50 protein-coding genes and 1 pseudogene (1 of these 51 running past the window's edge) are annotated in these 57,671 nt (G+C 36.1%); 42 read left to right on the forward strand and 9 right to left on the reverse strand.

Features of this window, described 5'->3' with window-relative positions; genetic code table 11:
• The 7 genes from aroF to LE179_RS04325 all read left to right on the forward strand — a co-directional run.
• On the forward strand, positions 1–903 hold a 903-nt coding region (aroF, locus tag LE179_RS04295; protein WP_374129138.1), incomplete at its 5' end, for a 3-deoxy-7-phosphoheptulonate synthase.
• Positions 904–1,042: 139 nt separating this feature from the next.
• Positions 1,043–2,158 carry a hypothetical protein gene (locus LE179_RS04300; protein ID WP_374129139.1) on the forward strand — a complete coding sequence of 372 codons (1,116 nt, stop codon included), beginning with the start codon at positions 1,043–1,045 and terminating at the stop codon, positions 2,156–2,158.
• The gene (locus LE179_RS04305) at positions 2,155–3,039 is read left to right on the forward strand and encodes a DNA adenine methylase (protein ID WP_374129140.1); all 885 of its coding nucleotides are present in this window, start codon (positions 2,155–2,157) and stop codon (positions 3,037–3,039) included. The genes LE179_RS04300 and LE179_RS04305 overlap by 4 nt, the downstream gene beginning before the upstream one ends.
• Complete coding sequence (aroA, locus tag LE179_RS04310; protein WP_374129141.1) at positions 3,030–4,322, forward strand: 3-phosphoshikimate 1-carboxyvinyltransferase; 1,293 nt, start codon at positions 3,030–3,032, stop codon at positions 4,320–4,322. The genes LE179_RS04305 and aroA overlap by 10 nt, the downstream gene beginning before the upstream one ends.
• Positions 4,323–4,360: 38 nt before the next feature.
• The gene (locus LE179_RS04315) at positions 4,361–4,903 is read left to right on the forward strand and encodes a lysophospholipid acyltransferase family protein (protein ID WP_374129142.1); all 543 of its coding nucleotides are present in this window, start codon (positions 4,361–4,363) and stop codon (positions 4,901–4,903) included.
• A 349-nt stretch (positions 4,904–5,252) separates the two neighbouring features.
• Positions 5,253–6,215: a 4-hydroxy-3-methylbut-2-enyl diphosphate reductase gene (gene ispH, locus LE179_RS04320; RefSeq protein ID WP_374129143.1), complete on the forward strand. Its 963-nt coding sequence runs from the start codon at positions 5,253–5,255 to the stop codon at positions 6,213–6,215.
• Positions 6,216–6,228: 13 nt separating this feature from the next.
• Complete coding sequence (locus tag LE179_RS04325) at positions 6,229–7,965, forward strand: S1 RNA-binding domain-containing protein (protein ID WP_374129144.1); 1,737 nt, start codon at positions 6,229–6,231, stop codon at positions 7,963–7,965.
• Between the two features lie 254 nt (positions 7,966–8,219).
• Here LE179_RS04325 and LE179_RS04330 read toward each other — a convergent pair whose 3' ends face one another.
• Positions 8,220–9,422: a putative glycoside hydrolase gene (locus LE179_RS04330; protein WP_374129145.1), complete on the reverse strand. Its 1,203-nt coding sequence runs from the start codon at positions 9,420–9,422 to the stop codon at positions 8,220–8,222.
• Between the two features lie 80 nt (positions 9,423–9,502).
• Between LE179_RS04330 and LE179_RS04335 the strand changes: the two genes are divergently transcribed.
• The 4 genes from LE179_RS04335 to LE179_RS04350 all read left to right on the forward strand — a co-directional run bounded on the left by LE179_RS04335 (position 9,503) and on the right by LE179_RS04350 (position 14,691).
• Positions 9,503–11,071 carry a hypothetical protein gene (locus tag LE179_RS04335; RefSeq protein ID WP_374129146.1) on the forward strand — a complete coding sequence of 523 codons (1,569 nt, stop codon included), beginning with the start codon at positions 9,503–9,505 and terminating at the stop codon, positions 11,069–11,071.
• A gap of 131 nt (positions 11,072–11,202) precedes the next feature.
• Positions 11,203–11,823, forward strand: a complete 621-nt coding sequence (locus LE179_RS04340) for an MBL fold metallo-hydrolase (protein WP_374129147.1) — start codon at positions 11,203–11,205, stop codon at positions 11,821–11,823.
• 715 nt (positions 11,824–12,538) lie between these two features.
• The gene (xerD, locus tag LE179_RS04345) at positions 12,539–13,426 is read left to right on the forward strand and encodes a site-specific tyrosine recombinase XerD (RefSeq protein ID WP_374129148.1); all 888 of its coding nucleotides are present in this window, start codon (positions 12,539–12,541) and stop codon (positions 13,424–13,426) included.
• Positions 13,427–14,175: 749 nt separating this feature from the next.
• A complete protein-coding gene (locus tag LE179_RS04350; protein ID WP_374129149.1) occupies positions 14,176–14,691 on the forward strand; it encodes a hypothetical protein in 516 nt (171 codons plus the stop codon).
• A gap of 807 nt (positions 14,692–15,498) precedes the next feature.
• Here the strand turns inward: LE179_RS04350 and larE are convergent.
• The 7 genes from larE to LE179_RS04385 all read right to left on the reverse strand — a co-directional run bounded on the left by larE (position 15,499) and on the right by LE179_RS04385 (position 22,090).
• Positions 15,499–16,317 carry an ATP-dependent sacrificial sulfur transferase LarE gene (gene larE / locus LE179_RS04355; protein ID WP_374129150.1) on the reverse strand — a complete coding sequence of 273 codons (819 nt, stop codon included), beginning with the start codon at positions 16,315–16,317 and terminating at the stop codon, positions 15,499–15,501.
• Positions 16,314–17,588 (reverse strand): nickel pincer cofactor biosynthesis protein LarC, encoded by a 1,275-nt coding sequence (gene larC, locus LE179_RS04360; protein WP_374129151.1) that lies wholly within the window; start codon positions 17,586–17,588, stop codon positions 16,314–16,316. Before larC ends, larE begins: the two co-directional genes overlap by 4 nt.
• Positions 17,585–18,358, reverse strand: a complete 774-nt coding sequence (gene larB, locus LE179_RS04365; protein WP_374129152.1) for a nickel pincer cofactor biosynthesis protein LarB — start codon at positions 18,356–18,358, stop codon at positions 17,585–17,587. Before larB ends, larC begins: the two co-directional genes overlap by 4 nt.
• Positions 18,355–18,660, reverse strand: coding sequence for a PDGLE domain-containing protein (locus tag LE179_RS04370; protein ID WP_374129153.1), 306 nt, complete (start codon positions 18,658–18,660; stop codon positions 18,355–18,357). Before LE179_RS04370 ends, larB begins: the two co-directional genes overlap by 4 nt.
• Positions 18,653–19,339, reverse strand: a complete 687-nt coding sequence (locus tag LE179_RS04375) for an energy-coupling factor ABC transporter permease (protein WP_374129154.1) — start codon at positions 19,337–19,339, stop codon at positions 18,653–18,655. Before LE179_RS04375 ends, LE179_RS04370 begins: the two co-directional genes overlap by 8 nt.
• Positions 19,340–19,865: 526 nt before the next feature.
• Complete coding sequence (locus LE179_RS04380) at positions 19,866–20,945, reverse strand: LptF/LptG family permease (protein ID WP_374129155.1); 1,080 nt, start codon at positions 20,943–20,945, stop codon at positions 19,866–19,868.
• Complete coding sequence (locus LE179_RS04385) at positions 20,945–22,090, reverse strand: LptF/LptG family permease (RefSeq protein ID WP_374129156.1); 1,146 nt, start codon at positions 22,088–22,090, stop codon at positions 20,945–20,947. Before LE179_RS04385 ends, LE179_RS04380 begins: the two co-directional genes overlap by 1 nt.
• 654 nt (positions 22,091–22,744) lie before the next feature.
• Between LE179_RS04385 and LE179_RS04390 the strand changes: the two genes are divergently transcribed.
• The 22 genes and pseudogenes from LE179_RS04390 (at position 22,745) to LE179_RS04495 (ending at position 43,917) form a co-directional block, all read left to right on the forward strand.
• Positions 22,745–28,018 (forward strand): hypothetical protein, encoded by a 5,274-nt coding sequence (locus tag LE179_RS04390; RefSeq protein WP_374129157.1) that lies wholly within the window; start codon positions 22,745–22,747, stop codon positions 28,016–28,018.
• 308 nt (positions 28,019–28,326) lie between these two features.
• Positions 28,327–28,509 (forward strand): annotated as a pseudogene (locus tag LE179_RS04395) (double zinc ribbon domain-containing protein); the annotation flags it as partial.
• Between the two features lie 45 nt (positions 28,510–28,554).
• Positions 28,555–29,043 (forward strand): ComF family protein, encoded by a 489-nt coding sequence (locus tag LE179_RS04400; RefSeq protein ID WP_374129282.1) that lies wholly within the window; start codon positions 28,555–28,557, stop codon positions 29,041–29,043.
• A 378-nt stretch (positions 29,044–29,421) separates the two neighbouring features.
• The gene (locus LE179_RS04405) at positions 29,422–29,841 is read left to right on the forward strand and encodes a phage tail protein (RefSeq protein WP_374129158.1); all 420 of its coding nucleotides are present in this window, start codon (positions 29,422–29,424) and stop codon (positions 29,839–29,841) included.
• Positions 29,842–29,938: 97 nt separating this feature from the next.
• A complete protein-coding gene (locus tag LE179_RS04410; RefSeq protein WP_374129159.1) occupies positions 29,939–30,136 on the forward strand; it encodes a hypothetical protein in 198 nt (65 codons plus the stop codon).
• Between the two features lie 261 nt (positions 30,137–30,397).
• Positions 30,398–30,631: a hypothetical protein gene (locus LE179_RS04415; protein ID WP_374129160.1), complete on the forward strand. Its 234-nt coding sequence runs from the start codon at positions 30,398–30,400 to the stop codon at positions 30,629–30,631.
• Positions 30,632–31,296: 665 nt separating this feature from the next.
• Entirely contained in the window at positions 31,297–31,893 is a 597-nt protein-coding gene (locus tag LE179_RS04420; protein ID WP_374129161.1) for a hypothetical protein, read from the forward strand.
• Between the two features lie 301 nt (positions 31,894–32,194).
• Positions 32,195–32,752 carry a hypothetical protein gene (locus tag LE179_RS04425; RefSeq protein WP_374129162.1) on the forward strand — a complete coding sequence of 186 codons (558 nt, stop codon included), beginning with the start codon at positions 32,195–32,197 and terminating at the stop codon, positions 32,750–32,752.
• A gap of 17 nt (positions 32,753–32,769) precedes the next feature.
• Entirely contained in the window at positions 32,770–33,540 is a 771-nt protein-coding gene (locus tag LE179_RS04430; RefSeq protein ID WP_374129163.1) for a hypothetical protein, read from the forward strand.
• 8 nt (positions 33,541–33,548) lie between these two features.
• Entirely contained in the window at positions 33,549–33,965 is a 417-nt protein-coding gene (locus LE179_RS04435; RefSeq protein WP_374129164.1) for a hypothetical protein, read from the forward strand.
• A 102-nt stretch (positions 33,966–34,067) separates the two neighbouring features.
• Complete coding sequence (locus LE179_RS04440; protein ID WP_374129165.1) at positions 34,068–34,694, forward strand: hypothetical protein; 627 nt, start codon at positions 34,068–34,070, stop codon at positions 34,692–34,694.
• On the forward strand, positions 34,691–35,239 hold the full coding sequence (locus LE179_RS04445; protein WP_374129166.1) for a hypothetical protein: 549 nt from the start codon (positions 34,691–34,693) through the stop codon (positions 35,237–35,239). Before LE179_RS04440 ends, LE179_RS04445 begins: the two co-directional genes overlap by 4 nt.
• Positions 35,240–35,246: 7 nt before the next feature.
• The gene (locus tag LE179_RS04450) at positions 35,247–35,861 is read left to right on the forward strand and encodes a hypothetical protein (protein WP_374129167.1); all 615 of its coding nucleotides are present in this window, start codon (positions 35,247–35,249) and stop codon (positions 35,859–35,861) included.
• Between the two features lie 9 nt (positions 35,862–35,870).
• Positions 35,871–36,077, forward strand: a complete 207-nt coding sequence (locus LE179_RS04455; protein WP_374129168.1) for a hypothetical protein — start codon at positions 35,871–35,873, stop codon at positions 36,075–36,077.
• Between the two features lie 313 nt (positions 36,078–36,390).
• Positions 36,391–36,582, forward strand: a complete 192-nt coding sequence (locus LE179_RS04460) for a DnaA N-terminal domain-containing protein (RefSeq protein ID WP_374129169.1) — start codon at positions 36,391–36,393, stop codon at positions 36,580–36,582.
• Between the two features lie 696 nt (positions 36,583–37,278).
• Positions 37,279–37,818, forward strand: a complete 540-nt coding sequence (locus tag LE179_RS04465; RefSeq protein ID WP_374129170.1) for a TadE/TadG family type IV pilus assembly protein — start codon at positions 37,279–37,281, stop codon at positions 37,816–37,818.
• A 6-nt stretch (positions 37,819–37,824) separates the two neighbouring features.
• Positions 37,825–38,001 carry a Flp family type IVb pilin gene (locus LE179_RS04470; RefSeq protein ID WP_374129171.1) on the forward strand — a complete coding sequence of 59 codons (177 nt, stop codon included), beginning with the start codon at positions 37,825–37,827 and terminating at the stop codon, positions 37,999–38,001.
• Between the two features lie 15 nt (positions 38,002–38,016).
• A complete protein-coding gene (gene cpaB, locus LE179_RS04475; protein ID WP_374129172.1) occupies positions 38,017–38,844 on the forward strand; it encodes a Flp pilus assembly protein CpaB in 828 nt (275 codons plus the stop codon).
• A 65-nt stretch (positions 38,845–38,909) separates the two neighbouring features.
• Positions 38,910–40,898, forward strand: a complete 1,989-nt coding sequence (locus tag LE179_RS04480; RefSeq protein WP_374129173.1) for a CpaF family protein — start codon at positions 38,910–38,912, stop codon at positions 40,896–40,898.
• A gap of 278 nt (positions 40,899–41,176) precedes the next feature.
• Positions 41,177–41,707, forward strand: a complete 531-nt coding sequence (locus LE179_RS04485; RefSeq protein WP_374129174.1) for a type II secretion system F family protein — start codon at positions 41,177–41,179, stop codon at positions 41,705–41,707.
• Entirely contained in the window at positions 41,707–42,585 is an 879-nt protein-coding gene (locus tag LE179_RS04490) for a type II secretion system F family protein (RefSeq protein ID WP_374129175.1), read from the forward strand. The genes LE179_RS04485 and LE179_RS04490 overlap by 1 nt, the downstream gene beginning before the upstream one ends.
• A gap of 177 nt (positions 42,586–42,762) precedes the next feature.
• Positions 42,763–43,917, forward strand: coding sequence for a DUF5723 family protein (locus LE179_RS04495; protein WP_374129176.1), 1,155 nt, complete (start codon positions 42,763–42,765; stop codon positions 43,915–43,917).
• A 288-nt stretch (positions 43,918–44,205) separates the two neighbouring features.
• On the opposite strand, the gene LE179_RS04500 is transcribed toward LE179_RS04495, so the two are convergent.
• Positions 44,206–45,099 carry a hypothetical protein gene (locus tag LE179_RS04500; RefSeq protein ID WP_374129177.1) on the reverse strand — a complete coding sequence of 298 codons (894 nt, stop codon included), beginning with the start codon at positions 45,097–45,099 and terminating at the stop codon, positions 44,206–44,208.
• Positions 45,100–45,337: 238 nt separating this feature from the next.
• On the opposite strand from LE179_RS04500, the gene LE179_RS04505 reads away from it, so the two are divergent.
• The 9 genes from LE179_RS04505 to lysA form a co-directional block, all read left to right on the forward strand.
• Positions 45,338–45,655, forward strand: a complete 318-nt coding sequence (locus LE179_RS04505) for a DUF192 domain-containing protein (RefSeq protein ID WP_374129178.1) — start codon at positions 45,338–45,340, stop codon at positions 45,653–45,655.
• A 95-nt stretch (positions 45,656–45,750) separates the two neighbouring features.
• The gene (gene lysS, locus LE179_RS04510; protein WP_374129179.1) at positions 45,751–47,214 is read left to right on the forward strand and encodes a lysine--tRNA ligase; all 1,464 of its coding nucleotides are present in this window, start codon (positions 45,751–45,753) and stop codon (positions 47,212–47,214) included.
• 6 nt (positions 47,215–47,220) lie between these two features.
• A complete protein-coding gene (locus tag LE179_RS04515; protein WP_374129180.1) occupies positions 47,221–48,450 on the forward strand; it encodes an FtsX-like permease family protein in 1,230 nt (409 codons plus the stop codon).
• Between the two features lie 160 nt (positions 48,451–48,610).
• Positions 48,611–49,270: an ABC transporter ATP-binding protein gene (locus tag LE179_RS04520; RefSeq protein WP_374129181.1), complete on the forward strand. Its 660-nt coding sequence runs from the start codon at positions 48,611–48,613 to the stop codon at positions 49,268–49,270.
• 125 nt (positions 49,271–49,395) lie between these two features.
• The gene (gene ilvE, locus LE179_RS04525) at positions 49,396–50,271 is read left to right on the forward strand and encodes a branched-chain-amino-acid transaminase (protein WP_374129182.1); all 876 of its coding nucleotides are present in this window, start codon (positions 49,396–49,398) and stop codon (positions 50,269–50,271) included.
• 139 nt (positions 50,272–50,410) lie between these two features.
• Complete coding sequence (locus LE179_RS04530) at positions 50,411–55,054, forward strand: translocation/assembly module TamB domain-containing protein (protein WP_374129183.1); 4,644 nt, start codon at positions 50,411–50,413, stop codon at positions 55,052–55,054.
• Between the two features lie 183 nt (positions 55,055–55,237).
• On the forward strand, positions 55,238–55,366 hold the full coding sequence (locus LE179_RS04535; protein WP_374129184.1) for a hypothetical protein: 129 nt from the start codon (positions 55,238–55,240) through the stop codon (positions 55,364–55,366).
• A 196-nt stretch (positions 55,367–55,562) separates the two neighbouring features.
• A complete protein-coding gene (gene argH / locus LE179_RS04540) occupies positions 55,563–56,891 on the forward strand; it encodes an argininosuccinate lyase (RefSeq protein WP_374129185.1) in 1,329 nt (442 codons plus the stop codon).
• Between the two features lie 391 nt (positions 56,892–57,282).
• Positions 57,283–57,671, forward strand: partial view of a diaminopimelate decarboxylase gene (lysA, locus tag LE179_RS04545; RefSeq protein WP_374129186.1) — the beginning only. It continues 919 nt past the right edge of the window; only the first 389 of its 1,308 coding nucleotides appear in the window; it begins with the start codon at positions 57,283–57,285; its stop codon lies off the right edge, out of view.

Genomic DNA, 57,671 nt, shown 5'->3' on the forward strand with positions numbered 1-57,671 from the left:
ATGATAGGAGATAGAGCGGAAAAGTACAAAGAAATATTTGAGGCGATGGACGCAGTAGAACATGTGAGCGAGATACAGAAGCCGTACAAGCTTGCGTCGAGAGAGTTCAAGAAAGAGAATACGGTGATAAAAGTGAGCAAGAATGTGGAGATAGGAGGGAAGAAGATACAAATTATGGCGGGTCCGTGTGCGATAGAGGGAAGAGAATTGATGCAGAACACGGCGAAAGTAGTGAAAGAGTGCGGAGGGACGATACTGAGAGGAGGAGCGTTTAAGCCGAGGAGTTCGCCGTATGCGTTTCAGGGACTAGGAGAAGAAGGGTTAAAATATATGAAGGAGGCAGGAGAGAAGCTGAACATGCCGACGATAAGTGAAGCGATGACGGTGGAGCAAGTGGAACTTTTATCGAAGTATTGCGATATAATACAAATCGGAGCGAGAAATATGCAGAACTACGATTTGTTGAAAGCGGCAGGGAAACAGAATAAGCCTGTACTTTTAAAGAGAGGAATGGCGGCGACGGTGAAAGAGCTTTTGCTGTCTGCGGAATACATACTTTCGCAAGGGAATTATGACGTGATGATTTGCGAAAGAGGAATAAGGACATTTGAAGATTCTACGAGATTTACGATGGATTTGAATGCGATTCCAGTACTCAAGAAGTTGACGCATTTGCCTGTGATTTTAGACCCGTCGCACGGAATAGGAATAAGAGAACATGTGGGAACGATGGCAAAAGCGTGCGTGGCGGTGGGAGCGGACGGAATAATAATAGAAGTGCATCCGCGTCCGGAGGAAGCGCTTTCAGATGGTCCGCAAAGTTTGCTGCCTGAACAGTTTAGGAGTTTGATGAAAGAGTTAGACCCGATTGCGAAAGCAGTGGGAAGGGAATTATTAGATTGAAGACGAGAGTGAGCATAATAGGATTAGAACAGATAGATGTTAAATAAAGACTATAGATTTTCTTAGTCGAGATAGAAATTTTAAAGACGTAAGAATGAAATTACGAGTGTGACTTTATTGAGAGAAATTCTGCAGCAGATTGAGTTTTAAAGATGCAAAAAAAGCTATGGATATAACTGGAACAATTAAAGGGATAAAGTATAAAAGAACACTTAAAAGAAATCTGGACAAATTTGATTTAGAATGCTTTGACATAAACTCGTCTCCGACTAGCTCGTTGGTTTTTGATAGGGAGAATTTGTTTGCAGTTTCAAAGCGGGTGTCTCCAAAAAGAACGCGTTCATATCCATATAAAAGAATATACGATACTATACATATATCAAAAAAAATTACCGTTATCCCAGCAGTAAAAGATGAAGGTAAAAGCGGTGATAGAGATTTTCTGCAATGGGATACTGTTTCTATGATGTCTTTGCTCGATATTTATGTGGTTTTTGCTTATTATTCGGATGCAAAGAAATTAAAGAATAAGATTGTGGAGCAAAGCTTTGACAATGATTTTGTTATATCTAAGATAAGGGAAATAGAAGGTTACTACAGTTCGGGATTGCATTGGAATCTAAAAGAACTGTTCGGTTTGCGTTTTATAGTAGATAAAATAAAACACAGCTATCTGAGAATCGAGAAAAAAACAAAAGTGAAACTTCACGACTTTAAAGGAATTGACAATTTCAGGGATAAGATTGGTGAGAACGTTGAAGAGTTCATGAAGTTTTCAAGGGAAAAAGCTAGAAACGCGCAAATCAGAGAATATAAGACTATTCAGCCTAAAGAAAGTTTAGGTACGCTATCAAAAGCCAAAATAACAATTTCAAATTATTTAGGCGGTAAGTATTTCTTTACAGTCGACGAAATTTTTCTGGGTGCAGACGTTGTAAAACTTATAGAAAGTAAACATAGTAGAAATTCGGTTTTGCCGGGTGAATCCGATATAAAAGATGGTTTAATTAAAATGGTTTTATATTCTAATCTTGATTCTGTTGAGATAAACGGCATATCTGTGAAAAGCGAAGCCGTTTTAAAATTAACTTCTAAAATATTTCTTGGAACGATTAGTTCAAAGTCTGCAAAAGAAGATATTGATAGTTGTTTTAAGGCAAATCATTTGTCTGAAAAAAATAAGGAATTCATAAAAAAAATTTTTAAAGAAGCGGAAGAAAATAAATTTATTGTTCAGATTCAGGGGATAAAGTGATAAAAAGTCCCTTGAGATATCCCGGCGGCAAAAGCAGAGCCGTCAATTTAATATCGAAGATTATTCCGGATTTTAACGAATACAGAGAACCGTTTTTAGGCGGTGGTTCGATATTTATACGTTTAAAGCAGATTTTCCCTAATAAATCTTTTTGGGTGAATGATTTATATGATGAACTTTATCAGTTTTGGCGGCACAGTCAAAAAGATATGAACAAGCTGACTGACAAGATTTATAAATGGAAAACAAAATATGATGACGGAAAAGAGCTTTATGAGTTTCTCAAACGACAATATGATAATTTGACTGATTTAGAAAAAGCCGCTGCTTTTTTTGTCTATAATCGCATTACATTTTCAGGTACAAGTTTAAGCGGTGGTTACAGCGATGCGGCTTTTAGAGAGCGTTTTACTGAAAGCAGCATATTGAGATTGAGAAATATTGAAAAAATAATTAAAAATACGAAAATAACAAAATTTGATTATGAAAAGCTGCTTATGAAAAACGGCAGTTCTGTTTTTATTTTTTTAGATCCGCCGTATTTCTCGACAAGAAAATCGGCTCTTTATGGAAAAAACGGGAATTTACATAAAAATTTTGACCATAAACGTTTTGCTGAAAGTATGAAAAGGTGTAAGCATAAGTGGCTTGTGACATATGACGATAGCGATTATATAAGGAATTTGTTCTCTTTTGCCAGTATTTTTCCTTGGGATATGACATATGGAATGCGCAATGTGTCTGATTTGGGAAATCAAAGCGGCAAAGAAATATTTATTTCAAATTATTTGACTGTTTTACCTGAGCAGAAATATTTAAATTTTTTGAAGAATACTGATTGTAATACGATAAACGGAGATATTTGCGGATTATGGAGATAAAACTTAATAAGATCAACTGTGTTTCAGGTATGATTGAAGTTCCAGCGGACAAGTCTATAACGCACAGAGCTGTCATGCTTTCTTCTCTTGCGGAGGGCAATTCTGTTGTCAGAAATTATTTGCCGTCTGACGATTGCAGCAAAACAATTGAAGCGTTTCGTCAAATGGGCGCAGAAATTAAAATTGATGGCAATGATCTTTACATAAAAGGGGCAGGATTAAAACTTACAAGTCCGCATAGCGGAAAATATGATATTTACGCGGGAAATTCAGGCACAACGACGAGACTCCTTTCTGGTATTCTTGCCGGGCAAAATTTTGAAACAGTTATCACGGGCGATGACAGTCTTTCAAAAAGACCTATGCAGAGGGTCATAGAGCCTTTGTCAAAAATGGGGGCTGATATAAAATCAAATGACGGATTGCTTCCTTTGATAATAAAGGGCAAGAATCCGCTGAAAGCAATAAATTATGAAAATGATAAATCGACGGCGCAAGTAAAGTCTGCAGTTCTATTTGCGGGTTTGTATGCCGACGGTGCGACAACTTACAGAGAATCCGTAAAGTCAAGAGATCATAGTGAAAGAATGTTAAAAGCTTTTGGAGCAGATGTCAGTGTCGACGGCAATTCTGTTACAATTTGTCCCGCGGAAAGACTTACGGCGCAAGATGTAACGGTTCCGGGCGATATTTCTTCGGCGGCATTTTTTATTGCTGCAGCTTTAATCGTTCCCGGTTCAAATTTAATAATAAAAAATGTAGGAGTCAATCCTACTAGGGACGGATTAATTGAAGTATTAAAACAGATGGGTGCAGATATAGCTTTAACTAATATGAGGGAGGTTTCGCAGGAACCCGTATGCGACATAGTTGTAAAGTATTCTAGGCTTAGAGCCATAAATATCGACGCTTCTCTTGTCCCGCGGATGGTTGACGAGATACCTGTTTTTGTGCTTATTGCGACGCAAGCGCAAGGTGTTACGAAAGTTTCCGGCGCCAAAGAACTTAGAGTAAAAGAAAGCGATAGAATAGAAACGGTTACGAGCCAGCTTAAAAAGCTTGGCGCTCAGGTGGAATCTCTTGAAGACGGATTTATTATAAACGGAGACAGCGGATTTAACCTTGCTGGCGCTGTTGTTGACAGTTTTGAAGACCACAGAATCGCTATGACTTTGGCTGTGGCTTCTTTAATCGCAAAGGGCGAAACCGTAATCAATGATTCGCATTGCGTTGACATATCTTTTCCCGGCTTTTATAAGTCTTTGAAGGATATATGCAGGTGAGAGAAAAGCCCTCGATTGTATTTTTAATAGGTAAGCAGATGTTTAGAATGGCGTTTGGTTTGCTTTACAGATGGCATATTGAGGGTATGGAAAATATACCTCAATCGGGTGGCGCGGTTATCGCCCCTAATCACATAGGTTTTTTTGATTCTCCGTTAGTCGCTTCTGCGATGAAACGTCCCGCGTATTTTATGGGGAAAAAAGAGTTATTTGATATACCTATTTTTGGGTGGATAATTAGACGGACGAATGCTTTTCCCATTAAAAGAGGTTCGCAGGATATAATCGCGATGAGAAATACGTTTTCTATTCTGAAAAACGGGCATTTACTTTTAATGTTTCCGGAGGGAGTGCGTTCAAAAGACGGTAAAATAGGAAAAGCGAAAGCTGGCGTCGGGATGGCGGCATGCAATACTCAAGTGCCTTTAATCCCCGTGAAAATAGAGAACACAGATGCAATGTTAAAATTCAGACAGATAAAAGTAAAGTTTGGACAACCGATATATCCTCCAAAGAATTTTGTAAAAAACGACTATATCAGCTTGTCGAAGAAAGTTTTGGATATAATAGCAGAAATGTGAGCGAGTTCAATTGTTAGATTTATTGCAGTTGTTGCAATATTTTTGTTATTGATTAATTTATCTGTATTAGTTTGCAATTGATATTTATTTGACTTCTGCGCGCACGTAAATGATGGTTGATAATGATAAGGTGAATAATTAATTGCGATGGATATAATTTTTTGACTGTTGGCATCCTCTTGATAAGACACAGACATGTAGGCGTTAAGTCGCGGGATGAATTAAGCGTTTTATCTTATGCTAAAAGTTGAAGAGAAAAGGGCTGAAAATAAAAAACTTATAGAAGAAAAATTTAGAACGAACGGCAGCGATGGATTTACAGTCGTAAAGTTTCGCGATGGTTGCTGGTGTGAATTTCATTTCGCCGAGAGAAACTTTAGTAAAAAACATGGAATACGAAGTAAAGAAAGGTGTTTTGCGAGGCAAATTGAAACTCGTGGAGTTAAAGACAAAGTTAAAAATTAAAATAGCGGAAAATGCGGGTTTTTGTTTTGGCGTTAGAAGGGCTGTAAAATTAACTGAAAAAACTGCTAGTAAAGAATGCAAAGTATATACTTTAGGTCCTGTTATTCACAATCCGCAAGAGGTTGAAAGACTTGAGAAAAAAGGCGTAAAAACTTTAAAAGATCCGAAAAAAGTAAAAAGTGGCTCTATAATTCTGCGCACCCACGGCATACCTTTTAGTCTTTATAAGAAACTTGAAGAAAATAAAAAAATTGACGTAATAGATGCTGCATGTCCTTTTGTAAAAAGAGCGCAGGATACTGTAAAGCGGTTGAGCACGGATATAAAGTCTAAAGATAAAACGATAATAGTGGTTGGTGAGAAAGTTCACCCTGAAGTTATTGCGCTTGTGTCTTACGGAAACGGCAAGTGCGTTGTTGTTGAAAATGTGAAAGCAGCTCGGAAATTTAAAGGCGGCGGGGACTTAAATATTGTAAGTCAGACAACGCAGACTCCTGAAAATTTTAACAGCATTGTAAAAGTTTTAAAGAAACGCTATAAAACAAAAGTCTATAATACTATATGCAGAGCCACTCTTGACAGACAGAAAGTTGCTGAAAAACTTGCAAATAATGTTGATTTAATGATAGTAATAGGCGGTAAAAATTCGGGTAACACTACAAGGCTTGCGCAGATTTGCTCGGCTAAGACAAAGACATATCACATTGAAACGGCTGATAGCGTAAAAGAAAAATGGTTTAAAAATATTGACAGCGTGGGCTTGACCGCGGGAGCGTCGACGCCCGACTGGATAATAAAGGAAATTGAAGTGAAGATAAGAGAACTTGCCGCGAAAGTGTCCTCTTGACTTTATTCAGCCGATGTCAAAAGCAGCGAGCGAGATTTCGGTTTGCACCTTAATTTTAAGGAGAATAAGCGAAATGACGGAAGATAAGAATTTAGGTAAAACATTGACAGATTTTGAAGACAGCGAAGGTATCAATATGGCTGATTTAATGAAAAATTTCTATAAAACCGGCGCTGCTGATTTTGAGAAAGAGATTGAAGTGACGATTGTTGAAGAAAATGAAGAAGGTTTTATGGTTGATTTAGGAATGAAGTCCGAAGGAATGATTCCCAAAAAAGAATTTGAAGAAGGACAAGTTCCGCCTGAACTGAAAGTCGGCGCAAAAGTAAAGGTAAAGATTGTAAGCACTTACGGACAGCCCGTTCTTTCTTATAGAGAAGTTATTGAGAAAGCAAAATGGGACGCACTGCAGGAAGCTTTTAAAAACGGTAAGCGTATTGCCGGAACAGTATTAAGAACCGTCAAAGGCGGCTTTCTTGTAGATATTGGCGTGGACGCCTTTTTGCATATCTCTCAGCTTGATACGAATTTTGTAAAAGAAACTGAAAAATATATCGGACAATCATACGAGTTTATAATAACGGAATTTGACTGGAGAAAGAGAAAGGTGGCTGTTTCCCGCAGAAAAATTATTGAAGACGAAAAAAATGTGGCAAGAGCGTCCGCTTTGGAAAATATTGCAGAGGGACAGATACTTGACGGGACGGTATCAAAAATTACTAGTTACGGCGCTTTTATTGATATAGGCGGAGTTGATGGGCTTTTGCATATAGGCGATGTAGCGTGGTATAAAGTTAAAACGCTTGGCGATTTATTGCATGTCGGGCAGACTGTAAGAGTGCGTGTTTTAAAAATTGATCGGGATAGTGGAAGGATTTCTTTAAGCATGAAAAATCTTGCTCCGCATCCGTGGGAATCTGTGACTGAAAAGTTCCCTATAGGTCTTGTTATGAAAGGCATTGTGACATCGGTTATGAATTACGGCGCTTTTATAGAGCTTGAACCCGGAATAGTCGGATTGCTCCATGCTTCTGAATATGCGTGGAATGACAGCGAAGCGGCATTTAAAAGAGAACTTAAAAAAGGGAAGGAAATAGACGTAAAGATTATAAATGTAGATAAAGAAAATAAAAAAATTGCTTTATCGGTTAAAAAGATGTTTACAAATCCGTGGGATGAAGCGCTGAGACGTTATGCGCCGGGAACTGTTGTTAAAGCCGTAGTGCAAAACATTATGCCTTTCGGCGCATTTGTGAAGCTTCCAGACGGAATAGAGGGGCTTGTGCATATAAGTGATTTTTCGTGGACTACAAAAGTAAAACATCCGAAAGATTTTCTTAAAAAAGGCGATGAGATTGAAGTTGTCGTTCTCGAAATAAATCCGCATAACGAAAAGATTTCTTTTTCATTAAAACACACCAACCCCGATCCTTACAAGAATTATAAAGTCGGCGCTGTGGTAAAAGGCAAAGTTGTAAGGTGTACCGATTTTGGCGCTTTCGTAAGACTTGAACCCGGAGTGGAGGCTTTAGTAAAGAATAAAAACGCTTTTTCAAGAACCGACGAATATCAGTCTTTGCCGAAGGAAGGCGAAGAAATTGAAGCTAAGATAATAAAAGCTGATATGAAAAATAGGAGAATAGAGGTGTCAATAAAGAAACTTGAATTTGAGAGAGAAAGAAAGCTTATAGAGGAGTACTCAAATAAAGATGATAAACCGACATTGGGCGATATATTGACTGAGGAATAAATCATTTACAAGTAGCGTAATGTCGCAATAGTAGAACAATATGTTGGCAGATAACTTATTTGAGTTTTGTAATTTCCCAGTGTTTTTTATTGGGTTTAGGTGGACTTTAATTTGGCATTTAGTTTTATTTATATCGCTCGGATAACCTTTGTCTTAATTTTGCATGGTTTTTCTTTTTTGGAAAGATAAATAACAAAGCTATTTTTAAGCCTGTGTCTCTTAATCTCTTGCGAATTGACAGCGGAAAAGCAGATTTAATGTTTAGTTTCAGCATTTTCCATGATATTGGCGGATTGAATATTGTCGCCGCCTTCTTCTTTTAGAGCGCCTTTTGTATAAACGCACCTTGGGTTCCACAATAGCCAGCTGCCTACTTTGTTGTCGTAGCAGGCCTGCATTTGCGCTTTCACTTCATCTTCGCCGTATTTGTATCCGAGAAGACTAAAATCTTGGAGCCACGGACGTAGTTTTTTATTAGGTATTCTTTTTAGTGCACCCTTTAAAGCAAAATAAACGATTTTGTAAGGCTCTTTGTTCGGCTCTTCAATACCGTAATTCCCTTTTCCGTAATGCGACGGATAAACCATAGGGCTTACGTAATCGACACATTCCGTCATCTCAACTATTTTTTGTCCTATGCCCATATCGTTTGTTGCCGTTGTCGTTAAACCGAAAACGTCGATGGATATTTTTGCGCCTTTAGTTTTAAGCCGCCTGTTGGCCTCTCTTAGGAAACCTACTAAAGCTTTTAAGGCTTCAGCTGAGGAATGCGGCTTGCTATAACAGCAGTTTTTTGTATCGCCGTCGGATGGGAAACGTATATAATCAAACTGTATTTCGTCAAAACCTATATCTACCGCTTTTTCGGCTATCTCTAAATTGTAGTCCCATGTGTCTTTGTTATAAGGGTCTAGCCATGCGACGCCTTTTCTGTCAGTCCAAATTGTGCCGTCGGGATTTTTTACCGCAAGTTCAGGTTTTTTTCTTGATAAAGTATTATCTCTGAAAACGACAATCCTTGCTATGGTATAAATGCCTTTTTCTTTTAAATCGGAAATGTACTTTCTAATATCGGGTATTGCTTTTTCATAAGCGTTGTTTGCGTTTACAGTCTTTATGCCGTCAATGTAAACTTTTCCTTCGTATTCTTTTATATCTATTACGGCAGTGTTTAATTCCGTGTTGTCAAAAAGGTTTGCTACAATTCTTCTGCGGTTTTCAGAACCGCTTACCATCGCAGAGAGATGGATACCTCTTATATATTTTCTTTTTACTTTTTTTTCCGGTTTTATATCGGTTAAAACTGTTATGGCGACGGTATCTATAATCTCTTGCTCTCCTTGAGGCTGTTCCAATATTGCAAATTTAGAGTTTAACGCGGAGTCTGCGCATCCAGAAATGACAAAGAATGAAAAGACTGTCAAAGAAGTAAAAAAATTTGTTTTTTGTTTTTTCATAGCGGGATTAGTATTATATTGAAATTAACAATTCTTGTCAATAATGATATAATCAATGGTGATATAACAAACAGCTAGTTATGAAAAAATTTATATGTGTCATATTATTTATGTTTTTAAGTTCTGTAACTTTTGGCGTGGGAAATAAATATATAGTTTTTTTCGCTGAGAGTTCGGATATACTGCAGGCTATTGTTGATAAGATGCTTTTATCTAGTCGCTTTTGTATGACTGTTCCCGTAAATCCCATAATAGGCATTCCGGAAGATTTAAAAAAACTTGTTTCATGCAGAAAAATAGAACCGGCGGTTTCTTTCAGTCCCGAACCTGTTTTATCTGTTATTGCGGCGTTTCCCGGAGTAAAATTAAACAAGCAAAGTATTTTTGAAGGATATATTTCGAGTAATTTAAATGATTTTGAAACTAATACAAACATAAATGCTTTCGGTATCTTTTTAAATTTTTCCGAATTATCGCGCGATATACTGTATTATTTTGCAGGTTTGAGTCTGCCGTGGATAAATGCCGACAATATTGAAGAAAATATTGCAGGTGCTTTTGACGTTGACGGGATCGCAGTATTTTCGCTCTATAAAGACTTTCCTCACAATCAAGAAAGTATTATGAGATGGCTTGAAGCGAAACATGAAAATATTATCCCCGTTCTGCTTACGAAAAAACATCTGGAAAATGTGAAGTTTATGGAGTACCTAATAAATTTTTTTGACAACAGCAAATACATAAAACCCGCTATGCCTTTATATATAACTGAAGTTGAAAGAAATCTACTTCAGCAAAGAGACGTGCATTTTAAACAGTTTCCCGTAAGCGTTGCGATAATGGAAGAGCTTTATTCTGCGGCGAATTTGATTGGCGATTATGCGGTTTCTCCTGATTTTAAAGAATATGCTTATCATAACGCTTGTAGCGAGCTGGTCTATCTTTGCAGTCGGGATCTGCTAATAAATGCGTCCGCGAATCAAGCCGGCGGGAAGAGAATATTCGATGCTGCATGCGGAAATATTTATCGTCTTTTAGGCGCTGTAAAACCTGAAAATAAAAAGTCGGATAATTCTATGTCTAGCGCTGTTCAAGCTGGAAAAAGGGATATTTCTGTCTCAAACGGACAAACTGTTGTTGACAGTATTTTGAACGGAGTTGCAATATACAATATAGGACTGGTGAAATTAATAAAAATTGTTTCAGAAAACAACAACATAAAAATAAGTTTTTCTTTTGAAAATGGAAAATGGAATGAAAGCGTCGCTTTTATAGATTTCTATATAGATTTAAATAATATTGAAGGCGCGGGATCTACGTCGTTACTTGCTGGCATAAACGGTTTTTTAACGGCGGAATCAGGATGGGAATATGCTTTGAGAATATATAAGAATAAAGCTGTTTTATACAAATATTCTTCAGATGGAGCTTCAGTGATTTCAAACTTGCCGGTTAAAGACGGCTCCGTTTTAATACCGCAGAAATATATAAGGGGAAATCCCGTTAATTGGGGATATCAGGCTGTATTTGTCTCTGATGTTGACGGCAAGAAAGTTATCGCTGATTTTCTAAACCAAAGCGCTAAAACTAAAGAAGCAGTTCTATCTGTAAACCCTTTTCAATCGTCAGCCGTGAGACTGAGAAAGTAATTGGCTTATCATCATGCAAAACTGCCGCAAAGCGTGAGCGCAATGCTCCTTTGCTAGAAAAGTAAAAATATATTGTAGTTAAAGGCTGCAATTATTTGGGTAAAAGCTGGTCGGAAAGGTGCGTCTTTATAATGGTAAAAATTAAAAAAATAATATCGGGCGTTTTAGAAGAAAACTGTTATGTGGTTTACGATTCTGAGAGTTTGCATGCGGTAATCATAGATCCGGGCGAAGATGGGGAAAAAGTAATTTCTGAGATAGAAAAGGACAAATTGAAACCAGAGATGCTTGTAAATACGCATGGTCATTACGACCATATACTTTCTGACGACCAAGTGCGTCTTAAATTTAAAATTCCGTTGGCAATACATAAATATGAGGCAGAAATGCTTGCCAGCGTTTACAAGAACGGTTCAAAATTGTTTGGTTATCCAAAAACTGTAAAAACACCTGAAATACTGCTTGAAGACGGTCAAGAGGTAAAATTATCTTTTACAGTTTTTAAAGTTATACATACGCCAGGTCATACAAAAGGCGGTATATGCTTGTTGTTTGACAGTTTTTTAGTTACTGGGGACACTCTTTTTGCAGGAACAATAGGTAGAACTGATTTTGATGGCGGAAGTTATGAAAAGATTATGAGTTCTCTTTCTAAAATCAAAAAATTGAATCCGTCTCTTATTATTTATCCCGGACATGGAAGCAATACTACGTTAGCTAACGAGATCAGGCACAATCCGTATTTAAAATAGACATTGTAAAGCAAGCATAGCTTTTTAAAAAAAAGGCTGCTAGTGGATGAGCAAAACGCTTTAATATTTGATGTTGTCAAGTCTGATATAACAGTATATAAACGCTGGTTTTATTGACAAATGCTGAGAGTTTGAGCGTTTGCAATAACGATACTTATGTGAGAAAATGGTAACGATTGAATTAGAATGTGTAACTAATACGCAAGAACAAAAAGAAATATAGCCGGATAGGGCGGACATAAAAACGAGAAAGATTGTGTATGTACATATGTATGTCTATGCCTGACGGCAGGCTGTAGTAGTAAAAAAGAGAAGATAGCTTATAAAGATATGCAATAATAATTCTGATAGCCGTGAGCCTAAGTCGTCAGAGCCTTTGCTTTGAAGCGGTATAATAAGTCGCTTATTGTTGTTCCTTTACCTGTCTTTGCGACTACTGTGGGAATTGTCATGCCTTGTCCTTATGAGATTAAAAAGTAAAATATGAGTCTGCTTGTAGCTTAAATAAGATGCTGACCGACCCGATTTTGAAGGATATAGAAGGCAGAGTGAAATGGAACAGTATAGAGATATGTCTTTCTTTTTCTTTTGAAAGTTATAGTGGAGAATCTGCTGTTAAAAAAGGACGGACAGTAGAATATTGCGGATCAAGTTTTAGCAGACTAAATTTATCCGAAATAGCGTATTTGCGTGTTTTCGCGTAGGAGTTTGTGCTATGTCGATAGATTGTAAAAAAACGCTTGACGATTTTGTTGCCTATATAGTTTTTGAAAAAGGACTGTCGAAAAATACTGTTTTGGCTTATAAGACCGATATTTCAAAATTTATTAGTTTTGCTGAAAAGAAACAGATATCCCTCGAGAATTTTGAGCATAGTGATATTACTGATTTTTTGTGGGAAATGAAAACTAAAAACTTGAAGCCAAGATCGATTCGTAGGCTTATGGGGTCTTTGAAGCAGTTTTATAAATTTTTAAATTCGGAAGATTTGATAAAAAATAATCCCACTCTGTATCTAGCGTCTATTAGGATTCCTGAGAGTTTGCCGGGCATGCTTGATTTTGCCGAAGTTAATTTACTTTTAAATTCCATAAGCGACGATGATGAAATGCATATAAGAAATAAGGCGATGGTTGAACTTTTATATGCTGCGGGCTTGCGGGTTTCAGAGCTTGTAAATCTCAAGTTTTCAAATATAAATTTAAAAGACTGTTTTTTAAGAATTATTGGCAAAGGTTCTAAAGAGAGACTTATTCCTTTCGGAAATAAGGCTAAAGATTTTATCAATATTTATCTTAGGAGAAGAAAACCCGCTTCAGCTAAGGACGACTATGTATTTATTTCAAGGCTCGGTAAAAAACTTTCAAGAATAGAGTTTTGGAGACAGCTTAAAAATATTGCCAAAAACGCGGGAATTGCTAAAAATATTACGCCGCACACTTTAAGGCATTCCTTTGCAAGCCACCTGCTTAAAGGCGGGGCTGATATCCGTTTTGTTCAGGAAATGCTAGGGCATAATTCGATTGCAACAACACAGATTTATACGCATCTTGACAGAGATAAAATCATACAGCAGCACAAAGAATTCCATCCGCGAGGATAAAGTAATTCTCTCTAACGCTCACCGTTTATTTAAAATGAATGAACGTGGACAGTTTATTGTGATAAGCAAAACTTTCCCGTTTTGTTTTATAGATTTTGTATCCTGCTTAAACATCAATTATCCCAATTGGGGCAATGTAAAAAAATAATGGTGGACAGGTTAAAGCAAAAATGAATACAATATGTATAATTTCCCGATATGATATCTAATAAAAGTGGCAAATATATCTAAAGTCGCAGTAAGGACAAAAGCTGCTAGTTTTGAAACGCGGCATATGCAACAGCCTTAAAAAATAACTTATGCATAGCGGTAGTAGCTGCAAATGAAGCTCCGAGTATAGACATAATTGACATATTATAAACCTCCAAAAGCTTACAATATAGCTGACAATATTCATGAAAACCAATGAAAGAACAGGATTCCATTTGATAACGCTGACTAAATGCTCTAGTTGTTTTGTTCGATACGGTTGTGTTTTTAATGTAAAATGCACTTGGTGAAAAGTAAACCGGTTGAAAAATATTGTAAAAATTAAAGACGGCAAAGTCGGAGAAGTATGCTTTATAAAATCTTCTTATCGCAAAAAGCTGATGGATTCTATATAATGTATGTAGGAAAAAGACAAACGCTAGAATTATCAAAGGAAAAAGATGTAACGCGGTTAACAAAGGCGTTAAGGTCTCATGCAGCGTTTTAAATTATAGATTTGTGAATAATTAACAAAAACCAGTAAACGGCAAGAGGTTTAGATGAAAGTATTAATTTGCAGTTGTATAATGTTGTATTTTATAATATTTGGATTAACTTCCTGTAGTAAAAGCGGTGATAAATCAAATATTGTAGTTCTAAATAAAGGGAGTGGATCAAAGAGTAAATCAGAAAATGATTTTGAGAGTATGCCAAATCGCTTAAGCCAGGAAGATATCGCCGCTAAGGATAGGATTACTGACGAATTCAATGCTGGAGTAATAGAGGCAGTGTATAAGATTAAAAGCCCTACGAATGAAAGCCCTACGAATCAGATGCAAGTGCAGAATCTCGCAAGCGGCTTGATAGAAAGTGTCCTATCAAAAAAAGTCGAAAAAATAGGAAGCTGGGCAGAAGCGGATATCATTAAGGACGGCGATGAGATGTCGTCGCTTAAAGAAAATATGAGAAGAACAACATTAGAATGTATTGGAGAAAACGGACTGTTAAAAGAAGAAAAATTTCGAGAAAGAGTTGAGCATATTGCAGAATCGTTCATTATTCCCCGTATGAAATAACGTCGCTTTAACAGTTATATGTTGTGTCATAGCGGCGGGAAATATGCTTTAAATAATTTTCTTGCTTGGTTTGGTTACTGCTAATGCTTCTGACATTTCTGCTCATGGAGTTCTATCCGCTCATTTTTCTGGCTATGATTTTTAAGATTTTGGTTTTAGGGTGTTTAAACGGAGAGGTTGTTTTGCTGTTTTAACTGCATTGTGTTTCATAAAAACAACTTCTCCGTTTTATTTTGGTTGACTGCTTGCAAATAAAGGCGGAAACAAGTTTAAAAACCTTTAAACCATTTGGCGACTGCTTGGCAGAGAATGTGACTGCATAATGGCTAAAAAAATATTCGGTACGTGCGGATAAAATTGCGTTGTGGTATTCCAAGATTTTCAAGGAAAGTGAATTCAAATGAAAAACTTTTATATCTTGTGTTTATTGCTCCCACGCATGTTCGTGATTTTATGATATTTAGAAAAAATGTTGCAATAGCAGTTCCAGCTTTTCGCCAATCCTGTTCTTTTGTCATATTAAGAAGATGAGATTTGCTGTCTTATTTTTTTGGGGATTCTCCAAAGATTTCATTTTTTAGGAAAATAAACAGTAAAGTTGCCAGCTTTATGCCGAAAAAACAATAATACATTGCCGCTTTCTCGTCTCAATGATTTGTGAGAACGTCTCTTGCGTTATTCCCGCCAGAAATCTGCTGCTCAGAAGAAATTGCAACGTAAAATCCCGAATCTAACTTTTCTTTTGCAAGCTTGTTTCTATCTGTATATTCTAAACTATAACAAACGTATTAAAGCATTTTCCTTATTTTAAATCCTGCTTACAGGGAGCGTTTCGTTCATGCTTCCGACGCGGTATCCTAGAATGTCTATTGCAATATATGTAAATCCGATTTCTTTAAACTGTTTGTACACTTTTTCGCGTTGGCTGCGTTTCATGAGAATATTAAATCCTAATTCGTCTGTTTCAATGCGGGCGAGATTCCCATGATGGCGGACTCTTACCTGCCTTAGTCCCATATCTAAAAGCAGTTGTTCCGCCCGATCTATCATTGACAGACGTTGCGGAGTAATATGCTCTCCGTAAGGAAATCGCGAAGCCAGACAAGCAAAGGACTGCTTATTCCACGTAGGTAGTCCCAGTTTTTTGGAAAGCGAACGAATTTCTTCTTTTGTAAGCTCTACATGACGCAGCGGGCTTTTAATGCCGTGTTCAGACACTGCTTTCAGACCCGGACGATAATCTTTGTCATCGTCTATATTTGAAGCCTCAGCTACGTGATGTATGTCGTTTTCTCTGGCTGCAGACCAAACTTTTGAAAATAACTCCTTTTTACACAAATAACAGCGGTTTATCGGGTTGCGAGAGAAATTTTCAATATTTAGTTCTTCTGAATCGCAGATGATTTGGCGTATATTTTCTTTTTTGCAAAATGCTATAGCTTCATTTAACTCGCGTTGCGGAAAAGAATATGATTTTGCCGTTACGGCAATGACCTTATTGCCTAAGATATCGTGCGCTGTTTTTAGCAAAAAAGTCGAATCAGTGCCGCCTGAAAATGCAACGATAAGATTGTCTAAATTGGATATGTATTGTCTCAGTATTTCATATTTTTGTTTTGTGTTCATATTTTTTTCTCTTCGTTTGTTTTGTTCCGCGATAGGGCATCGTTGATTTCGGCGAAAGGCGCATTGTTTAGTCGCGCGACTTTCGCAATATCGTCATATTCTAGTTTAGATTTTTTTACATTGTAACCCTCGCCTGTTTTTATCCGTATTTTGCCAAGAGGTGTTTGTTTTATTGAAATCTCTTGTTTTAACGCATAGCGGTCGCAAACGGTTTTACGTACGCCGAAAGTGGTCGTATGCCGAAGCATTAATCCGGCAAAAAAATGAGTTTTGTCTTCGCTGCATATACAGGTGAGTAAACTTGCCGGCCGGTTTTTCTTCATTTGAATTGGCGAGACGAAAACGTCCAGCGCTCCTTCGTGCAGCAATAACTCGACAGCAAATCCCACAGCTTCGCCGGTCATATCGTCCAAATTACATTGTAACTGGACTACGCGATCATTTGTCTTGTCAACGCTGTTTTCAGTTTCTCCTAAGAATGCGCGGAGGCAATTGACGACCTCAAAGTTTTTTGTCCCCATGCCGCAGCCTATTTTTTGAACACGCATTTCGGGCATTTGTTCAAAACGTTTTGCAAAATGTTTGATAATAGCGGCTCCGGTAGGTGTGCACAGTTCACTTTCAACGCTTCTACTGTAAATCGGAGCGCCTTGCAATATATGCGCCGTCGCGGGAGACGGCACAGGCATTACGCCGTGCGCGCAGCGCACAAACCCGCTGCCCACGTTGATAGGGGATGCGACTATTTCCTGCGGCGCTATAGATTCTATTAACATGCATGCGCCGACAATGTCTGCTACGGCATCCATGCTGCCTACTTCATGTAAATGTATTTGTTCCACAGAATGCCCGTGCGCGGCGGATTCAGCTTCGGCAATTAGTCGATAGATGTTGAGCGCGTTATCCTTTACTTTTTGGGAAATGGGCGATCGGGCAATGATATTTTCAATTTTTTCAAGATTTGTATGGTTGTGTTTATGTGAATGATTGTGATGAATATGTTCATAAGAATGCTCATGGGAATGTTTATGGCTGTTTTTCAAAATATCTGTTTTCGCGGCGGACTCTTCTATGTCGTTAATGCTTACTCTGATATGCGTGCCTTTAATACCGCATTTGACGACAGACTCTGTGTTTACTTTAAGCCCTGAAATTGCGAGCGAGTTTATTTGTTTTAAAAAATCTGTTTTATTGTTGGCAAGTTCAAATAATGCCGCCATCAGCATATCTCCGGCGGCTCCCATAGTGCATTCTAAATAGAGCGTTTTCATTGAATACTCTCCATCTTATTGATGCGGTTGGCAATGTAGCCCGCGCCGAACCCGTTGTCTATATTGACAACCGAGATGCCGTTTGCGCAGGAGTTGAGCATGGCAAGCAGCGCTGAAAGACCGTTAAAATTGGAACCGTAGCCTACGCTTGTCGGCACCGCAATGACCGGACAGCTCACAAGTCCGCCTATAACGCTTGCAAGAGCGCCTTCCATACCTGCAATTGCTATGATAACGCGTGCTTTTGCGAAAATGTTTTGTTGTGATAAAAGACGGAGTAATCCAGCGACACCGACATCGTATAGCCGCGCGACGCGGCTTCCTAAAACTTCTGCGGTAATGGCGGCTTCTTCGCATACAGGTATATCGCTTGTGCCGCCTGATGCGATTACCACTGAACCGACTTGCTGTATTTCGTTGTCGCGCTTTGCAATGGCAAGTCTTGCGGTAGAATGATATTCCAAATCTATTTTTTGTTCGATTAAAAAATCGGCTGTTTGTCGGGAAATTCTCGTAATCATAATATTATTTAAACCTTTGTCCAGCATATTGGAGATGATATTTTTTATTTGTTCAGACGTTTTATTTTGTCCGTAAATTACCTCTCCCGTGCCTTGTCGCAATCCTCTGTGATAATCAACGTTGGCGTATCCCAAATCTTCAAACGGGGCGATTTGCAAATGCAACAACGCGTCGTCCGGAGAAACTTTTCCATCTTTTACGCGCTTTAATAGTTCTAAAATCTGTTCTTTCCGGTTTGCTTTGTTCATTTTTTGTCTGTTTCTAAAACAAGGAAGTATTTTATAAAACGTCCGATTGCGCCGTTTATTCCTTTATAAAGAATATACAACAGAACTAATCCTGTTGCTCCGGCGCAGAAAGTTGACAGGAAGTGGCTGCTGATGAAAGGGAAAGAGTATCCCGCAAATATAGAAGCTATTTCTTTGGCTTGCTTGTCAAAACCGTAATTTATAGCAAGCGTTTCCAAAACATCGGGGTTTTTAGAAGCGAATAGACTTGCAAAAAAAGTCACAAATATGGGAAATATTACGGCGCCGATTTTTTTATTCATTTTTACCTTCCGCTGAAATTTTAAATACTTTTAGTAACGCTAAAGTGATAACGGTTTCCAGTAAGGCGGCGACCGAATGCAGACTCATCATATCTTTAAACGCCTTTGTAAAAGATACGGTCCCTGAAATGCCAAGTTCAATCAGGCAAAAGAGGGCGGCAGTCGTCACCGAAAAGAAACATGCTGTCAAGATTGCTAAATAATAGTTTTTTCCAGATAGCGCCTTATAAATATAATAGGAGAGAAAAGAACCGATAAAAGCCATATTGAGAATATTTGCTCCAAGCGCAAGTATTCCGCCGTCGGCAAAAAATAAAGACTGGACGATAAGAACAGAAGATATTATGATAAATCCTCCAAAGGGTCCCGCAAGAACAGCCGCAAATAGTCCGCCTATCAGATGTGCCGAGGTTGCTGATTGAATGGGGACATTAAACATCTGGAAGGCGAATATCCATAATGCTGCGATTGCCATTTTTTGAAAATATTTACCCGCGTTATCAGGAAATTTGAATGCGAATGATCCGATGTTTCCGTTGCTATTGTTTCCTGCGAGAACACCTATGGATGCCGTTACGGTTCGAAAAACTTTGCTTAAGCAAAATCCGAGCATGCCTAATGCGCCGGCAAACAGTCCTGCGGCTAAATTGTTGTTTAAAAACCCGTCAGGAATATGCATATTATAACCTCCGATGTAAACTTTTTTATGTTTTGGCAGCGAGATTGATGTATATAATAATAAATTAAATTTTTTTTATCTATGTTGCATGTGTCGTGGGAAATCGCGGCAATATGCGATAATAAATGGAAAATATTTTTGCGCGTTTGTTATATGCGCAAAAAAAGACGGGACGATTTGATGGACTTGACCAGTAAACGAATAGCGGTTTTAAATTTTATTAAAAAGTTTTTTGTTGAAAACGAGACAGCACCGGCAATAGATATTTCCTTCATTTGTCATAAAAACTTTTAAATTCTCGAGATTTTATTAGGAGAATATAAAATATGGCGTAAAGTATCGGTTTATATCCTGCGTTTTATGCTTGTAGTTCATGCCAAATTCGAAACTGAGTTTATATCTGCAAGTAGCGGCGAAGATATAAAGACCCGGTGCAGCTCGACGGAGATAGTAGCGGTTTTTTCTATTTGTAAGTTGGCGTTTGGCATCGGTTTTGGATGATAAATAAAATCTTACTTGAAGCTTGCTACTTCCTTACTTTACTGAGAAGATAAACTCCGATTGCTGTAAATATCAAATTTGGAAGCCATGCGGCTATAAAGGGCGATAAAATAAAATTCTCGCCGAGCGATTTTGTTATTGCCTGAGTTCCCCAGTAGATAAATGCGGTAATCAGAGCGAGCGTAAAACTTAATATTTTACTTAATCTGTTTCCAAATCCAATCGCAAAAGGAATTCCCATTATCATGACTACAACGTAAGCAAAAACAGCGGCAAATCGCATATTTAAAGTGATTCTTTCTTTAACTGCTGTTTGCCCTGATATTTTCAGCTGACTGATGTATTTTTTGAGTTTATGCATATTCATAGTATCGTGATCGATATCTTGTACTGCCATATCTTCCGATTTTATATGTATATTGGATTTGTAGCGTTTAAAATGTGTTTCAGTCCAAAAATCAGCGTTAAAGTTTCTTATAACTCCATTTTTTAAAAGCCATGCGTCATTTTCCCATGTACCGGATTCGGCTAAAATAAGACATTCCGCTGCGAATTTGTCGCCGTACTTTTCTATTACAATGTCCTTTATTATATTTTCTTTGATGTTTAAATAACCTATTGTAATTCTTGTGTTATTAAGCATAGGGACTACTAAATCGGAGAATTCGGTTTTTATATCTATTTTTTCTTTCTGTATTTTTTCTTTTTCTACTACCTCTGTGTATGAGCTTGTTTTGGGAATGACAAATTCTTTTACAGCAAAATCGCCTATTCCTATGACAAAGCCTACTATAAGGAATAATACGATAATTCTCCACATGTTTACTCCAGCGGCTTTTATTGCTATTATCTCGTTATTTTTTGATAAATCTCCGAGACAAAATAAGACAGCTAAAAGGGTGGCTATGGGAAGCCCTTGCATAAGCCACCACGGCATATTTGAAAGTAGGTGAATGAATACCAGACAAAAGGGAGTTTTATTGTCAATATAAAAACTTACATGTCTGAATAATTCAGATATTATTCCTACAAGAGCAAATACCACGGTTGTAAGCATAAAAATTTTTGTGAAGATTTTAGTGATATATATGTAAAGAATTTTCATTATTTTTTTATCGTTTTTATAAATAAACAAATTCCGGCTGCGGTGACCGCAGCGTTCGGCAACCACATTATAAGGTTTGTTGGGGCGTACTCTTTTTCACTTAAGTTTAACGCAAGTATAAGCAGCGTGTAATAAACTAAAATAATACATAAACTCATTCCAAAACCTATGGTTTTTCCGCCTTTGCCTGTCATCATGCCTATAGGCAGCGCAATGAGAACAAAAGCAATCGGAGCAAAGGCATAAATCCATCGAATCCAGAATTCAATTTCACATACCGTAAAGGGAATATTTTGCTTTTTACAGGCTCTTATGGTTTCGAGGAGTTTAGGCGAAGATATTTCCGATACGGTTAAAGCGCGTTCTTTTACAATATCGCCAATCGGTATAAAAAAACAATAAGACTTAAAAGTCATGTGTATCATATTATTTGTATCCGAAGGATCCGCTTTTTGCCAGTAACCGTTGTGGAGAAAAACCTGAATGCCGTCTGGACGAGATTTGACTTTCGCGGAAGACGCCGCTATGCGCCACGCTTTATCGTTATTTTGCGGCAAGAAACTTTTATTGTCGTTATTTTCATATACGGCGTAGTTATCCTTATTTTCAAATTTATATATGCTTACTTCATAGAGGATGTTATTTTTTCTGTTTACTTTATTTGCGTATAAGCGGTGTTCTCCAAGTTCAATTATTGTTTTTTCTGTAAATCTAACAAGCGGTCTTTTTGTGAGAATTTCTTGATAGAGATTTCTGAAATCAGAGTTCACTGCCGGCGCCAAAAAGTGGTTGAAAAACAAGAGGAAAAAAGATATTGTGCAGATAAAAATTATTACGGGAAACGACAGCGTTTTATAGTTCATTCCGGAAGATTTCATTGCCGTAATTTCGTTGTCTTCTGACAGTCTTCCGTAAGCGATTAATACACCAAAAAGCACAGCCATCGGTATTGCAAGTGTTAAAATATTTGGAATGGCAAAGGCGAATAATTTTAAAATGGCAAAAAGAGCCACTCCTTTTGAAAGGAAAAGATCCACAAGGTCGAATACATAATCCAAAAGAAGAAGAACAGAGAAAACGGCCACTCCAAAAAGAAAATACCCAAGAGATTCTTTAATAATATATAAATGTAGTTTTTTTATCATGTTTACTAGCTGATGAAAGAAATTTTTGTTGTTTGTTATTTCCCGATCGACTGCGCCGGGAATCTGCTGTTAAGTATTTGAAAAAACGGAAAACCCTCTATAATAATATCCCTAACGACTATGTATGATATTTAGGAATGACATTTAGTGTAAACGGAAATACAAGTGTTTTGTATGATGACAAGCATCTGGCATCTTTCTTTTCAATGTATCAATATTATAATTGTATCAAAATTTATAAAGGAGTGAAAAGAATATACCGCTATAATGTGCGTTAAATTAGAAATATGGAACATAAATGCCTAAATGTATTATTTTTAGGTTTAAAGGAAAATGAAGTTCGTATTATTTATAATCTTTAAATAATCTTTAATTTAATATCTTTTTTATTGATTATCTTTTTGGAGCAGTTTTTATGTTTTAGCTGCAGATTGGAAAGCAAAAAAACTGATGTCTTATTTTGCGCCCGAATTGATAAAACAGCATGACGATATTATAAATGTAAAATGCCGTATCGGAATAATTTAAGAATAAAATGTTTTATATGTTATTTCCTTGTTTGCATTGCTTTTTACTCTCTTTTTTCTTTCGTACTTTACTTTGACTTGCCTGTGTCTGTTTTAGTCTTTGAATATTATACAATTTAAAAATTATATGGAAAGATTTGAGAAGTTTGTTTTATTGTTTTTCTTATTTATTTTTATTTGCACTTTATGTTTGGCGGAATACGAATCTTCTGCAAAAAAGTATTCTATCCTTGTAAGCGGTAAAGATGGAATTGGCGGACGGTTCGGCAAATACAATGCGTTCCTTGGCATTGAAAGCGTTGTATTGTCCAATGCGGTAATATTACAAGGATATGTACCGCTGAGATTTGAAGAAATGCCTTCGGAATCCGTTCAGGAAATTGCAGCTGAAAATTTTGAAAATCCGGGAAATTCTACTGAAGAACTGCGGGGAAATGATTTAGTATCCGCCGATGCCGTAAAAAGTACTCTGCCGTCTCAGGATATTCTTTCGGACATTGTGGCGGAACTTCCTTTTGGGTCATGGCTTTCAATCTCCGTGAAGAAGCTGGCAGGTTTTAATTATACTGCAAGAGTATATGACAAAGAAAAAGACGGGAAAAGAAAAAATACGTCGTTCCTTAAGATGGAGCAGGAACTCCAAATGAAGATTTTTGGAAGCATCAAAGACAGATTAAATATTGACGTTGACTATGATGATACATCCGGTAAAAAAGATATTTCTTTTGTTTACAAAGGGCAACCCGGCGAATTTGTGCAGGAGGCGGCTTTTGGAGATATTTCAGTTTTATTTGCGAATACTGAATTTATGGAGTACTCAAAGGAATTGTTTGGCTTAAAAGTAGATATGCGCTATAAAACTTTAGGATTGAACACTTTTTTCAGCAAAACAAAGGGAATTTCCGAAATTAAACGTTTTACTGGAAATACACAGCTTGAAAGAAGAGTTATTGTCGATACTTCTTACATCAAACTGAGATATTATTCACTTTTACGCAGCGCAGAGACAAGAACAATTGAAAATGGCAGTGTTGAAGTATACATAGACTATCAGAAGCTCGATCCGGCGTACAATATTTCAATTGCCTCTACTGTCCTGTATAGTTTGAACAGGGCGGATGTTTCTTATCGCGGAAATTTTGTCCGACTTATCGCCGGACAAGATTATACCGTCGATTATAATACCGGCGTACTTGTTTTTAAAAATACGCTGGCAAGCAACTGTGCCGTTGCGGTGAATTATAAATTTACGGACGGTTCTACGCCTGGAAACGGTCCGTTGATAATTAAGGATGTAAATAATACCGTTGCTGTTACGACAGAACTCAAAACTTTTTATGATTTAGGGAATTTAAATATTATACGCGATAACGGCAGGGATAATTTCCTTTTGGAGATAAGAAATTTAAACGACGATATTCCTTTGACGATTGAAAGAGGAAAAGACGTTCCCGCATATCCTCCAAAAGCAGGGTACGGCGCAAATATTGCGGTTGATTTTGAGAACGGTGTTTTTCATTTGTCGCAGCCTTTACATGATGATTTGTATTTAAAAGGAACATCCAAGTATAGATTTATAGCGGAATATCAGTATACGATTAAAACGCTTGCACTGCGTCCCGGCATTATTCCAAAATCTGAAAAAGTTGTTGTCGACGGAATGACTTTGAAATCAGAAAGCGATTATGTTATAGATTATGATACGGGTATTTTAACCGTAAAAAATGAAAACGTTATAAAAGAAACTTCGGTATTAGACGTATCTTACGATTATTCAACAATAATTGGTTCGCAGGGAGAAGCAACTCTTATCGGCGCCAGCAGCAGATTTAATTTGACAGACAATATTTCTCTAGGCGCAGGCATACTTTATAATTTTATGGCGGCAGGGGCGGCTGTTCCAGACATAAGAAACGTTCCGGCAAGTCTTGGCGTCGGAGGTGTCGATGTAAAAATTGCCGATTTAGATATTGATGCTTTGAATATGAAAATCAATGCTGAAGCCGAATATGCGTTAAGCGTCCAAAATATCAATACTTCGAATAAAGCTATAATTGATTCAATGGATAGTTCTGTTTGCGAAGATTTAACAAGTATGCTCGACGAAAACTGGTTTCACAGCGCCAATGGCGGATATTGTATGCCGAGAAAACTGGATGATTTATCTTGGAAAAGCTATGAAATATGCCTAAGAGATATCGACCCCTCTTTAGAGTTTGTAGATGAGCAAAAGCAGCTTGTTTTAGAATTGAATTACGATGTCAGGGATCGTTCGCAGGTTGCTTTTGCTCAAAAACTTTCCCTCGATGGATGTGATTTCTCAAAAAAGCTTTATATTGACGTGTGGATACAGGATAATAATTTGTCTTCCCCCGAATTTATAATTGATTATGCATCGTGTATAAATGAAGATGCAGATGGCAACGGAATTTTAGATACGGAAGATGCGGATGGCGACGGTATTCTAAGCCCGTGGGAAGATACGGGGCAGAAATTCCACAATATTGACGGGACAGTATCGTTAATCGGAGCTCATAACGGAAAACTCGATACGGAAGACTTAAACGGCAACGGCATATTGGACACTTTAGAGGAAGTTGCCGGTAGTTACTCCATTTCAAGCGGGACAGTTATAAAAACCAATGTAAACGGCTGGCGGCAAATAAGAATACCTCTAAATATTACCGACGATAATATATCAAAATGGAAAAATATAAGAATTTTGCGTTTTAGTGTGCAGAAAAAATCAGGCGAACGAGGCAGAATAGTTATAGGCAAAATTGCAATTAGCGGAAACAGATGGGAAAGAATAGGAATGAATTTGGATAATTTCAGTATTTCTGCTATAGGGAAATTTGATCCTGAGTATAAATCTCTTTTGTCTAACAAACATTATTTGGACTTGTACGATATAGAAGATACCGTGAGAAAAGACGAACGGGCATTGAAGATTGCATATAATGCGATATCTTCAGGAGAAACTTTTTTGGCAAAATCAGTTTATGCGGAAGATCCTCTTGATATATCAAAATATAAAAGTATAAAATTCATGGTTTATGCAAAACCCGAATCAAAGTATGCTGCAGTCGGAGATGTGATAATATTCCGCGCGGGAGGGAATGACAGTAATTATTTTGAGTATAGAATTCCTGTAACTGACGATTCAAGCTGGCAGGATTGGAAACTTATAACAATAGAACAGGACGGCATTGGACGACTTGCGTCGTGGTCATCGCTGGATTCGTCTGCCAAGATAACCGTTTACGGAAACCCGTCGCTCGATAGAATCTCACAGTTTGTCATTGGCGTTGAGTCTTCTCAAGTCGGAATGAATCATCAGGTTTGGTTTAATGAAATACACGCCGTGGGAAGCAAAGTTCCTCTCGGCGCCGCCAATAAAGTCGGATGCAGTTTACAGTGGAAAGGAGCGGGCATAATAGATGCTATCTCGGTCGGAGCGTCAAGAAAATCTATTGACAAAAATTTTCAGACCATTGCGGCCGGGGCGTATAATAGAGATTATTCGGAAGATAGCGCTTATTTCAATTTTGATGGGTTAAAAATAAATAAGGCAAAAATTTTGCCTTTAAAAACGGGTATTTCAAGAATTGAAACCATGGCGCCGAAAATCGATGAAAAGAAATCAAATTTGATTTCTTTAAATGAGAAAGGACAGGTTGTGACATACACGGGCTACGCTGAAACAAATTTAAAAATCGGCGATAAGTTTCCGCATTTTACTATAAGATATTCTCGTTCTATTATTGACAATTTTGAAATTAAACGTCTTGAAGACAAAGAAATATTTTCAGAAACGATGGTTTATGATAATCCTCTCGAATTTGCTGTGCTGCCGACAAGTATCTCTGCAGACGCAAGGACGGTAAATTCATATTATAAAGTTTATCCATCTGTTCCGGTCGCAAGGTCAAATTCATTTTTAGGTTTGGACAGCATGAAAGAATATCTTGATATTAAGCAATACCACACTTTGGAACGGTCAAATATATTTGCGATAAAACTTCCTTTTAAATTTTCTCGCGGAATTACTTTTTCGCCGTCTTATGTAATTAACGTTGTAAAAGAGAAAAACAATGATTTTAAGCAGGAAATCGAGTATGATAAGACGTTGAATCAGACCATCGGCGCGAGCTTTGTGTTAGGTCTTGCAAACTGGTTTAATCCTGCGTTTACATATAGCGTAAATACAAAAGAAAATTACTACATAAACGCCAGTAATGGCGCGTCTTCTTTGTTTATCCCGGGACAGGAAAAATATATTGAAAGAAAGGGAATCGGCGAAATTTCTTGGAATTTAAACGCTTGCGACATTACTTCGTCTCCATTTTTTAAGAGTTTGGCTTTTTCAACATATTATAGACTTCAAGATTCCGATTCTTATGACAGCGTGGATAAAGGTTTTCAATCAACAGGTTTGACAATGGGCAAATTCTGGATTAGAAACAGTCCATTGATGGATTTGCAGCCTTTTTACCCGGCTGATTCTTATGCGGTTAAAACCATTTTGAATACGGATGATATGCGTTTTTCTGGAAAATATATGCCGTTTGAAGCTTTTTCTTTCGCAGAAGCTCTTTCCCCTTTAAACACTGTAAGCGTAAACTGTACTTATACCGGGAGTAGCGACAGCTCCTATATAACGGGTATGACAGGGACAAAGAAAAATGTATGCACGCGCGTATGGCCTGAGATACTTATAGGGATGTCAGGCGTGGAAAGGTTTTTCGGCGCGGGGGAATGGATGCTCGATACGCAGTTTAATTTTAAGTATCATAATAAAGTCGTAACAACTTACGGCGTTTCTTATTGCGACAGCGTTATATGCGGATTTGATTACAGATTCAAATTTTTAAAAATATTTAATTTGTATTTCGCTTTTGAAAATACAAGTTCCAGCGAGTCGGATTATGCCAGTTCAAAGATTCTGCCTAGTCCGCTCTCAAAGAAATATGTCGGACAATGCGCTTTTGATTTAAACGAATGGAAATTCAGTTTGAAATACGAGAGTGAAAATCGCTGGCAAAAAAATGCTTTTGGGAAATACGCTTCAGATGTTTATAAAGATACTTATTTAGGGCAGATTAAGTTCGATATGATATTTCCGTCTGGGATAAAAATTCCTGTTGTTAATAAGGTGCTGCCATTTAAAAACAGAATTGCTTTTCTTTCAGATTTTAGATGTATAGATCAGAAATCAAAAGCAGATGTGGAAAAAGATAACAATATAAATTTTGGCATATCTGTTAACGTGGATTATGAAATATCAAAATATTGCAGATTTCTTCTCGGCGTCAACTTAGATAGATTTAAATATAGGTGTAATGCCGATTTAAATTATTACGATATTTCTTTAATAAGTAAATTGACGATACATATCTAAATGACAACAGAAGAAAAAGAGAGAAATAAGCGTATCTTTTTACAAAAAAGAAGAATAAGGTGCTGGCGATATACATTTCCGGGTGTTATTATCAGACGGAGAATCTACTGCTTGTTGTTGTAAAGAAACGAGACCTTCATAAAATCTAATAGGGAAGAACAAGATTTTGTACGTTTCGCGTTTCGGCGGCTTATAATAAAATTGCATATTGCCTCAATATTACAAGCAAAATACAGATTTCAACTTTTGACAATAAATTTCGAAGACGGCATAACTAAATTTGCCGAGGTATAAAAGGTTTAATAACAATGAAAGATTTTTTCTTGAAGATTGTTAATTTCTTTTACCCGATTACATGTTCTGTATGCGGAGACGATTTAAATTGCTTGTCGCGTACAAAGATATGCGATAAGTGTAAAAAATCTTTTCCTGTGATAAGAAATCTGGTATGTCAAAAATGCGGTATGCCGTTATATGATGGCGGGGAGTATTGTTATGTGTGCAAAAAGCGCCCCAAAGAGTACAATTTTGATAAAATGAGGTCAGTTTATTTATATAAAGATTCACTGAGAAATCTAGTATTGAAGTTCAAGTATTCAGACAGATTCTTTCTCGCGGAAGACTTTGGTTCTTCTATGTACGAGATGATGAAGCTGTATGATTTTTATAAAGACGCAGAATTTATAATACCAGTTCCTTTAAATATTGTGAGAAGAATAAAAAGAGGCTACAATCAGGCGGCAATGCTTGCAGATGCAATATCTAGCAAGGCGGATATTCCGGTTTTGAAAAAAGTCTTATTTAGAAAGAAAATTACAAAGCCACAGTTTAAGCTGTCTAAGCTTGATAGGGAAAAGAATATTAAAGATTCATTTTTTGTGAAAAACAATGATATCTTAAGAGGTAAAACCGTGATATTAATAGATGATATAGTCACAACTTCTGCCACAGTGTCGGCTTGTTCTTTAGCGTTAAAAACGGCGGGCGCAGAAAAGGTATGCGTATTGGCGTTAGCAAGAGATTAAACTTAATTATATTGAGGTATGATGTGTTTTTTTATTGTAAAATTGAGAAAATATGCAAATATGTAAAGTGAAAAAAAGGAGAATTGTAGAATGAGAAAACTAGCATTATTGTTGCCGGTATTTTTTATGTTTGTAGTTACAAGTACTTTCTGAAGCGCCTGACAGAATAAGCTATAACGAAGTGCTAATACCGTATTAAATATTCCTGAGAAAACGGCGCGGCCAATTTCAGAATAAATATATGACTAAAGAAAAAAACGCAGTAGTTGTTCGGGGAGAGGGGGGACCGGGTAATCAAAATATTAAGTTTTTGAGCGGTGTATTTTCAAGCATACTAAAACCGGATATAACGAAAATGGATTTGAGAAAGAAAGATTTTTGGTTAGAGTTGGTTGTAGACAGCAAAGAGTTTTTGCCTGGAGCAAAGCTTACGTCTCAGATTTATTCTTTACACTTAATTATGTACAGCTGAAAAGTTTATCTTCAAATAGTAAAATAAAAATTGAAATTGGCGCAAATACCGGCGATGTCGGTATAAACGACGGCAAAATATATTACAAATCTTCTAAAAATGCAGAAGCTAAATATTTAGGCGTCTCTCCCGTCGCAATGATAGCTTTTGCTGGAAACAAAGTTCCCAATAGCTGTTTGCTGTGTGACGGCGGAGCGGTGGGAAAAAGAAGTTATCCCGATTTATTTGGCGTTATTGACACAGCTTATGGGGGAAGTGCCTCTAATTTTAAATTTCCTGACTTTCGCGGAATGTTTTTTGAGAGGTGTTGGTTCATAAACTATTAATCGTCGTTCTGCGCGGCAAATGTAACACGCGCTTCAAAAGCTCTCGGCGAAATACAGGGAGATACAATAGGAAAGATATAATAAGAAATATCAAAGAATGAAAAAAGTAATGATTCTGCTTTTTATAGTTAGCTTAACTTTTGGTTACAATGAGGGACTTATTGCTGCTTCATCTCGTAGCGATAATAATAGTGCTGGTGATGGTGTTGTTGCCTATGACAAAGATGGCTATGGTAGAGATGGTTTTGACAAAATAAGAAGAAAAAAAGTTTCTTTTGGTTTTGGTAATATATGAACGTTTACTGGAATTATTAAAAGCATAAATGATATATTATATGCAAAGTCTTATATTTATCGTGAAGCTCTTGTCGTGAAAGTAAAGGTTATTGAAATTACGAAAAAAGAATTTTGATTGGTGAGAAAAGAGTAGACTGAAAAATATTTATGAAATAAAAAAATAAAAAAGAGAATGTTAATAAAAATAAAAAAACAATTATAGTTTCGCTCTGTTTGATATTGTTTGGACAGCCTGCGTTTGCGGAGATTGATTTAGTTTGTGGTCATTATTGCAGGGATAAGAGAGATTGTTTTCAGATTAGATATAACTGTATGCAGGCAAAAAAGGACTTTGATAGTACAATCAGGCGGTTTAAGGTCTATCAGAGTTATAGTCGTTGCGGCTGCTATTGTTGGTTACTGTTGCATACATATATATGTATGCACAGGTGACACAAAAAGTCAAAATTGTTTTTTTATTTTGGCTTCACCAAACGCCGAAGTCGTGCGGTAGTAAGGCAATAGATATATTTGATATACTCATTGCCAATTGACGCCAACGGCTAATTTTAGTATTATGTTATAATGATTAACAACAAGAGACGGCTTACGCGTTAAGTCCAGCTGATTACATGCCAAATTATTAATCCTAATTTGATATTAGTAACGACTACTCAAACACAAATCAGCCTAAAAACATACGCGGGAGATTAATGCCTGTGCGTGATATATAGATTATTGATAAATGTGATGAGTTATTGTAAAATAACTAAAGTACCGCAAAAATAGCGGTATAGAAAAAACAGCAGCAGTACTAACTTGATTTACTACTTACTGCATAAGTCGCCGTTAAGACGGCTAAAAAAGAGAATAATGCTATAAGATATTTTAGTCTCTTCGCCCGTTGAGCGACAGTCTTAAGTCGGTTGTAAAAAACTCTTGCCTGTTCCGTATAAAAATAGGATAAGTATGAAAAAGAATAGTTAGCTCGGCAGTATGATGTTTATGAGTTGTGACTAAATCGTGCTGGTAGGATTGCTTCAAGAGTGTCGCTGAAACTAATTAAACCGATTACTGCTGCAATGAAAGAAATAAAAAACTCAGTTGTAAAAGCGCTCAAATCAGCGACTGCCGCGCTGGAGCAAAACGTGAAAAAATAAAGTTAGGATAGGTATAGAAATGAAAAAAGTAATATCGTTATTATTAGCTGTAATCTTAATCTCAGGCTGTAATGGACCGCTTAACAAGTCTAAAGTTGAAACTGCCAAGACTGGTATTCAAAATGCTAAGCAGCCAAATCCGTCATCTTCACCATCGCCGTCGCCGTCGCCGTCGCCGTCGCTTACTCCAAAGCCTACAACTGCGACAAGTCCGACAGAAACAGCAATGCCATTACCATCGGGACAGTCTGCGTTATGGTGGCCGCCTTCTCAATGGTCAGCCACCACCACCGCCATCGCTATCGGTAGTATTATTGCTGTTGCTTTGGTTGTTTTTGGTGTATGTAAATATTGTGGTTATTGTTGTTTTAAAAAGTCTAATAGCGATAAGCTTGGTGATGACAAAACTCTTAAGACTCCTAATAAGAAGGAGACTACTGAATCTAGTGATCCTCTACATTCTACTACGGAAAAAAATGCCTCTGGCTCGTCGGCTGATGAGAAGAAGAAGAAGACTGCTCCGCCTAAAAAAGTTAAAAAAAGTGCCGAAGAAGAAGATAAAAAAGATAAAAAAGATAAAAAAGAAAAAAGTGACGAAAAAAGTGACGGGAAATAATTAGTCTTATCTGCTTCCGAATGAAACAGGACAATCCTATGCGAGGATTGTCCGTGAGTAACTGATTTCCGAATTATCTGAATGCATACTATTCCAACATAGACAATACAATTATAAGCCCCAAAAAAGCGGAGCAATCTGGTATGCAAACTGGATTTTCCGCTGATTGGGTAAACGTAAAACGAAATAAGAAATAAGATATAAGAAATAAGAAATAAGTTCAATCTTTCTCAGCCTTTTAACTGCCTCAACAAATGGCAATCTCCTTTATTTTAAAAGAGCAGGTATATTAAAAAACAAAATGAAAAAAGTAATATCGCTGTTCTTAATCGCAGTTCTAATATCTGGCTGTAATAGAATGGCTGACAACGTCAGCCCTGCACCACAGTCCTTAAATGCTTCCGCTCCTGCACCACAGTTCTCAAATGCTCCCGCTTCTGAATTACAGCCGACTGATAAGCAAATTAGTACAAACGCACAGCCTCACTCGTCTAATCTTTATTTGTGGATATCCACAGCGACGGCGGTTGTGTTTGCTATAGCGGCGTTATACTTTTACCGCCTTAACAAAAAAAATGTTGCTGAACGTATGAAAGAATATAATAATTTGTTTGCTTTATTTGTGCAAAAAAAAAACCGACTTTTTGACCTCAACAGAGAATTGCAAGAAACGAAAAGAACGTATTACGAGCAAGCTTTTCACGCCTTGTCAGGTGATTACGATTTGGCGATACAGAATGCCGAACTTTGGAAGCTTCAATGTCAGGTACTTAAAGAAACTATAGAAAAATATGAAAAAGAAATCGGCAGACTAAGTCTTCTACTTGGCAATCAGGTACCACTTATGGACAATAGATGATAATAGAATATTAGAAAATGAAAAAAATTATATGTATATGTATATGTATATGTATATGTATATGTATATGTATATGTATATCGCTAACCGCAGGGTGCGGTAAACAGCCTCAGCCGAAGCCGTTGCCAAACGTTGAAAAACAGCAGATAGCAACGAAAGAATTAGATACTTCGGTTAAGGAAAATGAAGTGTTTCCAGGAGTTTTGGAAACCTCAAAAAGTTTTCCGAAAGCGGCCTATGAATTTGCAAAAGAGCATTGGATAGCTATTACTGCCATTACTGCTACAGTTGTGCTTTGTTGTGCTGTAGGGTATAAATATGAGGTGTTTACGAAGGATTTTTGGGGTTACGTAAAAGACAAGTTTAAAAAAGCCCCCCCTGAAGAGAAGTCTGACGATTCAAAGAAAAAGAAGTTGCTAGAGGAAGAGAACGCAGATAAAGAAGGCAAAAAGGAAGAGGTCGAAGAAAACAACGAAATCACTTTTGCACCGTTTGACCAAAAAAAGGGAACTAAAGTTGAACTGAGACCCAGTGTAGAGAAAAAAGGCGGATATCCAAAGAAAGAAAAGGAAGTACCTAAATTAGTTTTTCCACCGCCGAGTACTAAATCTAAAATTGTGGACAGAAAAAGTACGCCCGCAAGGAACCCGTTTGTTGCCAGTAGTGTCGCCCCCGAACCAAGCACAAATCCTTTCGGTCCCCCGCCTCTGGGAGACTTACCACCGAGTAAAAAAAAAACGCCACTTTCGCGGAAGAAGTCGCCCCCTCTGGAAAAAACAGTGACGTAATAGAGGTTATGAAAAAGACGCTGGACGATAGAAACGTAGAACTGTTTAACATGGAAAATAAATTTGAACAATCCCAAAGGCATGTTCAGTCGCTGGACACGCAAATAACGAGCCTAAAGTTAGAGTGTATAAGGTTGCAAAATGAAATAAAAGGCAAGAACGAAGAAATACGAAAATCCTCTGAGCAAAACAGTAATTTGATACAGACAAATCAGTCGCTTTTAGAACAAATTAATGAGTTAAACAAGGTCAATCTTGAACTTGAAAAGGAACAACAACACAAAAAAGATATTTCGGCAGGTATATCAAAAGATAGTTATATGTTTGACCTTAAAGCAAGAATTTCAACTTTGGAAAACCAGCTAAGGGTTGCGAACGAGCAAATACATTTTTTGAATATAGCTCTGAAGCAAAAAAATAAGTAAAGCGGAATGATGACCAAAAAAGATTTTGGGATTGTGGCAGGTGTATCACAAATATCATAACCCTAAGATTTACGAGATAATTATGAGCTTGTCCGAATAAAAATGAAAAAACTTATATGTATATGTATATGTTCGTCGTTTGGCTGTGGCAGGCTCCAAAGCGGCGGAAACGCTGAAAATTTTGATGATGTCAGCGGAGTAGGCAAACACACACCTCTGTCATCCGACCCTGCGAATTTGCCCGTTCCAACACCATCGCCAATACCAAATCAAACAGCACACGCTAATCCTGATTTAGACTATTTTGATGATTTTGATGACACTGAAATTTGCGGGCATGGAAATGGTCTCTCGTATTTTTATTGTTCTTTTTTATCTTTTTATGTAAGTGTATTTTCCGTTATTATGATATATAAGTGTTCTTTTAATAATAAGTTTTTTACGATATTAGAAATGGTTTCTGCTTTTAATTTTCCTGTATATATTTATCTTACAAATCCCTCTTATTTTTCTAAGTTAAAATTAAGTTTAACCTTTTTGGCTGGGGATACAGTGGTATCATTATTCAGGCTTATAGTAAAAAATCCTTCAATAAAGATTTTTCATATTCTCGTCGTAATTCAGCAAGCTTTTAATTTTTTCCAATATCTTGCGTATCCTCATGTTTCGTCTCCTGTCCTTTATATTTTAAAGCGTGCAATATGGGAAATAAGGAAAATATGGAAATGAAAAAAATTATATGTATATGTATATGTATATGTATATGCTCGTCGTTTGGCTGTAATAGAACGGCTGACAACGTCAGCCATGCACCACAGTCCTTAAATGCTTCCGCTCTTGCACCACAGTCCTCAAATGCTCCCGCTCTTGCACCACAGTCCTCAAATGCTCCCGCTCTTGCACCACAGTCCTCAAATGCTCCCGCTTCTGAATTACAGCCTATGCCAAGCCCAACGCTTACACCTAGCTTGTCGGTAATGTCTGTTTTGTCGGCAGGTTCTTCGTTACTCTGGTCGTTATTCTGTTCGGTCTGTAAAATTGTCGGTTATATTGTTATTTTTTTTGTTGGTTATTATTCACTTGGATATTTTTTATATGAATTTGTTGATACTCATAATTCTGAGTTTGCTCCTCAGCCTGCCCCCCCTATAGTTGCACCCCCTAATCCTGTAGAAAACGAACCGCTCCCTAATCTTGCAGTAGATGAATACAGCTATAGCCAAGAAACTCCTAATTTTTCTAGCCTTTCTACCGATAGCGAGGAAATTCCTTAATATGAAAATGAAAAAAATAATATCTGTATGCTTATGTATATGCCTGATATCTGGCTGTGATAAGTCGCTTAGTCATGGAAGACCTGCGAATACTGCTGTTGAGGATAAAGGAAGCGAAGGCGTTCCGACGCAGTCGCTGACGTCAAATACTTCCGCTCTTGCACCTTCAAACACTCCCGCTCCAACACCTGAGCCGAGTAAGTCTGCTCCGTCGTCCGATAGTGCTGATACAGGTATCTCAGTTGGGAAATATGTCGGTTATTCTGTTGTTGTCATTCTGTCCGTTATTGTCGTATGTTGTGGCGTATATTATGGCGGTTATAAGCCGCTTTATAGATTTGCAGATATTAAGCCTTTTCTTGAGGATTTATTAGATGAAATTCCTTCTGCTAAAAATATGCCTGAAGGTTGTAAAGAATGTTATTTTAGTGAAGGTCATTTTTTTGATTGGGATACAGATGAATTTATTGAAGAAATTCCTGTTAGTATAAAAGAAGAAATTCCTAAATCTTCATTACCTACTTACTATTATAAACCTAATTCGTTAATGCTGAACCTTCTGAAAACTTTGTTAAGAAAGATATTCAGAATTGAAGTACCGAAGTCCTATTATGATAGATAGGAGCCTATAATGCCCGAAAACGTTGAGAGCGTTAGTGAAGACATTTTAAAGGAAACACGCAATATCTACATTTCCGCACAGTCGTTAATAAGGCGGTTATGCGATAGGTTTGACGAGCCTCCCAGAGACCTGATTGATATGTGCGAAGATATAATAAGTGGTATAGGTACGATTGAGGTTGCTGTGAAAAAAAGCTTAAGAAAAGTAGCGGAGTGATGGAAAAGCACTCCGCTGTTTATAAAGAAAATTAACCTCAAATCGTGTATCGTTCACGATTTGAGATTTATATTATACAAAAATTTAAGAAAAGCGCAATGAGTTTTCTCGTTGCGCTTTTTGCTTATTAAAAATATGTTATTATATATGTGTCGGTACTTGTTAATTCATCTTAAAACTAATTGATTTTTCAACATTTTGAGCGTTCACTAATTATCTGATATACTAATAATACTAAGTCCGACGAACGTCCGCCGGACGATTTTTTTCAAATTTTTTAAAGAACGAAAAAACAAAAATAAGGACGATAATAATGCGGCAAGAAATTGCTGAAGAATTGAAAAAGGAATTGCCAAAACCAGAGTATGAGGATTGGATTAGTCCAATCCGAGAGCAGGTATATAGCGAAAAATTTAGCGAATTATCGTTAATTTGCCCAAACAATTACTATATAAACAAAATAAGGGAATACTGCGCTAATAAGATAAAACCAATTATAAAATAAAAGTTCAGCGTTAATTATAAAAAAGTAAAAAGATTTCAAAAATCTGCCTGTTTAGTTATAAACTACAATATTAGCTGACTATTGGTTGCTGATAACTAAAATTCTTTGGGCGATGTTAGTAAAGCAATTTATTTGGACCGAGATGTAATAGCAAATAGAGATATATCAAAATTACGGGATAAACATTGATAATTATTTGTCCGATTGCATTGATATCGGCAACAATTATTTTAATTCTGAAGTAATGCTTTTGAACTCATTACGAATTAAGGAAATTCAATTTCTATGACAAGTAGAAGAGGCGCGTTGAAGACAATATTGAAAAATTGGATATTACGGTCAGAGTATTTTGAATGCTGTCATAATTTACTAATAGTCAAAGCTGTGGAATTCATTATGTCAGTATCCTTTAGAGATTTCTATATTATGTATATAAAGATGACAAATTGAGGAAAGAATTTTAAATTTTCATTTTTTACTAGTAGGATATCGTTTATTAAGCTGTTTTTAAAATATTGGCTTATTCATCTTAAATTATGGAAAGCAGTAAAAAAGAAAGGCGTATTATTTGGGATTTATTAAGGAAAAGAGCGCAATAGCGTTTTAATGTTGTTGATAATAGACATTTCCCCTAAATTTTTGTAAACTGATATTTTATATATGGATGATTAAGTAACCAAATGGCTTTAGGATTATATGTCTTGTTTGAAACGCTTTAAACAGCCAAGAGGACAAGCGCTTGTTGAAGCTGCTTTAATTGCTCCTCTCATCATTTTTTTTCTTTTTACGATTATATGGTTTGTCCGTATTATGCTTACGTGGCAGCAGATTTCCACGGCTGCTAGGTATGGTACGGATTTGATTGCGTACACTCCTTTCAGCAAAAAATATATAGAAGACGATATTAAAAATTATCTTTGCAATACAAATATAATCGGCAGAACTCTTGATCCGGAAAAGCTTGATATTAAAATTGAAATAAATGATTATGAACCTTTTGATATTGAACATGTTTTTAATGTTGCAAATTTTAATCCTAAAAATTTCTTTAATACGTTAAAAGGATTAACTGTGTTTGGCGAAAAGTCTGTTGTAGAGATAACATACTCATATAAAATCCCGGAAGTATTAAAAATAACAGATAGAGAAAGCATAAAAATAAAAGCGCGCTCGGAGGTGTTGTCTGGAACTGGAAGCAAAGGCGCTCCAAAACGCCAAAAATCAAAGAGAGGATAAGAAAGGATGTTAAATTTTGGTTGGATTAAAAGGCATAAAGGGCAGGGAATGGTTGAGTATATTCTTATTGTTGCGGTAATAGTGGGGATTGTTTTTGTCGCCTATAAAGCTTTCGGAAAAAAAGTTAAAGAGAAATTTGAAGTAGCTACGAAAACGGTGCAGAAAGCAGATAAACTTAAATAAGTATGGTTAAAAATTATGAAAAAGACAATATTGTTTGCCCTTATTTTCGCCCTTATTTCTGCATTTTTTGCTTATATGTATTTATCCGATTTGGAAATTAAGTATAAAACAATGGCTGAACCTGTGAGAGCGGTTATTGCAACGCGGAAAATCCCTCAAGGGACAGTTATAAGGCCGCATATGCTTGCTGAAAAACATATTCCGAAGGAATTCGTACAACCGAAAGCGTTTCAAAGTATAAAGGAGTTATTTACTAGCGATGGTGCTGCAGTTTATATATCATTGAATGTGATTGAAGAAGGCGAGCAAATACTTTCAACGAAAATATCGAAAACGAATCAAGAAACCGGAATAGGCACTTTAATTCCTGAAAGCAAAAAAGCGTTATCAATAAACTTTGATATAGAAACATCAGATATTTTAACTCCCGGATCAAGAATAGATATTTTCAGCATAATAGATTATTCCGATACAAGTAGAGAATTTCAGGAATCAGTATTTGCAGTCGCACAAAATATTCTCGTCTTAGCAGTGGGTAACAATTGCATAGGAACTGTAAGAAAACGAGATGATGATTCTGGAAATGCCAATGTTGTAACTTTAGCTGTATCTGTTGAGGAAGCGCAGAAAATCCTTATAGCTTCGAAAAAAGGAAGCCTTAAATATATAATAAGGCCTGTTGGCGATGTTGAAATATCGGATATAAAACCCTTAAAACTTTCTTCAATTGTAAAAGATGTTTCAAAAATAACAACGCCTGAAAAAAATACAAAAGATCCAAGACAGATAAACCAAAAAGAAATCTTAGAAATAATGAAAAAATATTCAAATATTAAAAAATAATAAAAAATTATTTCAAATAAAAACGTCCAAAGGTGATGTACTTTACCTCGTCTAAGGAATAAATAATGCTTTTGATAGCTCCTGGATGTAATATAGTGCAGCGAGATATAATCGCGCATGGTTTGTCTTGCATAAGCGCAAATAAAAGAGAAGAAAACATTATTCTTGATTTTTCCATTCCCGGAACTGAAGCTTTTTGGTCAATATACAAGAATGGAATGAAATATGTCGAGGACATACTGCCTGTTTTGTCTGGAATAAATCCTAAAATTTTAAGAGATTATTTGTCCCCTTTCGGGGCGAGTATGGTGCTTGGACTGAAAGATACAAAGGTAAGCGATATAAATATTGAAAGGATTTTATATCTTATTGCAGCTCTCGAAATCGGATTTAAATATGTTTTTGTTGTTATGCCTGACGAATTAAGCGGTAATGCGTTAGGTCTTATAAAAGAATCAAGATACGTACTTCTTCCTTATATGTCAGACGCGGTATCTGAAAAGAACGCGATTTTCATTTCAAAAGAGTATAATTCTGTGTTGTCAAATGTAAATTTTATAACTTTAAAACTTGATGTCGGCTATGATTTTCATACGGATAAAGTGTTAGATGGTTTTGAAATTTTTAAGAATAGTATTCGCTCTGATTTCAGTTTTCATGTACAGGAACAGGTGCTATCTCCGAAATTTTCTTATAGAGATAAATCAAATTCTTACGTCTCAGCTTTGGAAAATATAATTGGTATTTACAGCGCACAAATAGGAACTGTAAATGTATCTGCCGGCGATTATTATAAAAATGAAACCGTATATAAGGAATTAAGAGACAGTATTCAAAAAGTGCTTTTAGAAGAAATGAAAGATTATGCCGATGAAACAGATAGTGAAAAATTAAAACAGATAGCAAAGAATAAAATAAGCGAAATCATTAAAAAGAAAGAACTCATTATACCGAAAGATGTTTCAGATAAGCTTTACAAGGAGCTTTGCGACGATATTGCAGGACTCGGCGTTTTGGAAGATTTTTTAAACGATTCTTCAATTACGGAAGTAATGGTTAACGGTCCTGACAGCATATTTGTTGAAAAAGCTGGAAAAATATCAAAGACGAATATATCTTTTCCTGACGAAGGCAGACTCAAAACCGTTATAGATAGAATAGTTTCTCAGGTCGGCAGGCATATTGACGAATCGTCGCCTATTGTTGACGCAAGACTTAAGGACGGTTCGCGAGTAAATGCGGTAATAAGACCTGTATCTTTGAACGGTCCCGTGATTACGATAAGAAAGTTTTTAAAAAATAAACTTCAGACAGATTCTTTGATTTCGTCGGGAAGCGTCAGTAAATCAATGGTTGAGTTTTTAAAAACGTCGGTTATTTTAAAAAGAAATATTATTGTTTCAGGCGGTACAGGAACCGGGAAAACTACTCTTTTAAATGCCATATCCTCGTTTATACCTGAAAAAGAAAGACTTGTTACCATTGAAGATTCTGCAGAATTACAACTTCAGCAGGAGCATGTGGTGAGGCTTGAAAGCAGACCGAAGTCAACAGAGGGAACAGGCGAAATAGACATAAGAAGGCTTGTGGTAAATGCTTTAAGAATGCGTCCTGACAGAATAATTGTGGGAGAATGTCGTTCGGGCGAAGCGCTTGATATGATTCAAGCGATGTCAACAGGACATGAAGGCAGTCTTACAACTTTGCATGCAAATTCGCCGCAAGATGCAGTTTCAAGGCTTGTGACAATGGTGTTGATGTCGGGGATGGATTTGCCGGAACGCTCGATTGTCTCGCAAATTGCATCTGCAATTAATATTATAGTACAGCTTACCCGTTATTCCGACGGTTCAAGAAAAATATCTTCAATTTCCATATTAAATAAAACGGATGATGACAGAATGTATGAAATTAAACCTGTTTTTGCGTTTGATTTAAGAGGTTTTGAAAACGGTATCCAAAAAGGCAGTTTTATTTTTTCAGGATATATTCCGGAATTTGTGAATACGGCTTCGCAAAAGGGAGTAAATATAGATATGGGAATTTTCAAATGACGGAAATATTTTTTCTTATTTCTCTCGCTGCGTTTATATTTTGTTTTGTATATTTTTTTGTAAGTAAAATTGGGATAAAAATAAGAGAAAAAAAGAAAAAATCTTTTGATTTTAAGAGTTTAACTATTAAGAGGAAAAGAGCGCTTATTTCGCTGTTTATTTTTCTTTTATCGGCGATTTTGCTGCATAATATTATTTTTGCATTTATTTTATGTATTTTTTATCTGTATTTCGACTGGTATATAAAGGATAAAAACAGGCGTAAACTTGTAAATTTAATGGACAAACAGGTTGTTGAAGCTTTAACTGTTATAAAAAGTGCAGTGCAGGCGGGGCAATCTCTTCAGAATGCAATTAGTACTGCTCAAAATGAACTTAAAGATCCTATAAAGCGCGAATTTGAAAAGATGGCAGACAAATTGGCTTTGGGAGTGAGTTTTGATAGAGTTTTGGAAGACACTTCACAGAACTCTAAGAGTAAGGAATTTAAACTTATGATAGACACCATAAGGATATCTAAAAACACGGGAGCGAGTTTAAGTGGCATATTTGACAGAATAACCGATTCTACAAGCCAAAGAGTTGCAATCCAGTCAAAAATAGTTGCTCTGACGGCGCAGGGCAGAATGTCTGGAAATATTGTAAGCGTTATACCGTTTGTAGTTATATTTATGATGTATATAATTGAAGCTGATATGATGAAATCTTTATTTGTTACTTTGCCGGGCAATATTTTGCTTTTGATTGTAGTTGCGATGGTGCTCGCGGGCTCGTTTATTATAAGAAAAATGACGGAGATTGATTTTTAATGATTGTATTATCTTGCGTATTTTCAGGTTTATTTGTGTTTTTTATGGTTTACTATCTGCTTGTAAACATCAGAATAATGGAAATTGCGGGAAGAGTGCATAATGCTGTTGAAAAAAGAGAGAGTAAAAGTTTTATATTGCCCGTGATAATGAATAATGCCGAAAAACTCGGCAGACTTATAGCCTATGTAAAATATAGAAAGTTTACAGTTGAGATTGATAAAATTGGAGTAATTTTAAAATCTATCGGCGGCAGTTATGAAAGAGTTAATCCTTACCAGTTTTTTGCACTTCAATTGTTTACAATGATCGCCGGAGTATTATTTGTCGTTATTCTTATAAGTACTGATATTTTTGTAATATTGTTGTTTGGGTTGATTTTCTTTTTTTTGCCTCTTTTGAAAATTAGGGAAGAAGTCAAGAAAAGAAAAGAACTTATAGCAAGACAATTGCCAGATATGGCGGATTTACTTTCGGTTATGCTTGACGCAGGTCTTGACTTTTACGGAGCTGCTGAAAAAGTCATACAAATACTGCAAGGTCCGTTAGCAGATGAATTTAGAAGTGCTTTGGCAAAAGTTTCTCTCGGATATGATAAAAAAGCTGCTTTGACAGAAATGGTGCAGAAAACTGAAGTTGAACAGCTGGGCTTTTTTGTCAGGACAGTAAATATGTCGCTTGAATCAGGCACGGGAATGTCGGATACTTTAAAACGCTTGACTATTTCCTTGAGAAATGAAAGAACATCGTCTGCCGAAAAAAAAGCGCAGGAAGCGCCCGTAAAAATGCTTATCCCTTTAGTACTGTTAATATTTCCGACTATATTTATAGTTATTTTCGGACCGATAGTGATCAATTTTATAAAAACAGGCTTCTGATTTGCTCTAAGATATGATAAGTTCTGTCAATTTGTTGTATATAGCAATAGAATGCCAGAGAAAAAGCAGACTGGGTAAGAATCCTAAAGAAAAATAAATAAGATTGTAAATAAACAAGCCTCAAGTGTAAATATTGCATATAATTTATAAAAATTTATTTGTGAATGGCAGTGTACCATGAAAAGTAAAATAGTAATTTTAACGGTTTTAACATTAGTTTTTAGCTCAATAGCTTTTGCATCGCAACCTCGGAAGGAAAAAGAAGCGGTAATAAAAGGTTTACGTCCTATGGGTATGGGCGGTGCTTTTACTGCGGTTTCTAATGATGAAAATGTATTCTTTTACAACCCTGCCGGTATAACTCGAAAAAGAAGTGATTGTTTAGTTCAGTTTTCTGCTATTGAGGCTGCCGTAAGTAGTCAGAAATTTGATTATTATAATTTCTATAAGGACAATAAAGTCGATTTGCATAATTTTGGTAATCTTCCACTTGCGGACAAGAGTAGATTATTGATACAGGCGATGGAGAATGTCAATTATATTTTTATTTCAGGTCCAAAAATTTTATTTATTGCCGAACCTATAGATGTTGCCGAGAACTCTTTGAATTTTGGTTTTGGCATTTTTTCTTATGCCGATTTAAGCTTTGATAAGCTTCGTCCATTGTCGTTTGAAATGGAAACTGCTGCGATGGGTATTCTTCCCGTCGCTTTTAAAATTACGTCGCTTAAAGCAATAAAACTTCCCGGATCATTGTCTTTGGGAGCAAATTTTAAATATATATACAGAGCAAAGAGTTTTGGCGATAGTATGATGATTGTTGAGAATTACGATAAGTATGTTTTTGTTGGCGGAAAGTCTTTTGGAATAGATTTGGGAACAATATATCATTTGAATTCGCACTGGAATTTCGGTTTAAGTATAGCAGATTTTTATGGTTCTGAAATAGAGTATAAGAAATTTAATTTAGCATCATATAGGTCTTCAGAGATTTGTTATACGGCAAAAGTTAATCCGAAGCTAAACTTTGGAGCAGCATATATAAATGACAAATTTGTTTTTGCATTTGACTTAACAGACTTAATGAATCCAGATTTTGGCGAGGTTACTATTAAAAATTTACTACGTATTGGCGGGCATGTCGGTGCTGAGTATAAATTTGGTATATTTGTTATAAGAGGAGGATTAAATTTCGGTTATCCTACAATTGGAGGAGGGATTGTTTCCGATGTAATTCGTCTTGAATATGCGTTTTACGGGGAAGAAAAAGGAAGTTATGCGTACAGAAAGCCTGCTTGGTTTCATAGAATAGCGCTTTCTTTCAGATTTTAGAATAAATTTATGTTAAAAAAGAAACAGAAGCAGAAATAAGGCAGAATAGCAGTGATATTTGTAGTAATTTACAGAATTTAAGAATTGCTGTGTACGAAACATGCAAATTTTTGAAACGTATTTCAGGAAGGGTTTTAAAAATAGAGAAAACGGAAGCACATCAAAACGGTCTGTCTGCAGAAAATGGCGGCATCAAAAAACCACACTGCTATAAGAAAACATATATATATTGTTATGTAAGACATTATCATTTTATTCCATATCTTTTAAAGTCGGTCTGAAAAAATACTATTTTATTTTAACGATTGTTCCTGCAATTTTATCGTCAGTACTTATTGAAACTGCGGTGATTGTATAGTTATCAAAAGATTCATTGACTTCTTTTCCTGGGTTTTCATTAGCTTTAGTTATTACCTTAATCAGATTTTGGTTTTCTGAAATTTCAAGTATATGTCCACTTTTTTCAAAATCTTTTTTCAAAATATTGTCAGTATTGTCGTAAGCATATACGACTCTGTTTAGTGAATTTAAGATTATAAATGTCAGGCTATCTTTAATTGACGTTTCCTGTGAATACTCAATAATTTTGCTTAAGCTTTCTCTGTCTTCTTCTAGTATTTCTATTTTCTTTACAATTTTTTCTCTTTCTGTCACAAAAATATCTGTGATTTCATCGTATTTGCCTTCTTTTATATTTTCCGAAGATTTGTTCTCCAAAGATTTTTTTATTTTTTTAAACGGCAGCATTATAAGTAATTTTGAAAGAAAATAGAGAATTGTTGCAATAAGTAACGCAACGGACGAGGCGACGGCGTAGTATTTTACTTTCCAATGTTTTGCAGTTTCTTTTGCTTTTTGGACTGAAAATACACAAAACAGCGTGTGGTTATCCGTGAGAGGTTCTGAAAATAATAAAAAATCTTTGTCGGATGTTTGTTGTAAAAATTCAGCCTTTTGCTTTATTGCTTTATTGTAAATCCCGCTGGTTCTTTCTGTATTCCATTCACTTACGTTGTTGTGTATGGTTACCTTGCTGTTTTTATCCAAAATAAAGCAGGTCGTAATATTTTCTATTTTTGCAACTGATTCAATATTTATAAGAAGATTTATATCGTCTGAATTTTCAAGAGCTTTGTTAAGAGACGGGACGATTACTTTTAAGGCGGATTTGGCTTTTTCCACCGCCATAATTTCCATATCTCTTGCTTTGTCTTTTGAAAGGAATTCAACAAGCGGGTAAAAAACTCCACAGACTACTATTAGTGATAAAAACGATAGGAATATAATATTTTTTCTCATGATAAATTTAATTATAACATAAATTGTAACGAGTTGTCATCGTGGACCGGCAGCGTTAACTTAAATAGTATGGGAACTGCTTTTTCGTGTTATCGGTTTTCTATATTAAAGGATTTTAAGAATGGAAGATATAAAGTTAAATATAACTATATTGAGAGCGGAAACATTTTGGAAAAGATTTAGAGGATTTATGTTAAAAAGAAGCGCAAATTATGCTCTTTTGTTTGACAAATGTAAATCTGTACATACTTTTTTTATGCGCTTTGATTTGGATATTGTCTATTTAGACGACAAAAAAAGAGTTGTAAAAGTTATAAGATCTTTAAAACCTTTTAGGATAGTGTTGCCCGTAAAAAATGCGGTTTCAATCCTTGAGATTCCTTCAGGTATTATTGACGCCGGAGCGTTGCAAGCATTTAAGAAATTGATTGATTTTTAAGTAAAAAAATAGATTTATTGTTTTGACTGTAATTCAGGAAAATGATATAACTATTAGGGTTTTGTTTTAATTCTACACAGAGGAAAGAGCAGTAGATGGAAAAGATTAAACGTCCGCCGACTCCTATCGAACAAATAATTCGGCAGAGAAAACAGAAGGCGAAAGATTTTACAAATTCTGGAATAAATCCTTATCCTGCGAAATATGCTTTAGATAAGAACAACGCTAATATCCAAAAAGAGTTTATTTATCTTGAAAAGGAGCAAGTGGCGGATGTAAAAGTTAAAGCTGCAGGCAGGGTCATGACTTATAGAAATATGGGTAAGGCGGCATTTTTGGATATAAGGGATGGATTTGCGAAAATTCAAATATATGTTCGTGCAGATAAAATAGGAGAAGACCAATACGAGCTTTTTAAAAATGCAGTTGACACCTCTGATATCATTGCTGTTGAAGGAGTGCCTTTTAGAACAAAAACAAACGAACTAAGCGTAATGGTTGAAAAATGGACTATGCTTACGAAGGCATTAAGACCGTTACCTGAGAAGTGGCATGGGCTTAAGGATACGGAGACGAGATACAGGCAGAGGTATCTGGATCTAATCGCAAACAGCGAAGTAAAAGATATTTTTGTAAAAAGAAGTATGGTAATTTCAGCTATAAGGCACAAACTTGAAGAACTTGGTTTTATAGAAGTGGAAACTCCTGTTTTGCAGTCTCTTGCGGGGGGAGCAAATGCAAGGCCTTTCATAACGCATCATAACGCTTTAGATATAGATTTGTTTTTGAGAATTGCTCCGGAACTTTTTTTAAAACGACTTGTGGTCGGAGGTATGGACAGAGTTTTTGAGATCGGAAGAAATTTCAGAAATGAAGGTATAGATAAAAACCACAATCCTGAATTTACTATGTTGGAGCTTTATCAGGCGTACGCCGATTACAATGATATGATGGATGTTAGTGAAGCTTTAATCAAGACAGCTGCAAAAAAAATTGGCTCAACTATAAATTTGGAGTTCAAAAGAGCAAAGATGTTTGATTTAATAAAAGAATACACGGGACTTGATTTATTCTCGTATATTGAAAGCGGAAAGATGTTTGAGCAGGTAAAACATTTGAATCTTGATTTGCCCGAAAATGCGAGTGATGAAAAGACTTTAGATCGTCTTTTTAACGAGAAAGTTGTACCGAATTTAAAAAATCCTACTTTTGTTATGGATTACCCCGCAGTTTATTCGCCGCTTTCAAAAGTTAAATTTGATCAGCCTGAAATAGCCGAAAGATTTGAACTTTACATAAATGGAATGGAGATAGGAAATGCCTATTCCGAACTCAATGATCCGGAACTGCAAAAAATAAGATTTGCACAACAGATGGAAGCAAAAAAAAAGGGCGATGAAGAAGTTATGCCTTATGACGAAGATTTTATTTTTGCGCTTGAACAGGGTCTTCCTCCGACAGGCGGTTTGGGTATTGGTATAGACAGGCTTGTTATGGTTTTAACTGGTGTTGAATCAATCAGGGAAGTGATAATGTTTCCCGCGATGAGGCCCGAATAAATATTTATGAATATGTTGCCTGTGGAGTTTTTTATAGCATTCAGGTACCTAAAAGCGAGGAAGAAAGGTTTTTTTTCTTTACTCACTACTTTTATTGCTATAGGCGGTACTAGTTTGGGAGTTGCGGCGCTTGTTGTAACTCTGGCTGTTATGAGTGGTTTCCAAGGCGATATAAGAAACAAAATTCTGGGCATACAGCCGCATATAGTTGTTATAAGAATTGACGGTGAATTATTTAAAGATTATCTTCAGATTGAAAATAAAATAAAAACAAACAATGCAGTTCTAAATGTTTCTCCGTTTATATATAAACAGGGAGTAATCAGAAGTCTCGGCTCGGCAGCTTCAACGGGCGTAGTAATAAAAGCCATAAATTATGAAAATGAAGATAGTATGCTTGGTCTTTCAAAACAAATAACAATTGCAGATATAAATTTTAACGGTAAGAAAATAGGGGAAAAATCAATAATTCTCGGGAATGAACTTGCAAAAGGTATTGCTGTCGGGGCAGGTGATGAAGTTTTTTTAATGTTTCCTGGCGATTTCAGAAGTATTCCTAAAATGTATAAGTTTACGGTGTCGGCTGTTGTACAGTCTGGAATGTATGATTTTGATTCTTCTCTGGGTTTTATCGACTTGGAAGAAGGACAGAAACTCTTTTCAATGCAAGATGAGATAACGGGGTTTGATGTAAATACAAATGATTTTGACAGAGCTGTGACGACAGCGTCGCAGCTGCAGAAAGATTTGTCCTATCCATACAGGGTAAAAGCGTGGATTGAGATGAATAGAAATCTTTTTTCAGCCCTTAAGCTTGAAAAAATAATGATGTTTCTAATTTTAGGACTTATAATACTTGTAGCTGCATTTAACATTATTTCCAATCTCCTGCTTTTAAGCGTTCAGAAATCAAAGGAAATAGGCATAATGTCTGCAATGGGTTTTTCAAAGTTTTCAATTTCAAAAATATTTTTTTACGAAGGGCTTATTGTAGGTTCGTCTGGGACTGCTTTAGGAATTACATTTGGGCTTGTAGTGAGTTTTGTTTTGAAATATTTTAATATATTTAAGCTGCCGAAAGGCATTTATTATGTTGATAAGCTGCCTGTAACAGTAATACCTGCAGATATAGTCATGGTTGCCGCAAGCGCGTTTATTATTACTGTGGCAGCTGGAATTTATCCAGCTTATCAGGTTTCAAAATTAGAGCCGCTTGAAGCGATAAGATATGGGTAAACGGAAGAGAGTGGCGAGCTAGTGTTGTTTTTAGTTTGTCATTGCAAATAGACAGCGAAGTTGTAAAGTTGAAAATTCAGAAAGACTGAAATATTCCATAGCTCGCAACTTTAGTTGCTTTACTCTCTCAAAGTATAATATGAGTACAAATAAGCGTAGAATGAACATAAGAGTAGAAAACTTAAATAAAAACTATAAGAAAAAAGATTCGCCTGACGTTAAAGTGTTGAAGAACGTCAATCTTGAGATAATTTCAGGGCAGAAAATAGCTTTGACGGGTCCATCCGGAGCTGGTAAAAGTACTTTAATTCACATCTTAGGACTTATGGACAGACCTACATCGGGTAAAGTTTATATAGATGATGTAGATTGTTTCGAGGGCGATGATAAGTACTTATGTATTATGAGAAAGAAAAATATAGGTTTCGTTTTTCAGTTTCATTACCTTATGCCGGATTTTACTGTTTTGGAAAATATTCTACTTCCAGTATGGGGTGAGAAAAACATAAAATTCAAACAAGCCCAGAATATTTTGGAAAAAGTAGGACTTTTACACTGGCAAAATCATTTTCCTAACGAGCTATCTGGCGGAGAGCAACAGAGGGCAGCGCTTGCAAGGGCATTGATAAATAATCCGCAGGTAATTTTTGCCGATGAACCTACCGGTAATTTAGACAGAGTTACGGGGGTTGAAATAGAAAAATTGCTATTTGAAAGTTCTTCACAAACGGGTTCAACCCTTGTGCTTGTTACGCATAATGACGATCTAGCTTCCAAAACCGATAAAGTAATAAAAATGACTGATGGAAAAATAGTGTAAACAAAGCAGCAAACGCAATGTATGTTTGCCATGCTGAAAATTGAAAATTTGGAATATTGTTTTTTTTGAGAGGGGCAAAAACTTTTATAAAACAATATTAAATCTTATACTGAAAGGAGAGATGGATGAAGATTTATCTTGATGGGAAATTTGTTGAAAGAGAAGATGCAAAAATTTCTGTTTTTGACCATGGATTACTTTATGGAGACGGCATTTTTGAAGGTATAAGGGCGTATAACGGGAGAATTTTCAGATTAAAAGAACATTTGGACAGATTATGGGCATCTGCAAAAGCTATTAACATTACAATTCCGGTTCAGCAAAAAGATATGGAAAAAGCAGTAGTCAAAACTCTTTTGGCAAACGAACTCTACGATGCCTATATAAGACTTGTAGTTACAAGAGGCCGAGGGGATTTGGGTCTTGATCCCAGAAAATGCACACTGCCGCCATCAATAATAGTCATTACGGACAATATTTCTTTATATCCTGAAGAACTATATGAGAAAGGAATGGATGTAATAACGGTTTCCACAAGAAGAATAAGACAGGATTCTTTAAGTCCGAATATTAAATCGCTTAATTATTTAAACAACATAATTGCAAAAATGGAAGCTACAAGAGCTGGAGTTATGGAGGCCATAATGTTAAACGCCGAAGGGTATGTGGCTGAATGTACCGGCGACAATATTTTTCTAATGAAAAACGGGATTCTTTATACGCCTCCCGGCTCGGAAGGAGCTTTAATGGGAATAACAAGGGACGCTGTGATAGAGCTTGCAAAAAATAAACTGAAAATTTCAGTGAAAGAGGAACGTATCAGCATATACAACGTATATACTGCAGACGAGTGTTTCCTAACCGGGACCGCAGCTGAAATAATACCTGTTGTTACCGCCGATTCAAGAGAAATTGCTGACGGCAAACCGGGCAAAATGACGGTGAAACTTATAAAAGAATTTAAAAATCTTACGAGATTGACTGGCACGCCGATTAAATAGTTAGTTGTCATTCATCTGCCATATTAAAGGTTTTATACTGCACAACAGAGTTGTTTTGCTTTTCAAAATGACAGGCAACAGCATATCCTAAAACAAGTTACGAATAAGTTTATTTGACATGACGGCAAAGGTGCGAGGTATGTGCAAATTTCTGAAATACATTATGTCTATGCTTATTGTTTTAGCTGTGCTGGTTTCTTTATTATACTATGCAAGGGCTTCCATATTTGTACCTTTTATACAAAAATACATTCGCGCTAAAATAGGACATGAAATAAAGTTTGATAATTTTTATATTTTGCCTCAGACTTTCAGTTTGGCGTTTACAAATGTAAAAGTAGATAATGTATTTGCGGTAAAGAAAATAACGTTTAATTTGAGTCCTATAAAGTTTTTTGCTTATATTGCTGCTCCGATGAAATGTATAAGCCGAATAGATATATCAAAACTGGAGGTTTCTTTAAACGCAAATTCTAAAGATAAAAACGTTTCATCGGATAAAAACAATACTGCTTTTAAACTTCCTGAGTCTAAAATTACAATATTTATAGATGAAGCTGTAATTAAAAATAATAAAGAGATTTTGAAGATTATAGATGCGCGTATATTGCTGGGTCCAAATCAAATCAGCTTGGATTCTATGATATATGCCTTAGGCATTCCGATAAAGATCAATTCGCACATTAAACGCGCGGCAGGCAATATTTTTAACACTTCGTCAATCCTTGCTGCGGAAAATAAATTAGATATGCTTGTGAACTCAAGCGGAACTGTTGATTTATCGTCTTTGGATATAACTCAAAATATTGCGGTTGAAAAACTGATATATAGCGGATTTAAGTTAAACGGTTCTTCGGGTATTTTTTCAAAAACAGGAAATGCTTGTAAAATAAGTTTATCAGGCGGCTTTGGAAAATTTGAGTTTAATTCTTCCGCGGACGGTGTGGCTGAAGCTAAATCCAAGATTGATATTTCAGAAATCAACAAAAGTATGTCTGGAAATATTAATTTAAATTTTAAAAGACAAAATGATACGGCTGTCTTTGGATTGAATATAGTAGATTTAGTCGTTTTTGGCTTTAGATTCAGAAATTTTAATTTGTCGGGAATGAAAAATCATAACGGCATTTACGATATGTTATGTATATATGGAACTGGCGGGAAAATCAAAATCGGCTATACAAGAAATGGGAATTATAAGGCATGCCTCGTAATTGGAAATAAAACTGCGGGGACGGTTAAAGGTAATACGGAAACCGGCGAAGTTGCGGTGGATATAAAGAATGTCGATGTTGCATACGCCCCCGTAATTCCTTTTATGTGGAAAGATGCCAAAGGAATCGTTAACATTTCAGGCGCAATAGATGAGGTGTCTGGACAAATTGATTTTGCATTCAAAAGTCTCAATGTATCGACGGGTATAAACAGCGCGAATGTGATGGGAACCATAAACAGAAGCAATGATATGTATGTGTTCAATTTTTATAAAAATGACAATTCCTTTGTCTTAAATAGCGTTATAAAAAGCGGTGAAATAGTTTCGGCAGACTTTAAATTTGTCAGTATTAATATTTCAGATATATTGCGTATTTGCGGATATTCAAAATATAGTGTTTTGGGAACGGTCAGCGGACGCGTGAAATATGAAAAAAACTCAGGAGCGGAATTTGATATTAAAGCTTTTAATGGAATATTATATAGTAATAAATTTAAAAAAATTGAAGCTAAAGGCGACGTAAATTTAGATAGGATAAATATAGAGCGTTTTATACTTAAAAATGATTCTGATGAAATCACAGCCGATATAATGGGACTGCTTGGTTTCACGAAAGCAAATTCAGTTTCTTCGGTTTATGTTAATGTAAGAGACATCAACGTCGGCGGGGTAAAAGTGAGCGGGTACGCATCCTTTCAGGGCAGTTTAAGCGACAACGATGAGATTAAAGGCATCATTGAAAGTGCGGGGTCCAATGTATCCGGAGTATCTCTTGGGAACCTTTTGGCAGATGCGACAATTTCAACAAAAAAGTTTGAAATTTCCAATTTAAAATCCAACAATGGTATAGAAGCGTCTGTAAGAGCAGATTTCAAGGAAAATAAATTGTCGGGAAATCTTTCCTTTAAAAATACGGATATTAAGGGCGTTTATAACGGCGTATCCGGATTGTTGGATTCTACTGTAAAGTTTTCTGGCGAGTTGGACAATCCCGATGTCAGAATTGCGGCTTGCATAAAAAAAGGGAAATATTTATTCCAATCTTTTTCTTTCTTGTCCGATTTGGAATACAGAAACAGTATCCTTAAAGTGGATAAAGCTGTGCTATCGGCGGATAAAACAAAAGTTGCACTGAAAGGAAATTATTTAAATGGCGGCATTATTTCTTTAACTGTTGAGAATTTAACTGAAAGGATTATCAATACATTTGTGGGTTTTAGAACTCCATTAAAAGGAAGTTTTTCGGGCGACGGCGTTCTTATGGCGAAGGACGGAAAACAGTGTCTTAAAATGTCTTTACAAGCTAAAAAGGCTTATGTTAAAACATTAAAGTTAAATGATGTTAAATCAGACATTGAAATAAACGGTTACAATATTGCGATAAACAGTGCTTCCGCAAGAATTCTGGATAGCGAAATAAAAGTGGATAAAGGTTTCTTTAATATTGAAGACGGGAAATATGGGCTTAATTTATCGTTGATTAACGCTCATGCGGGTCCTTTTGATTTGTTTGGCAGCATAAAATTATCAGGCGAAATAATAAAGAGGAAAGGCGGTTCTATATATACTGGCGCGATCGATTTGCAAAATTTATGGATAAACAAGTATAAGTTGTCTTATTGTCGCTTTGACTATAATATTAAAGACAAAACTTTGGAGTTCCTGCAAAAAGCGGACGGTGTGAATTTATATGATTCTTCGGGGCTTATTGTTTTTGGCGACATAATATCCGTAAAGAAATTTAATATTTCAAAAGATAAAACTTGTTTAGATTTAAAAGCAGATTTTTCAAATGATTCTGTCGATGTTGAAATCGAAGGTTCAAATATTGACTGGCGCTTTATAACTGACGTTTTAAATCTGCCGATTGCCGTAAGAGGAAGCATAAATATAAATGCCGGCTTATCTGGACGTATCGGTCAACCTAAAGGGAGCATATCAATAACGTCGGTAAACGGGTCTGTGATGGAAACTCCGTACGACAATTTTGATGTTGAAGTTGATTTCTCGGATAATTATGCGCATATAAAAAAAGCCGTTGTGTTTAAGCGGAATGAAATCAGTATGTCTGTCCATGGCGCTTTTCCGTTGTGGTTTGATAAAACTTTATCTGAAAAAATGCAAAATAAGCCTATAGATGTAACTTATGAAGTAGAAGATAGCAAATTAAGCATCTTAAAATATTTATCTGGAGGTTATATTAAGCCCTATAGCGGAAAGATGCTTATAAAAGGATCTGTTGAAGGGACTTATGCAAAAATCAGCAGTAATGGCAGACTTTCGGCAATGGGAGGATCCTTTGAAATAGAGAATTACATTGATAAAGCAAAAGATATGTCTATTGAAATGTCGCTTATTGAAGATTTGGTTAAAATTGATAAATTTAGTTTTAAATCTGGACCCGGCAAACTGAATGCTTATGGTCAGTTGCGGCTCAACAAATTTAATGTCAGGGATTTTGACATAAGGCTTGTTACCGGTAATAAAGGAATCTTTTTACGCGTTCCTCAACTGCCTATAATGAGCATTATGGGGGATAAATCATTGCTGCAGGATTATTCTGCCGGCGAACTCGGTTTTGACATTAGGGTACACGGTAGTCCGGCAGAGCCTAAAGTTGCGGGATCGATTTTGCTTGAAAATACGCGTTTTACATTTCCGGGAGATGGTAGCGACGAAGATATAGATTCTTTTATTCCTAAAAACACAGAGTTTGATTTGAAATTGCTAACTGCAAAGAATACGAGGTTTGAGAATTCTTTTGTTTACGCGTTGATAAATGGTTTTTTATACATCAGAGGTCCTTATAATAATCTGAGAACAAACGGAATAATTGAAGCTTCAAAGGGTAGAATAAACTATTTTGGGATTGGATTTGACATAGTAAATGCTAAAGTAGAAGTAGTGGATAGAACGCATGAAAATCAGGTTTATGTCACTGCCGAAGGAGAAACAGCAGTATTTTTAAAAAAAGAAAACAAACCGGAAACTATAAAATTGATTGTTGACAGAACTGAAATATCTAAAATATCAATGGAGTCCATAAAGTTTTCTTCAAAAGACAATCCAAATATAGATTCGCATACAGCTCTTGAAAAAATTGTGGGAACTAAACGGGACATAGATATAAATGCGCCGGGACTTGGAATTATATCGAATTTTATGATTAAACAGCGGGTTTTACGTTTAATTGATCAATTGCTTACAATGCCTTTTGCGAAAACAGTTTTACGCAAGACTGGACTCATCGATGATTTTAGAGTTTCTTACTCTCAGATTGACACCGATGTTTCTCAGAGTGATAAGTTTTCAAATTTATTTGTTGGAAACAAATATTCAATTGAAAAAAATCTTACAAGTCAAATTCTTTTTGGATACTCAATTCTTCTTGACGAATTGCATAAGGAGCTTGACTTGCGTCACGAAATAGAAGTTAGGTATAAGCTTACGGATAATTTGTTTTTGATTGGTAGTTATGAACTTAATCTCAATGAATATTCGCGTCAACCTGACAGAAGATTGATGCTTCAGTATCAGGTACGTTTCGGATCGCCTGCAAAAGAGTAGAATGAGGAAGATAAAAAAATGATGGGAAAGTTCGTAGCAGTTGGTTTTTTAACATAGTGTTTTTACAAGATTATATTCCAAAATACTAAAATATTGCATCTGACCAATGTAGAGATTTGTATATTAAAGTTTTTGTAATTGGGAATTTCTAAAAGAGGGGTTGCAAGTCAAAATTTGTAATTTATGATGGATTATATCAGTGCTGATATTCCCGCTCTACCGTCGACGGATCCTTTTGACATTTTCTTAGTATATGGTGAGAAAGCTTCTATTGGAGTTTTAGGCAATATTCTTGGAAAATTGTGTGACTGAGATATTCAGCAATGGGGATTCATATATGCGCTTATCTTAGCGTAGATTAATTGGTTCTGCAAACAAATGTACGGGGAGATAAAAGATAGATTCTCATTAAAATTGAACTTCCTAAAACATTCAGAAACAGAGCGGGCGTTGATTTCCGTAATGGCAAACAAGAAATAATAGACAAAAAATATATCGAGGAGTAATAATGCAAAATTTTGATCAGTTTATTGGATCGTTTTCTTTTGATGGCAGACTTGCGGAAGTCGATATTACCGGCTCAATAGCTCATACGAAAATGCTTATAAAAACTGGAATTATAAATGCTTCAGACGGCGAGAAAATTGTTTCGGGATTGACGTCTATTTTGAAAGATATGGAGAAAGGTTGGAAACTTCCGGATGAGGAAGATGTGCATTATGCCGTTGAAAAAGAGCTTATGCGGAGAATAGGTTCTGTCGGTGGAAAAATGCATACCGCAAGAAGTAGAAACGATCAGGTTGCAACTGATTTAAGAATTTATCTGAAACAGAAAATAGGAGTTATTCAAGGTCTTATAAACGATTTTCAGAAAACACTTGTTAAAAAGGCCGATGAAAATATTGATGTTGTAATGCCCGGTTTTACACACTTGCAACCTGCCCAGCCGGTTTTGGCGGCTCATCATCTCCTCGCCTATGCATGGATGATGCAAAGAGACAAAGAAAGACTTACCGACTGCTATAAGAGAACTGACATTCTGCCTTTAGGAAGCGCCGCTTTGGCAGGAACTTCTTTCGATATCGATAGGCAATATACAGCAAAACTTCTGGATTTTAAAAATATAAGCGAAAATTCTTTAGATGCTGTAAGCGACAGAGATTTCGCCGTAGAATTTGTATTCTGTATATCTTTAACAGCTTTGCATTTAACTAGGTTTTGTGAGGAAATAATTTTATGGATGAATCCGGAATTTGGTTATATAACGATAGATGACAAGTTCACGTCGGGTTCGTCGATAATGCCGCAGAAAAGAAATCCTGACTGCGCTGAAGTTATAAGAGGAAAATCCGGAAGAATTTTTGGAGATTTAATTGCGCTTCTTACAATAATAAAATCTTTGCCGCTTGCTTATAATAGAGATTTACAGGAAGATAAGCCGCCTGTTTTTGATGCTTTGGACAATATCAAAATGTGCCTTGAGGTTATGAATGAAATGGCGGACAGTTTAAAATTTGTCATAGAAAAAACTTTAAAAAGCACAGAAAAAGGTTTTATTGCGGCAACTGAGATAGCTGATTATCTTGCAAGGAATAATGTGCCTTTCAGAGTGGCTCACGGTATAGTTAAAGACATTGTCTTATACTGCGGAAAGAATTCAAAAACGCTGAATGAGCTTTCTCTTGAGGAATACCGCAAATTTTCAGAGATATTTAAGGAAGATATATTCAAACATTTGGATATAAGAAATATTGCCGAGATGAAAACTTCTTACGGCGGAACTTCAAAAAAATCTGTTTTACGCCAGATAGACAATATCAAACAAAAATTAGAATAAAAAAGTTTGCAGTCTTGCTTATTTTAACTGAGTTGCCGAATGTCCAGATGGTTTTGTAATGGATTTCGGTTAGCGCATGTATGCACGCGTAATATTTACGCAAAGCGGAGAATTGAAAAATAAGATTGCTGTGTTTTGCAAATGTTATTTTAGGTTTAAGTCCTCCTGCTTTAATAATTGCAAATCTATGATAATATTTAATAGAGCGGTCGCGGTTTCTGTTTGTCTTCTTGACGGATAAAAAGATTTATATTATTCTAAATTCTACGAAATTTTCAATATGTAAAGCGTTTATTGCAACTGAGGGACAAAAGCTGTGAACAAGCTTGCCGAAATTTGTTGCCCGCGAGTTCTTTTTCGGAAATGAAGAAACGGCAGGAAAGCACGTTTTGTGCTAAAAAGGCACTTTGACAGTGAATATAAGGTTTTGATAAAATATTATAAAATAAGAGGAGTCGGAAGAAAAATGCTTCAATTCAAGAAAGATGACTTATACATCGAGCAGGTAAAATTATCGGATATTGCAAAAGAATACGGAACTAGCACATATATTTATTCAAAGAGTCAAATTGTAAATAACTTTGAAAACTATAAAAAAGCGTTAAGCCTCAAAGAGGGACTTATATGTTTTGCCTGTAAAACGAATTCAAACGGCGCGATTTTAAAACTTCTTGCCGAACTCGGAGCCGGAGCGGATACAACTTCCGGCGGCGAAATATACAGATGTTTAAAAGCTGGTTTTGATCCATCAAATATAGTCTATGCGGGTGTCGGTAAAAC

Origin of the sequence: Candidatus Endomicrobiellum agilis (genome assembly GCF_020328115.1) — a bacterium.
Taxonomy (GTDB): domain Bacteria; phylum Elusimicrobiota; class Endomicrobiia; order Endomicrobiales; family Endomicrobiaceae; genus Endomicrobiellum; species Endomicrobiellum agilis.

What these genes read in the sequence shown, in the direction of transcription:
- LE179_RS04340 (WP_374129147.1), top strand. Translation starts at nt 11,203, where the DNA reads ATGGTAAAAATTAAAAAAATAATATCGGGCGTTTTAGAAGAAAACTGT.
- LE179_RS04430 (WP_374129163.1), top strand. Translation starts at nt 32,770, where the DNA reads ATGAAAAAAATTATATGTATATGTATATGTATATGTATATGTATATGT.
- LE179_RS04350 (WP_374129149.1), top strand. Translation starts at nt 14,176, where the DNA reads ATGAAAGTATTAATTTGCAGTTGTATAATGTTGTATTTTATAATATTT.
- LE179_RS04515 (WP_374129180.1), top strand. Translation starts at nt 47,221, where the DNA reads ATGAATATGTTGCCTGTGGAGTTTTTTATAGCATTCAGGTACCTAAAA.
- larE (WP_374129150.1), bottom strand. Translation starts at nt 16,317, where the DNA reads ATGAACACAAAACAAAAATATGAAATACTGAGACAATACATATCCAAT.
- LE179_RS04505 (WP_374129178.1), top strand. Translation starts at nt 45,338, where the DNA reads ATGGAAGATATAAAGTTAAATATAACTATATTGAGAGCGGAAACATTT.
- LE179_RS04370 (WP_374129153.1), bottom strand. Translation starts at nt 18,660, where the DNA reads ATGAATAAAAAAATCGGCGCCGTAATATTTCCCATATTTGTGACTTTT.
- LE179_RS04435 (WP_374129164.1), top strand. Translation starts at nt 33,549, where the DNA reads ATGAAAAAGACGCTGGACGATAGAAACGTAGAACTGTTTAACATGGAA.
- LE179_RS04470 (WP_374129171.1), top strand. Translation starts at nt 37,825, where the DNA reads ATGTTAAATTTTGGTTGGATTAAAAGGCATAAAGGGCAGGGAATGGTT.
- LE179_RS04450 (WP_374129167.1), top strand. Translation starts at nt 35,247, where the DNA reads ATGAAAAAAATAATATCTGTATGCTTATGTATATGCCTGATATCTGGC.
- LE179_RS04335 (WP_374129146.1), top strand. Translation starts at nt 9,503, where the DNA reads ATGAAAAAATTTATATGTGTCATATTATTTATGTTTTTAAGTTCTGTA.
- LE179_RS04455 (WP_374129168.1), top strand. Translation starts at nt 35,871, where the DNA reads ATGCCCGAAAACGTTGAGAGCGTTAGTGAAGACATTTTAAAGGAAACA.
- LE179_RS04325 (WP_374129144.1), top strand. Translation starts at nt 6,229, where the DNA reads ATGTCAAAAGCAGCGAGCGAGATTTCGGTTTGCACCTTAATTTTAAGG.
- LE179_RS04425 (WP_374129162.1), top strand. Translation starts at nt 32,195, where the DNA reads ATGAAAAAAGTAATATCGCTGTTCTTAATCGCAGTTCTAATATCTGGC.
- cpaB (WP_374129172.1), top strand. Translation starts at nt 38,017, where the DNA reads ATGAAAAAGACAATATTGTTTGCCCTTATTTTCGCCCTTATTTCTGCA.
- larB (WP_374129152.1), bottom strand. Translation starts at nt 18,358, where the DNA reads ATGAACAAAGCAAACCGGAAAGAACAGATTTTAGAACTATTAAAGCGC.
- argH (WP_374129185.1), top strand. Translation starts at nt 55,563, where the DNA reads ATGCAAAATTTTGATCAGTTTATTGGATCGTTTTCTTTTGATGGCAGA.
- LE179_RS04530 (WP_374129183.1), top strand. Translation starts at nt 50,411, where the DNA reads ATGTGCAAATTTCTGAAATACATTATGTCTATGCTTATTGTTTTAGCT.
- LE179_RS04440 (WP_374129165.1), top strand. Translation starts at nt 34,068, where the DNA reads ATGAAAAAACTTATATGTATATGTATATGTTCGTCGTTTGGCTGTGGC.
- LE179_RS04480 (WP_374129173.1), top strand. Translation starts at nt 38,910, where the DNA reads ATGCTTTTGATAGCTCCTGGATGTAATATAGTGCAGCGAGATATAATC.
- LE179_RS04420 (WP_374129161.1), top strand. Translation starts at nt 31,297, where the DNA reads ATGAAAAAAGTAATATCGTTATTATTAGCTGTAATCTTAATCTCAGGC.
- LE179_RS04445 (WP_374129166.1), top strand. Translation starts at nt 34,691, where the DNA reads ATGAAAAAAATTATATGTATATGTATATGTATATGTATATGCTCGTCG.
- LE179_RS04400 (WP_374129282.1), top strand. Translation starts at nt 28,555, where the DNA reads ATGAGGTCAGTTTATTTATATAAAGATTCACTGAGAAATCTAGTATTG.
- LE179_RS04330 (WP_374129145.1), bottom strand. Translation starts at nt 9,422, where the DNA reads ATGAAAAAACAAAAAACAAATTTTTTTACTTCTTTGACAGTCTTTTCA.
- LE179_RS04465 (WP_374129170.1), top strand. Translation starts at nt 37,279, where the DNA reads ATGTCTTGTTTGAAACGCTTTAAACAGCCAAGAGGACAAGCGCTTGTT.
- LE179_RS04390 (WP_374129157.1), top strand. Translation starts at nt 22,745, where the DNA reads ATGGAAAGATTTGAGAAGTTTGTTTTATTGTTTTTCTTATTTATTTTT.
- LE179_RS04315 (WP_374129142.1), top strand. Translation starts at nt 4,361, where the DNA reads ATGTTTAGAATGGCGTTTGGTTTGCTTTACAGATGGCATATTGAGGGT.
- aroA (WP_374129141.1), top strand. Translation starts at nt 3,030, where the DNA reads ATGGAGATAAAACTTAATAAGATCAACTGTGTTTCAGGTATGATTGAA.
- ilvE (WP_374129182.1), top strand. Translation starts at nt 49,396, where the DNA reads ATGAAGATTTATCTTGATGGGAAATTTGTTGAAAGAGAAGATGCAAAA.
- LE179_RS04385 (WP_374129156.1), bottom strand. Translation starts at nt 22,090, where the DNA reads ATGATAAAAAAACTACATTTATATATTATTAAAGAATCTCTTGGGTAT.
- larC (WP_374129151.1), bottom strand. Translation starts at nt 17,588, where the DNA reads ATGAAAACGCTCTATTTAGAATGCACTATGGGAGCCGCCGGAGATATG.
- xerD (WP_374129148.1), top strand. Translation starts at nt 12,539, where the DNA reads ATGTCGATAGATTGTAAAAAAACGCTTGACGATTTTGTTGCCTATATA.
- LE179_RS04490 (WP_374129175.1), top strand. Translation starts at nt 41,707, where the DNA reads ATGATTGTATTATCTTGCGTATTTTCAGGTTTATTTGTGTTTTTTATG.
- LE179_RS04495 (WP_374129176.1), top strand. Translation starts at nt 42,763, where the DNA reads ATGAAAAGTAAAATAGTAATTTTAACGGTTTTAACATTAGTTTTTAGC.
- LE179_RS04460 (WP_374129169.1), top strand. Translation starts at nt 36,391, where the DNA reads ATGCGGCAAGAAATTGCTGAAGAATTGAAAAAGGAATTGCCAAAACCA.
- lysS (WP_374129179.1), top strand. Translation starts at nt 45,751, where the DNA reads ATGGAAAAGATTAAACGTCCGCCGACTCCTATCGAACAAATAATTCGG.
- LE179_RS04375 (WP_374129154.1), bottom strand. Translation starts at nt 19,339, where the DNA reads ATGCATATTCCTGACGGGTTTTTAAACAACAATTTAGCCGCAGGACTG.
- LE179_RS04410 (WP_374129159.1), top strand. Translation starts at nt 29,939, where the DNA reads ATGAAAAAAGTAATGATTCTGCTTTTTATAGTTAGCTTAACTTTTGGT.
- LE179_RS04520 (WP_374129181.1), top strand. Translation starts at nt 48,611, where the DNA reads ATGAACATAAGAGTAGAAAACTTAAATAAAAACTATAAGAAAAAAGAT.
- LE179_RS04485 (WP_374129174.1), top strand. Translation starts at nt 41,177, where the DNA reads ATGGACAAACAGGTTGTTGAAGCTTTAACTGTTATAAAAAGTGCAGTG.
- LE179_RS04380 (WP_374129155.1), bottom strand. Translation starts at nt 20,945, where the DNA reads ATGAAAATTCTTTACATATATATCACTAAAATCTTCACAAAAATTTTT.
- LE179_RS04535 (WP_374129184.1), top strand. Translation starts at nt 55,238, where the DNA reads ATGATGGATTATATCAGTGCTGATATTCCCGCTCTACCGTCGACGGAT.